Raw genomic sequence first — 57,671 nt, forward strand, 5'->3', positions numbered from 1 at the left:
GGATGCAATCTTGTCACCCTGACAAGCGTCTGCACTCACAAATGTGTGATTCAGAAGAGTTCCGTGCAACTTACACAGTTCAAGGTCGTGAGCCGGTATACTTAAACCCACAAGATGCTAAAGAAAAAGGCATCAAAGATGGTGATTTAGTACGCGTATTTAATGATCGTGGTCAACTACTAGCTGGTGCTGTTCTAACTGATAGCTACCCACGTGGTGTTATCCGTATTGAAGAAGGCGCATGGTACGGTCCATTGAACGAAAAAGTAGGTGCTATTTGTACTTACGGTGATCCAAACACATTAACGCAAGATATCCCATCATCTGAGCTAGCTCAGGCGACATCTGCAAACACATGTTTGGTTGATTATGAGAAGTTCACAGGTAAAGTTCCACCAGTAACGTCATTCGGTGGCCCAATTATTATCGAATAATCATAATAATAAATAATATTAAAAAGCACCTAATTTAGGTGCTTTTTTATATATATAATTCATGATTTATAATATATATATTCAAGTTAAATTGATAACTAAATAACATATTCACAGAACTTATCTAATGCCGTTTTTTTTCTAAACTCGTGTTATTTCTCTATGAGAAATCATAAACTTGTATTATTCTCTCGCCGAAATTTCACATTGCGTGAAATGTGCAGGATATAGCAAGAATGTCACACAAATTATTAACTAATCTAAAAACAAAATATCAAATATTAGTCCTGTATTAGCAACCATTATAGTAATGGTGGTAGCGATTTATCTGGTTAACTCTAAATTAGAGTCAACAAACAGAAATGTTCAGATTTCTGATCATCGTAGCCTCCAATTGAGCAATGTTTCAATTGCAGAATCACGTCTTCTTTTCTTACGATTAAGCGTATCTTCAGGCTTCACTAATTATGAAGTCTTAAAATCAATTGATTTTGATGGAATTACCGCTGAACTTAGCGCCAATTTTAAAAGTATGGTAGAAGAACAGCGTAAACTACAAGAAATGAAAGCTGCGGTTAAAACACCTGAACAACTTCAAACTGAAGTTAACGTATTGATTTCTCAGCTTAACAGTTATAAAAAATATGCTGAAAACATTTCTAAATCTAATGATGCGAAAATAGAGGAATGGGGTAATTCACTGTATTTAACAACGCCTATTCAACAAGCAAGTGAATTAATATTTACAGCCTCTCAAAGTGAAGAATCAAAGCAGTATTGGAGCAAGGTAGTTCCTGAGGTTTATAGTCGAGCTGCAAAAATTGAAATTCAAATGACGTCTTTATTTAATGATGATTTATACACATCAGTAAGTAAGACACCAAGAATTGAACTTGTTGAAAAGGATTTTGACGCATTAGCTAAATTAATTGCACCACTAGAAAATAAAAAAGCAAAAGAGATTCTGGTTTCAGCATTTAAGGTTCAATCAGAATTAAATATGTCTTTATGGAATGCAACGGCTGATATTAATAAAAATAAGAAAGCATTGACCGAACTTGGTAGTCTTATTTACCAAGAATTAAATGATGAGAAAAATCGTTTAACTGAAATGAATGGAAAAATTTCAGATCATAATATGCAATTAATAGCAGAAAGTCAGAATCTATTATTAATGGCAATTACGATTACGGTTATTATTTCTTTGATTATCGGAATATTTATTGCTCAAATAGTAACAAGACCGATTTTAATTCTACAGAAACAAATGTCTGATATATCAGAAGGTCGCTTAGATTCATTAAATGAACAATCAAGCGATAATGAGATTGGTGAGTTATGTAAAAATACAGATGGCACTGTCATTCGTTTGCAAGAAATGATTAGTAACTTACGAAATGTCGGAGAGGAAGTTTCTTCTTCATCAACAGAACTTGCAGCAATCATGGTGCAAAGTGAAGCTAATGCCTCTGATCAAAAATCGCAGGTTGATCTGATCGCAACAGCAATTACGCAATTGGCAGCATCAGCAAATCAAGTTGATGAGTCAGCTAACCAAGCTGATGCAAAAGCAAAAGAAGTGCTGAACATGAGCCGTGATGGTGCGCGTTCTGCTTCTGAAGGCGTAAAATTAAGTCAAGACTTAGCATCTCAAATGGATGCAACCTCTGGTGAGGTAATGATACTTAAAGATCAAACTGACCGTATTAGCGAAGTTATTACTGTTATTGATTCAATCTCTGAGCAAACGAACTTACTTGCGTTGAATGCGGCGATAGAGGCGGCACGAGCAGGAGAAAGTGGTCGTGGATTCGCAGTGGTTGCAGATGAAGTTCGTGTATTAGCGGCAAAGACACAACAATCAACTCAGAACATTCAAAATATCATTAATGAGCTACAACAGAAATCATTGAATGTTGTTGAATCGGTAAATCAATCAATAGATATGATCCATCAAACGGCTCAAATGAGCATTGATACAAACAATCAATTGCTTAATATTTCAGAGTCAATTGAACTCATTTCTGTAACGAATTCTGAGATGGCAACAGCGGCGAATGAACAAAACCGTGCAATTGAATCGATTAGTGAAAATGTAAATATGATCACTGAAACCATCAGTCAAAACGTTGAAGGGATCAAAGAGTCAACTCAAGCAAGCCAACACTTGTCAGAGTTATCAGAGAATCAAAGAGAACAACTATTGTTCTTCAAATTATAACCAAAACCGAGCAGGCAGCTAAGGTTGTCTGCTCCTCATCTTATTGATTAACATTCTTTGGAATTATTATGCATAATATAAACAACGATTATATTACGACTGTTAGCAAAGAATCATTGCTGGCTTTAGGACTTACAGACGAAGAAATCGAATATATATTAACTATATTTGAACTTGAACTGTAATAATTAGCGTTAAATTTGATGGGGTAAGGCTACCTAAAAAAGTAAAATAACCACTCTCTATTGTTGATGTAATTCATATATTTAATACTAATAATCAGTAAGACTTTTCACTTTCATTTGTTCTTGTTGATTGTATTCTTAATAGTAGTATTCTATGTAAATTACAGAATTATCTGATTTTAGTTAATGCAGCAGTCAACACTAGGAAGTGAATGATGAACCCACTATTTTTCTTATGTGGACAAGAAAGTATCCCGGTACAAACCGATTTAATCTATGAATTCCAAAATGATCAAATATCGATGCATTTTTCAGGTATTCATAATCTTCCAATTAATGATCATTACCTTATTCTGCAATTTCCAACCCAATTAGAGCATGACGCAAAAATTTTGGGGGATGGTTTTCAAATGCTTGCTCAGACAGGCGGAAAAGTTGACTCACCACAAGAGATCGGCCGCTGTCCTGATAATAGTCCTAGTTATCGAATTTATTCAGAGCACGCAAAAAAAAGATTTTATAATTATTTAGTGATTGAACAATCAGACGGATTTACTCTCTTTGGTTTTACTTCTTGTTATCGATTTGCAGGTTATTTCGAGATACATGAATATCAAGGTTCAATGAATGTAATGGCATTTCTTGATGGTGAGTTTACTCATCCACAAGATTGGGCTAGTAATCGAATGGAGTCATTAACGGTTATTAAGGCTGAGTCTTTAGCTGAGTTATATGAGCTTTATGCAGCCAAAGTACAACAGCAGCACCCAATTCGACCAGGCGTAAAACAAGACGCTCCAATTGGTTGGTGCTCATGGTATGCCTACTATGCAGACGTTACAGAGAAAAACGTTTTAGATAATGTTGAGGTCATGTGCCAAAAAGACTCTGAATTTGAGTGGGTGCTTCTTGACGACGGATATCAAGCTTTCATGGGAGACTGGTTAACACCTTCAGATAAATTCCCTAATGGTATAAAAGCACTATTACAAAATATAAAAGCAAAAGGAAAGAAACCGGCTATTTGGATAGCTCCATTTATTGCACAACCTGAATCAGATATTTTTAAAAATCACCCAGATTGGTTTGTTCATCACGAGAATGGTGAATTATTAAAAGCAGAAGATATTACTTATGGTGGCTGGCGTTGTACGCCTTGGTATATCCTTGATACTTCAAAACAAGAAGTTCAAATCCATTTAACAGAAGTTATCCACACCATGAGGGAAGAGTGGGGAGTAGAGCTGTTTAAACTGGATGCTAATTATTGGGGTACGCTTAAAGGCAAGCGAACACAATCTGGGATCACGGGTATTGAGGCTTATCGATTAGGTATGCAAGCTATTACCAATGGGGCTGGTGATGCGTTAATTCTTGGCTGTAATGCGCCAATGTGGCCATCATTGGGTTTAGTTGACGCAATGCGAGTATCTGATGATGTTGAACGTAATCCTCAACGTTTTGAACAGATAGCAAAAGAGACATTTTACCGTAGCTGGCAGCACCGTAAATTATGGCAAATTGATCCTGATTGCGTCACGTTGATCTCATTGTCTAATCAAGGGACTGAACGAAAATATTATGAATTTCATCGAAATGTGATTTTAGCTTCTGGTGGACTTGCATTGTCGGGTGATCCGTTACCAGATTTGAATAAGTTCGCAAAGAAAACATGGAAGAATATTTTGTCTCGTCTTCGTTTAACTCAAGAGGCGGCTCAGTTTACTTCATTGAGTAATAAACATTGCACATTAACACTCAATCATCAGCATGAACTGCATTGTTTATTTAATTATGACGATGAAGCAATGGAGCACACCCTTGTTGCTGATCAGCCATCTATTTGGCGAGATTTCTGGACGGGGGAGCAGCTAAATGAAGAACCAACACAGATGTTAATTTTAACTTTAGATAGCGGATTGAACAGTAAAGCTATTTTAGTTTCAAATTAAAATCTCAGTTAAAAATCAGAAATAAGGCAGGTGTAATGTTTAAATTTACACTTGTCTTTTTTTATGCCTAAAAACTTCTAAAATATACAAGAATAACTAGATTTAACTATTTGATTTAAATTAATTAACTACTTTTTTCTTCGTTTTTGTTCATTTGAAGACGACTATTGGTATCCATATAATCCGATTCCCATTTTAAATCATAAATAGAGTTATTATATGAATGCTATCAATCGTTTCTTACTGAATATCCCTCTACGATATCAAATACTCTTTCCTCCGCTTTTCGCTATTATGGTTATGATTATCTCTATGTTGATCATTTCATCTGCGATGAACCAATCGGTTAAGAACTCGGAAGTATTAAATGTTCGCTTGCAAGAAATGACGCATTTATCTAGTAGTGAAACAAAAATTTTGCAGATATTTAGTGAAATTAATCGTTCTCTATCAAATCCCGAAGCCTTAGAAAATGTAGATGATTATGTTTTTGAACAAATTGAATTGATTAATTATGATTTCAATTATATTGAAGAAGAGCACAACAAGATAAAAGGTCAAAAGCATACAACACAGCAATTGATCATAGATTTAAACAAAGTTTCTGTTTTATTAGAAAACATGAAAGACATTATTGAATCGAATCAAACCATTTCAAAAAAGATGCAAACGGAATGGGCTAAGTTACCTTATTTAAGTGACTCGATAGAGCTTTTAAGTAAAGAAGTTCAGGATAATGAGGAACACCATTGGATCGAAATGGAAGAGGCACTGTACTCTTCATCTGAGATATTACAAATAAAGTTAAATTCGCTATATAACTTTAATATAGATAAGGAAGATTTTGAGATTATTGATGCTGAATTTATAAAAATAAACCAAGTAATTGATGATATTCATGAAAGTGATGCAAAAAGAAAAATACAACTAAATATTAGTAATTTACAATCAATTTATCATCAATTTTCTGAGTTAATTACTAATCTAAATAACAATAAATCGGATCTATTCAAAATTGAAAATAGCATTAATTACTTGATAAAAAATCAAAGTTCAAGAATTAATGAAATTAGTAGTACTTTATCAAAAGATAGTATTGAGCTTGTTTTTTCTAGCAAGCAAATGATTATTATTTCTATGATTTGCTTTACGTTATTAACCATGCTGATCACATGGATTACGATTCGAACGATTGTGATGCCTATAAGGATTTTGAAGGATCAGATAGAGTTTCTTTCCGAAGGAAAACTGAATGAGTTGAATAACTTAATTGGCAGCAATGAAGTCGCCGAACTTTGTCAAAATACAGATAAAACGGCACATCATTTACATCAGATAGTGAATGCTCTACGTGATATCGCCTCAGAGGTGTCTACGTCCTCATTAAGCCTTAATGTGTTAATGAATACGAATGAAAAAAATATATTAGAAGAGAAATCTCAGATTGAATTAATCGCAGCGGCTGTTACTGAATTATCGGCAGCAGCAACTCAAGTTGATCACGTTGCTATGAATGCAGATGAAAGAGCAAAAGAGGCATTGAACTTGAGCCGTTCTGGATCAGATACGGCTTCAGTAAGCAGTCAGTTAAGCCAAGAACTGGTGAAACAAATGGGATTAACGGCTAAAGAAGTTGAGTCATTAAAGGTTCAATCAGAGCAAATTAGTGAGGTTATTACGGTCATAGACTCAATATCAGACCAAACTAATTTATTAGCATTAAATGCAGCGATCGAAGCGGCAAGAGCAGGTGAGAGTGGGCGAGGCTTTGCTGTTGTTGCTGATGAAGTTAGGATGCTTGCTGCAAAAACGCAACAATCAACATTAACCATTCAAGAGGTCATCGATCGTTTGCAAAGTACATCTAATGATGTGGTTGAATCTGTTTCGAAATCAATCAAGATAATTAATGAAACTCAAGAAATGACAGAGAAAACAAATTCACAATTACTTGATATATCGAAAGAAATAGAAGAAATAACTTGTTCAAATACAGAAGTTGCGACCGCTGCAAATGAGCAAAATCAGGCCATTTTATCTATAAGTGAAAGCATTAATTTAATGACGGAGAATATTAATAAAAATATTGATGAAATGAATAAAATCAGCTCTAACGCCGATAAATTATCCGAGCTATCGACATCACAAGTAGAGCAACTTAAATTCTTCACTTTAATAGATAAAGATCATGAAAAGTAATACAAAAAAAACAGGCTATCCTCAGAAAGAAGCGTCTATTTCTAATGGTTTAACTGCGGAAGAGAGGGATTTCCTTTATAAAGTGTTTTGTTTTCCATTTAATCAAACGTCAAAAAAAGAAGATACAGAGAAGTAAATAAACTAAATGCCATAGCAGCAAAGGTATGCTGCTATGGTGTGCATTTTAATAAAACTCTTTAACAATAAATGAAATATCTTGTTGTTCACTATAAGTAAGGCTGAAGCCTTTATCTATAATATAAAAGTGCAGGTAGTTATACTTATTGTCATTTTTAAATGTTTTTGGGAACATTTTTAGTTTCGTTTGATCTTCAATATGCCCATGTTGAATTAAGCTACTTTGCTCATCTTCATTAATAACATTTGAAATTAACGTATCTTTATCAAATTGTGCTTTAAAATCACTAAAATAAGTATATTTACCGTTATATCCAGATTCTGAGATGTTAATTGACATATCTAAGTCATAGCTTTTATCTTCTTGAAGATTAAAGTAGAAATTATACGTCGCAAATGCAATGTAATCTTTATCATCATTTGATGTAAATTGAACATTAGTATGAAGGTTAAAATTACCATCCTGATCGTTGTCTTTTTGAATGATAGGATGATTATCTTGTTCTAAACCACTAGTAAGGTTTTGATTTATGAGAGTCTCAATATTATCTTCATTTGTTTCAAGAAAAATAATTTTATTCGTAACATCATTACATTTATGTTCGATAAATAAACACTGAGATAAAGATAATTTATCTTCGCCAAGATGCAAAAAGTATAAGTAATTAGGTTGAATATTTAACTTTGTTATATCAATAGCTTTAGAAGTGGATAACATATATATGTTATCTGATACTTTATTAAGGTTTTGCGTTATTGAGCTAGGTGCAACTTGTTTGAAAATAGGGAATATGAAAAAAAGAGAAACAAGAATGAGCACAGAGAAGAAGAGAAAATAGAACTTTTTAATTGGTTTTGAGAGTAGGCGATCTCCTGATTTATAACCTTTATTTTTTATAGTATCGATGATTGAGATGTTATGGGTTAAGAATTTTTTCCTTAATAAGGATATTGTCTGGGTTACGACACTATTTGCAACTGAACCATCTTCCCAACATTGTGTATATATTTCATCTTTTGTATAAATTTTATTCGGATTACTATAAAGAAGAAACAATAAATTAGCCTCATTAAGGCTTATTTTTATTTCTTCTTTAGTACGATTGATTACAACAGTTAAACTGCTGTAATCAATTGTGAGATTTTGGGTTTTAACTATCTCTTTTTTATTCATTATTATCCTTTAGCATTCGATTTTTGGCGTTGCAGCACTAATGCGCTGTTTTCTATCGTGAGTCGGAGCATCAAAATGGCTTTCTAAAAGACGCTGTGTGATTGAATGTTGAGGGTTAGCAAAGATCTCTTGTGTCGGACCTTTTTCAACAACTTCCCCTTCATGCATCACCATTACTTTATCGGTAATGTGTTTCACTACACCAATGTGTTGTGATACATAAATAAATGAAATGGCCATTTCTTGTTGCAGTTCCAAAAATAAATTAATGATTTGAGAACGCATCGCCATATCTAAACCGTTTAACGCTTCATCAGCAACGATAATTGATGGTTGAAGAATTAATGCACGAGCCAAACAAACACGCTGTTTTTGGCCTGTTGCAAGCATTTGCGGGTAAAAATACGCATGCTCAGGTAATAAGCCAACGCGAAGCAAGGTGTCTTTTACTCGTTGTTGACGTGCTTCTGGTGGCATGCTGGTATTACGTTTTAATGGGCCTTCTAAAATACGTCCAATTTGAATTCTAGGATTTAATGAGGAATTTGGATCCTGAAAAATCATTCGAATCAATTTACAGCGAGTTTGGAAGTCTTTGTAATCTAATACTTCACCATTAACTTTTATGATCCCAGATGTTGGTTCAACAACACCTGCTAACATACGAGCAAGTGTGGATTTACCTGAGCCATTCGCTCCAATAAAACCAAGAGTCTGCCCCGCTTCTAAAGAAAAACTAACGGGTTTAACTGCTTCACGTACTTGTTTACGAAATAATCCAGTACGAAATACATAGTCTTTTTTAAGATCAGTAACTTCAAGAAGCGCAGTCATTCTTCTTCTCCTCAAAATTTAATGGGAAATGGCAGCTAAATTTGTGATCTTTCACTTTTTGTCTCTCTGGTACTTGCACACATTTACGTTGTGCATATGGACAACGAGGTCCAAGACGACAGCCAATGGGTAAATGTTGTAGAGGCGGAATTGTACCAGGTAGTGATTCTAACTTAGCTTTGTGTGGGATCCCATCTTTACTAAAATCAGGCATAGCACGAAGCAGGGCATTGGTATAGGGGTGCTTTGGTGCTTCAAGGATATCTTTACGACAAGCTGATTCTACAGATTGACCACAATACATTACCGTGATTCGGTCTACCCATTGAGTAAGGGTGATTAAGTCGTGGCTGATTAATAAAATTGTCGTGTTATTAACCTGATTCATTCGACTTAGTAGACGGAATATTTGTGACTGTGTCACAGCATCCAATTCATCGGTTGGTTCATCTGCAATTAAGATACGTGGTTTGTTGGCAATCGCCATTGCGATCATCACTTTTTGACATTCACCATCCGTTAATTCATATGGATAGCATTTCATTATGTGTTTATGATCTTTAATACCAACCTTGTGGAGTAGGGCTATTGCACCTTTCGTTCGCCAATTCCATCTTTGCCACCAGCTACCAGTAAAGTATTTGGAAGGAATCGCTTCTTTTAGTTGGTTACCCACTTGTTCTGATGGGTCAAGGCAGGTTGATGGCTCTTGGAAGATCATTGCCATTTCACGTCCGATAACTCGGCGTCGCTCTTTAGGAGATAGGGCTAATAAATCAATGTTACCTAGACGCATACGGTCTGCACTGATTTTCCAGTTATCTTTGGTGATACCTAAAATGGCTTTAGCAACAAGAGATTTCCCTGAGCCAGATTCTCCCACTAAACCACGAATCTCACCTTCATTTAAGGTTAAGCTCATGCGGTCAACGGCTTTTACCATGCCTTGAGGTGTTTCTAACTCAATGGTTAAATGGCGAATATCTAATAATGGCATTATTCTGTCCCCGCATTTAACGCACGTTGAATACCGTCACCAACTAAGTTGATGATGATGACTGTAAAGGTAATTACAATTCCAGGTAAGGTCACTGTCCATGGTGCTGTATAAATTAACTCAACAGAATCTCCTAACATGGCTCCCCACTCGGGACTAGGAGCCTGTGCTCCTAAACCTAGAAAACCTAACGCAGTGATATCTAAAATGGCAATAGAGATAGCAAGCGTCATTTCTGCAACCATAACGACAAGAATATTAGGTAATATGGAATTCCATAAAAGATAGAAGTTGTTTGCTCCATCTAGTCGTGCAGCAAGAATATAATCCTTTTCAACTTCATTATGAACCGCTGTATAAACAGCTCGAACAAAGCGTGGGATAAGCGCGAGCCAAATAGCTAATAAAATATTAAATTCACCAAATCCTAAAAATGCAACGAAAATGATCGCAAGCAATAAAGATGGAATAGATAAAATGGTATCGAGTAGGTGGTTTAATGTACTGGACAGTAATCCCTTTGTCATACCTGCAAAAATACCAATTACGCAGCCAACAAACCCTGATAGCAGGGCAACGATAACCGCATAACCGAAAGTTAATTGTGAACCCATAAGTAATCGTGACAAGATATCTCTACCTAGGTCATCAGTACCTAAGAAAAAGATAACGTCCCCCTCAGAGCTCCATGATGGCGGCATCAGTAAATAATCTGACTGCCATTGTGGATCATATGGACTTAACCATGGCGAGGTGACAGTGATAATTACAATCAGTAATAAGCACCAAAAACCGAACATCGCGAGTGAATTCGCTCGATAACTCAACCAGAAACGTTCCATTTGAGTAGGGATATGTTCTTCTTGATAAACATTATTTGAGAGCATAGAACTCTTTCCTTACTAACGGGTTAACTGCTGCACCCAGTAAATCAGATAAAATGTTGGCTAATAAAATGAATGACGCAACAGTAATAACGCCAGCCTGAATGGCGACAAAATCTTGATTAATGATGGCATCAAGTAGCCAGCGCCCAACACCAGGCCAATTAAAAATGGATTCAGTTAAGATCGCTGCGGTAAATAAGCCAGATAATTGAACACCTAATTTTGGAATAATTGGAGGTAAGGCATTACGGATTATGTGCTTGACCATGATTTCAAATTTAGATAGGCCTTTAGTATGAGCGACTTTGATGTAGTTTTGTGTAATAACCGTTGCGACGGACGAGCGCATTAAACGAACAACTTCTGTCATCGGCGCAATGGAAAGTACTAATGTGGGTAAGATTAAATGCTGAATGATGTTCTCAAGCATTTCTGCCCGATAAGGTGATTTTGAGGCAAGCACATCAATAAAGGCAAATCCTGTTTTAGCATCGAATTCATACAATAAGCTGTAACGACCTGAAACTGGAGTTACGCCTAGTTGTAAACTGAAAAACATTAATACTAATAAAGCAATCCAGAATAAAGGCATGGAATAACCAACTAATGCGATTGATGAGATTAGTGTATCTAAAGGTTTACCTCTACGCATCCCAGCAATGGTACCAATCGGCGTACCTATAATCAGTGCAATAAAGAAAGCAAAGAAGCAAAGTTCGATAGTCGCAGGGAAGACTCGAAGTATTTCATCAAGCATCTTTACGCCATATTGATTAATACCTAAATTACCGTTTAATAGTTGGCCAAGATAAGTAAACCAACCAGATAAAAAGGGTGTTTTCGCCCAAGTTGATGCTTCATCTAGACGTAAAATATTAAAACCAATCAGAGTTAAAATGAGTAAGGTAATAATAAATAAATTAAAGCGTCTAATGGTATAAATCCACATTAGTTCAACTCCTTAACTCTAACAACGTTATGGAAAGAGTAAGTATTAAAAGGGCTTAATGTGAAGCCTGTTAAAGAAGATTGATTGGCTTGATATTTAACGCCGTGAGCCAGAGGGATAACGGGTAACTCTTCACTGAGTACATTTTGGATTTGGCGATAAATATTAATACGATATCTTGGTTGATTTGTTTCTTTAGCTAAATCTAATAACAGATCAAACTCCTCGTTACACCAGTTTGCAACACCAAAACCCGCTTGTTTAGCATCACACGAAAGTAACGGTCTGAGTAATGAATCAGGATCTGAACTGTTTGCATTCCAGCCAGTAAGCACCAAATCGATATCAGCATCTTTTAGTTCATTCGGATTTAAAATATCTGAGGTGATCAGTTTTAAATCTATGCCTAATTTTGCAAAGTCACTTTGGATAATCTCTGCAGATTTTTTCGGACTTGGATTGTATGAGTTATTATCCAGCGGGACCCACATGGTGAGTTCTAACCCATCTTTAACGCCGGCTTCTCGTAACAAGCCTTTAGCGTAATTGAGATCATAGCGAATGTGTGAGCTGTCATTACCATAAGCCCATGATGCGGGAGGTAAAATGGATTTTGCTTCAATTCCTGAATTGTAATAAACCGAATTAATTAGGCTAGAACGGTCGATAGCAAAACTGAGCGCCTTTCGAACTCGTTGATCTTGTAATATCGGTTCTCGCATATTAATTGCGATATAAGCGACATTCATTGCTGTTTGTGAGTATAAAGTCAATGCATCATTATCAATAATGATTGGTAGTTGGCTTGATATTGGATTGGCAACAACATCGCATTCTTGGCGCAGTAATTTTGCTAAAGAGCCTGTCCCTCTGCTAGAGATATCAAAGACAACTTGAGACATGTTTGCAGGACCTTGCCAATATTGTTCATGACGCTTCAAGCGAACTAATTCACTTCTTTGGAATTGAGCTAACTTAAATGGACCAGTACCTACTGGCTTAACATCAATTAATGTTTTTTCGTCTATTACTGCTAATTGTTGTGCGTACTCTTCTGAATGAATAACCGCATAGCTTGCAGCGAGAACTGATAAGAAAGTGTTATCTGGTGTTGATAAAGTAAATCGCACTTGATGAGGGGTGATTGCTTCAACAGATGTAACCATTTGAGAAAAGTTTATGCTGTTAAACCAAGGGTAGTCTCCTGAATTAACGTTATGAAATGCGTTATTTTTATCTAAGATTCGATTAAAACTGAATGCCACATCATTAGCTGTTAAAGCTCGGGATGGGGTAAACCATTCGGTTGTATGAAATTGAACATTTTCTTTTAAATCAAATGTATAAACTGTCCCTGTATCATCAACCTGCCAAGAAGTCGCGAGGTTAGCTGAAGGTTTTTGCGTAACAGGATCTATGATAAGCAAACGGTCATAAACTTGAGCGCTTATGGCCTCAAGAATGCTGTTGCCGTCAGAAATCTGTGGGTTGAAAAAATCCACATTTCCAGATTCACAATAAATGAATCCTGTGTCATGAATCGTTTGTTTGATCCCCGCATCATAACAAGCTGTTAGATTAAATAATCCAGTAGCAGCTATGAGTAGGCGCGCAATAATCTTCATAATGACCGTAGTTTTATCGATTTAAATTAATGAACCTGCCATTTTATACCCAAGTGACTGGTTCTGCACTCAAATATCTAAGAATATCCCTTGATTGTGGTCAAGAGTTGATGTTTTTTTAATAATCCACGAAATTGATGGTAAGTAATGCCTAATTCTTCAGCAGCTTTTCGTTGGTGGTACTGTGTTTCAGTTAATGCTTGTTGCAGTAATTCTTTTTCTTGTTCTAATTGAAATTGCTTTAGATTCAAAGGTAAAGATGGTTTGTTATCTTGCGTTATCGTCTTGTTGATTATAGTTGAAGAATTTTTTGTTGGCGCGTTTTCCCAAGGTGCAATAAATGGGTTTATTTGAATTGATTCTATCTGAGCTTCTTCATGGTTATGCTTAAATACTGCTCTTTCTATGCAATTACGAAGTTCGCGAACATTACCTGGCCAGTCATAATCTAAAATTTGATGTTTAGCTTGGTGCGAGAAACCTGCGAAATAAGTAAGGTTCATTTCTTGACACATTTTGATTGCAAAATGTTCTGCAAGTAATAAAACATCGTTTTCACGGTATCGTAGGGGTGGTAGATGAATGACATCAAAAGAGAGTCTATCTAATAGATCTGCTCGAAATTTTTTATCATTAACCATCTCTTGAGGGTTTTGATTAGTAGCACAAATTAGACGAACATTGGCTTTTAATGTTTGTGACCCACCAACTCGTTCATATTCACCATACTCAATCACTCTAAGTAGCTTTTCTTGTACAGTAAGAGGAGCAGTTGTGAGTTCATCTAAAAATAAAGAGCCGCCATCGGCACGTTCAAATCGACCTTGATGACGTTGCTTTGCACCCGTAAAAGATCCTGCATCGTGGCCGAAAAGTTCCGAATCGAGAGTTCCGGAGTTTAGAGCTGCACAATTTAAGCTAATCAATGGCTCATTCCAGCGTCTAGATAAAAAATGCAAACGCTGAGCAATTAACTCTTTACCTGTTCCTCTTTCACCAAGGATTAGTATCGGTCTATCAATTGTCGCTAATTGTGAAGCATGGTCTAACGCAGATAAGAATGCATCAGACTCCCCAACTAAACTGTCTTTTCTCATCAGATCTCCATTCTTATGGTTATTTTGACCAAAAAGTAGTGGTTTTAATCATGACTTATTTTTGTTGTGTGGTCAATTTTAAATAAGTTATTGATTTTTATGGAGTGAAAAAGTGGCATGCATTGTGTAATAGCTATATTAAAAGCAAAATCGTTTATTTAGTGAGGATTCAATTATGGGTATTTTTTCACGTTTTGCAGATATCGTTAATTCTAATGTAACTTCTTTATTGGATAAGGCTGAAAATCCAGAAAAAATGATCCGTTTGATCATTCAAGAGATGGAAGATACGTTAGTTGAGGTACGCACTGCATCAGCAAAAGCGTTGGCAGATAAAAAAGAGTTAACTCGCAAAATTAGCTCTATTGAAGCACAAGTTGCTGATTGGCAAGATAAAGCAAGTTTGGCATTACTTAAACAAAGAGAAGATCTTGCGCGTTCAGCATTAATTGAAAAACAAAAAGTTCAGGATATTCTTTCTAGCTTAAAAACCGAATTTATTTTGGTTGAAGAGAGTATTGAGAAGCTGAGCGCAGAATTAATTGAGTTAGAAACTAAACTGACAGAAACAAGAGCAAGACAACAAGCATTAGTCATTCGCCAACAAACTGCACAGCATAGGAATGACATAAAATCACATACACATTCGGGTAAGACAGAACGTGCTATGGCTAAATTTGAGCAATATGAACGCCGAATTGATGAGTTAGATGCTAAAGCAGACAGTTACTCTATTGGAAAAGCAAATTCATTAGAACAAGAGTTTGCTGAACTGCAAGCGCAAGATGAAATTGATAAAGAAATTGAGCGTCTAAAAGAACAAATGAAGAAAGACGCATAGTCTTCTACCTGAGCAACAATTATCTGAATGGGTAGAGAGTTAATAATTATTTAGGAGAAAACAATGAGTAGCTTTTTTGCTTTCCCATTGGCTGTATTTTTTATTTTTGTTGCACCTTTATGGTTGTTTTTGCATTACCGAAATAAAGGCAAAGCAGGCCAAGGTTTGTCATACGAAGATGGTCAGTTATTGAAATCAATGACAGAACGTGCAGATAAAATGCAAAAACGCATTGAAACGTTAGAGAAAATCCTAGATTCGGAGTCCCCAAGTTGGAGGGAGCGCTAATGTCACGAGAGTTATATAGAGATACTCGAAACGGAAAAATTGGAGGAGTATGCGCCGGTATTGCTCAATACTTTGGAGTAGAACCTTGGATTGTACGCATATTAGTGGTTTCCGCTGCGCTTTTTAGTGCGGGCTTTTTAGTTATGCTAGCGTATTTCGCTGGGATGCTATTTTTGGATAAAGCACCTATCGAAATGTATTACCGAGCAGAAGAAAGTCGTGAGCATACAGTAAAAAGTAAGCCATGGCAGGCAGGGCAATCTGCATCAGAGGTAATTAAGCGTGTTGATCGTGATATGGCAAGAATGGAAGAGAAAATTCGCCGTATGGAAGGCTATGTAACCTCTTCTGAATATAAAGTACGTAAAGAGTTTCGTAACTTATAACCTTATTTATAACAAAGTAATACCTTGTTCATGGAGTGTTCAGATTAGGTTCTGTACACTCCACTTTGTATGAATGAATAAAGTGAGAACAATAAATGAGTAAATTAGCTAAAGAAATGAACAGATGGGTTAGTCGTAGTATGGATCGCCATGTAAAATTGGCTGTCACAGGACTTTCTCGTGCAGGTAAGACTGCATTTATCACCTCTTTAGTTAATCAATGCTTGCATGCCTCTACAAGTGACAAGCTACCCTTGTTATCTGCGAGTCGTGAAGGGCGAATGATTGGAGCCAAACGAGTTCCGCAATCTAACCTATCTATTCCAAGTTTTACTTATGATGACGGAATGGATTCACTGTTATCTGATCCACCAACTTGGCCAGAACCAACAAGAGACGTTAGTGAACTACGTTTAGCCATTAAATTTAAACCTAAGTCTGGGGTGCTTAAGCATTTTCAGGATAGCGCAACTCTGTTTGTGGATATTGTTGACTATCCCGGTGAGTGGTTATTAGATCTGCCTTTGTTGGATATGGATTATTTGGCATGGTCAAAGCAACAGCAAGCTAATTTAACAGGACATAGAAAAGTACTTTCAGAGGCGTGGTTGCAAGAAGCGAAACAGTTAGATCCTCTGGCACCTGTTGATGAAAAACAATTGGCACGTATTGCTGATGCATTTACTGATTATTTGCACACTTGTAAAAATGAAAAGGGACTGCATTGGGTACAACCTGGTCGCTTTGTGTTACCTGGAGAGCTTGCTGGTGCGCCAGTTTTGCAATTTTTTCCGTTTATGTTTTTACATAAACACACAGAAGAAGAGTTAGCAAAAGCAAAGAAAGGGTCAAATATTACTGTGCTCAAGCAACGTTATAAGCATTACCAACAGAATGTGGTTAAAACATTCTATAACGACCACTTTCGCCATTTTGATCGTCAGATTGTTTTAGTTGACTGTTTGCAGCCATTAAATGCAGGGGAAAATTCATTTAATGATATGCGACAAGCAATAGATCAATTAATGCACAGCTTTCAATATGGCAAGAGCTCATTACTTAAGCGTTTATTTTCGCCAAAAATAGACAAGGTATTATTTGCCGCAACAAAAGCGGATCATGTTACTCCAGAACAGCACCCTAATATGGTGTCGTTGCTTCAACAAATGATTTATCAAACATGGCAAGAAACCGCTTATGAAGGAATTAAGATGGAGTGCATGAGCATTGCTTCTATTCAGGCAACGACTGCGGGAATGATTGATGAAGATGGTGAGATCTTTGCGGCAATTTCTGGAATAAATACAGCTCAACAACCAATGATGATGTTTCCTGGAGAAGTACCAAAACGTATACCAAGTAAAGCGTACTGGGAAACAGAACCATTTAATTTTATGAGTTTTCAGCCATTAAAAAATGAGAATGATAGACCGTTACAGCATATTCGAATGGATAAAGCGATACAGTTCTTATTGGGAGATAAATTGATATGAGTGAATTAAAAAAACAGCGTGTTTTTCAATCGCAGGAACTAAAACAACAAGATGTAATTGAATCGCTGAACACTCAAAAATTGTTTAATGATAATGTGACATTTATTCCTCAGAAGACTGAGGATGAAGAGGAGCTAGATAGCTCTGATATAGAAATGTCATTGATAAAAAAGAGAACGCATTGGAGCATTAAAACTCTGATTATTGGTTTTTTAGGTTTAACGCTTTGGCAGAGTATTGATCATGTCATTACTGCAATTCAATCGGCAGATTTTCTTTCATTAGGGTGGGCTGGATTAATCAGTTTTGCAGCATTACTGGGTGTGACGGCTATTGGTCGAGAGTTATTGACACTTCGTAAGTTAAAAGATCGTGCAGAGCTTCAAGAGCAAGTTACTGAACTGATTGATGGTAATGGCATAGGGCAAGCAAAGGTGTTTTGTGAAGGTTTAGCTAGAAAAAACTTGAAACTTAACCCTATTGAATATACTCGCTGGCAAAATAGTATTGAACCACATCATAGCAATGCTGAAGTATTTGAAATGTATGACAGCATGGTCATCTCTGTTCAAGATAAACGAGCAAAAGCGTTAATAAGTAAGCATGCTGGTGAATCTGCTCTAATGGTTGCATTAAGCCCTTTAGCCGTGGTCGATATGTTATTAGTTGCATGGCGTAATATCCGATTAATAGAGCAAGTATCCGAAGTTTACGGGGTTGAATTAGGCTATTGGGGCCGCTTGCGTCTGTTTAAAATGGTTTTACAAAATATGGCTTTTGCTGGAGCAACAGAAATAGCAACGGATGTTGGTGTTGATATGCTTTCTACTGGTTTAGCAGGAAAATTATCAACTCGTGCAGCTCAAGGTTTAGGCATTGGTTTAATTACGGCTCGTTTTGGTTTGAAAACCATGAACTTAATGCGTCCATTGCCTTGGATGAATGATGAAGCCCTAAATTATCTGATATGCGTAAAACGATAGTTACTCAGCTGGCATCAAAGTTAGGTACTCAAAATTAAAACTAATTAGCATCTTCATAAAAAATCATACTATTTACAAATCAATTAATGATAGTATGACGCCATTAGTCGGGGAGCCAATAGGCTGAGATCGCAATAGCGAACCCGTTGAACCTGATTCAGTTAGTACTGACGTAGGGAACTAATGGTCCTTTTGACACGATCTTTTTAGATCCGTTTCTTTTGGTGAGATCTTACGCTTATACGTAGGAGTAATCTCATTTGACTGTTTTTCCTAGACGTCAGTTAGGGAAATTAACATGTCTACATTCACAGCGATAACTTCTTCTAAATCATCCATTCTAAATAATTTAGCAGCAACTCCTATAGTATTAACCATTGCTGGATCTGATAGTGGTGGTGGTGCCGGTATTCAAGCTGATATTAAAGCTATTTCAGCTACAGGGGGATATGCCTGCTCTGTTCTTACGGCATTAACGGCTCAAAATACTCAAGGGGTAACAGGAATTTATCCAGTTAGTGGTGAATTTGTTGAACAACAGATTGATGCCGTTTTTTCTGATTTAAATGTGATTGCCGTTAAAATTGGAATGTTGAGTGACTCTGATATTATTCACTCTGTAGCTAAAAAAATTAAACAATATGCTCCTCAATTTCTAGTGGTTGACCCTGTTATGGTAGCAACTAGTGGAGATTTACTTCTTCAAGCATCTGCAATTGATAGCCTTAAGTCTGAACTACTTCCTCTTGCCGATGTAATCACTCCAAACCTCCCTGAAGCCGCAGCATTAATTAATGCTCAAGTGCCAAAAAATGAAGTCGAAATGACAGCAATGATCAATCAACTTCGTCAATTAGGTGCTAAGTCGGTTTTATTGAAAGGCGGGCATCTAGAAGATGATACCAATAGTACCGATTTACTTATTCTTTCTGATACCGTTGAGCGTTTATCAACGGCACGTATTGAAACTCGCAATACTCACGGAACTGGATGTACTTTATCTTCTGCGATTGCTTCGTATTTAGCTCAAGGTCATGAATTACAAACCGCTGTGACATTAGGTAAGCATTACATTACTCAGGCAATTATTCATGCGGATGACTTGAATATTGGTCAGGGACATGGGCCAGTTAATCATTTTTTTGCGTTGAATGTAAAAGAGTTGCGTGATGAATAACGGCATTGGAGTAATCATTTCTAATGGTACTTTACGGTATACAGATAGCCATAGTCCTATTATTTCCGGATTGAAGATGACGATACCTAAAGGGAAGTGGACTGCAATTCTTGAAGAAGTGGCTGCGGTAAAACGTCTATTCTTCGTTATTTAGCGGGATTACTGAAAAATAAAGTCGTATGGTCAGGTGATATCCACATTGATGGGGCAGAAGGCATAGAAGGAAATATTGCTTATATGGCACAGCAAGACTTATTGATGCCATGGCTAAATGTTATTGATAATGTTTGTTTTGCTAGCAAGTTTTCAGAGGATAGGACAGAAGATAAGAATCGAGCATTTGAGTTGTTAGAGCTTGTTGGTTTAAAAGGCCAAGAAAGAAGTATGCCGTCACAGTTATCTGGCGGAATGCGTCAGCGGGTGGCGTTAGCTAGGACACTCATGCAAGATAAGCCGTTGGTACTGATGGATGAACCGTTCTCTGCGCTAGATGCGGTTAATCGTTATCGACTACAAGATCTTGCTGCTCAGGTTTTAGTAGGTAAGACGGTTTTATTGATTACTCATGATCCACAAGAAGCATTAAGATTGAGTGATAGGATTTATATAATGAAAGGCCAGCCCGCTTCTTCCATTTCTTTAACGGTCCCAAATACGCCGATACCTAGAAAAATCAGTGCAGAGCTGGCGGTTCTTCAGCAACAAATAATTGATACTTTAGAGGTCGATTATGTCTAAATCTCTTCCTATAAAGCAACCTTCACCAACGCCAAATCAGGTAAAAGAAAAACCGTTACAAAAAAGCATCAGCGCTATGATAAGGAATGTAATTAGTGCGATTGTTATTTTGGGATTATGGCAATTCATTGTGATGGCTTTTGCTTTACCTAGTTTCATTTTACCTAGTCCATTTAGTGTATTTTCTCAATTAATAGAAAGATACGACGTGTTGCTTGAGCATTCATGGATAACGGCTCAAGAGATCTTACTTGGTCTTGGTTTAGGGCTATCCATGGGACTATTGTTTGCCTTACAAATGTTGCTATTTGACCCACTCAGACGTTGGCTATTACCTATATTAATAGCCAGTCAAGCAATCCCTGTGTTTGCTATTGCACCTATTTTGATGCTTTGGCTAGGTTACGGTATTGCGTCAAAAGTGGTGATGGCTGCCTTAATTATTTTTTTTCCAGTTACTACCTGCTGTTATGACGGCTTACGTAATACCCCGACAGGTTATCTTGATTTAGCTCATACCATGGGAGCTTCTAAGTGGGCAATCCTTAAATACGTTCGTCTTCCTGCGGCTTTACCTACATTGGCTTCAGGTATTCGTGTCGCTGTTGTTGTTGCACCGATTGGAGCAGTCGTTGGGGAATGGGTCGGTTCAAGCAAGGGGTTAGGCTATTTAATGTTGCAAGCAAATGCCCGAATGATGATAGATGAAATGTTTGCTGCGTTATTCATTCTCGCGGGTTATCTGTCAGCTTGTATTTTTTAGCAGATGTATTAATTAAAAAACTCATACCGTGGCAACACGATAAATAATGTATAAGTAAAAGGACTCAATGAAAAATGAAGAAGGTATTAATTAAAGGCGCTATGGCTCTGCTCCTTTCTAGTTATTCCATGATAGTAAGTGCAGAAGATAAAACCATAACATTAATGTTGGATTGGTTTGTAAACCCAAATCACGGGCCAGTAGTGGTGGCACAACAAAAGGGGTATTTTAAAGAAGAAGGCTTGAATATTACGATTCAAGAACCAGCGGATCCAAGTATGCCTGCTAAATTGGTTGCTGCAAATAATATCGATCTGGCGATTTCGTATCAAACCAGTTTAACCATTGACGTTGCTGCTGGTTTACCGTTGATTCGCTCAGCTACCTTGATTGCAACCCCTCTGAATACCTTGATGGTACTTGATAATGGAAAAATTAATTCACTGGCTGATTTGAAAGGTAAGAAAATTGGTATTGCGATTGCTGGCAATGAAGAAGCCACAATTGGAACCATGTTAAAAACAGAAAATGTGAATTTTTCGGACGTTAATATTATCAATGTTGGTTGGGCTCTCTCTTCGTCATTAGCATCAGGTAAAGTCGATGCAATTTGGGGGGATTACGTAATTTCGAAACTAACCAACTGGCGTTGGAAGGGTATAAAGCGAAATCGTTCTTCCCAGAAGAGCACGGTGTCCCATCGTATGATGAGCTTGTTTTTGTTGCAAATGCTAAAACTTACGATGCAGATGCATTAAAGAAGTTTAACCACGCTATCGAAAAAGCAACGCAATTTATTGTGAATCACCCTGAAGAATCATGGAAGACCTTTATTTCTTATGCGCCGGATACATTAAATAATGAATTAAATAAACGCGCATGGAATGACACACTAACTCGTTTTGCATTACGTCCATCTGCGGTAGATTTGCAGCGTTATGACCGATTTTCTGACTTCATGTATCGACATCAAATGATAAAAACACAACCAAAAGCCCAAAATTTTGTTCCTGTTCTATAAAATTTCTATGGAGGAAATATGAACCATCAAGACTTGATTCAAGCGTGTCAAAGCGAATGGAATGAATACACGGAACATAATTTTGTTCAGCAATTAGCACTTGGTGAATTAGCACATTCATCATTTTTGCATTATTTAAAACAAGATTTTTATTTTTGAAGCAATACACCAGAGCATATGCACTTGCGATTTATAAGGCGAGGACGTTAGCGGAAATGCGAATGGCTTTACCTAGTGTTCAAGCATTATTAGATTCTGAAATTGCACATCATGTCGCTTATTGTGGCGAATGGGGGATCTCAGAGTCAGAGATGGAGGAAGAACCAGAAGCTTTTGGTACCGTTGCATATACACGTTTTGTCCTTGATACAGGAATGTCAGGAGATGTGATTGATCTCTATGCAGCACTGGCACCGTGTTCTATTGGTTATGCTGTTATTGGTGCGCAATTATTAGCGAGTGAATCTACCGTATTAGAGGGTAACCCTTATGCGAATTGGATAAAAATGTATGGTGGAGAAGAGTTTCAAAAAGGTGTCGAAAAAAGTGTTAAACAATTAGATATCCTACTGAATGATATTGAGTTAGAAAGCCAGCGTGGACAGCGTTTATGTCATATTTTTAAAACGGCAACTCGTATGGAAGTGGCATTTTGGCAGCAAGGGTTGGATGACGCATAAAGCGTGTATTAATAAGAATAGGAAAGAGAATAATGACAATCATGAACATACAATACATTGTAGAATGCTTAGCTTTATTGCGTGAGAAAAAACCGCTAGTTGTTAATATTACTAATTACGTTGTGATGAATAATACAGCGAATGCTTTGTTAGCATTAGGTGCATCACCTATCATGGCACATAGTCAGCAAGAAATGGCAGAGATGATGAGTTTCTCTGGTGCGTTAGTTATTAACATTGGAACACTAGATAGTGTATGGACACCACGAATGCACTTTGCTGTTGAGCAGGCTAATTTAAATAATAAAGTCGTGGTTCTTGATCCTGTCGGTTGTGGTGCTAGCCAGTTACGAACACAAGTTGCTCGTCAAATAGCTGAAGCTGCAAACAAGTTAATTATTCGTGCTAATGCGTCTGAAGTTATCGCCCTCGCTGGTGAAAATGCACAAAGTAAAGGGGTCGATGCACTAGATAGTAGTGATTCTGCTGTGGGGGCGGCGTGTTACGTTGCACAAAAGTATCAATGTAGTGTGGTAATTTCTGGTGAAACAGACTACATCGTAACTCAAGATGCACAATACAAATTGAATAATGGTCATGCAATGATGCCGTTTGTTACAGGTATGGGTTGTACGCATACTGCGTTAACTGGTGCCTTTGCTGCAATCGGTGATGAGTCTGGTGTTGTTGCAACTGCCGTTTTAGGGGTTGCGGGAGAGATTGCTGCAGAGCAATCAGCAGGTCCGGGGAGTTTGCAAATGAATCTATTAGATACGCTGTATCAGTTAGATGAAGAAACACTCACTCGTCGTTTGAAATTAACGGTTAATGCTTAGGTTTTATAGTATGAATAATCCTTATACATTGTATTTAGTGACAGATGAAAAACAAGATATTGATACATTGTGCCATGTTGTTGCTGAGGCGGTAAAAGGCGGTGTCACCATGGTGCAAGTTCGTGAGAAACATGGCGATGTACGTGCTTTTATTCAACGTTCTTTAGCGATAAAAGAAATACTAAAAGATAGTGGTGTACCACTAATCATAAACGATCGTGTTGATGTGGCATTGGCAGTTCAAGCGGATGGCGTTCATTTAGGTCAATCTGATATGCCAGCACAAATAGCCCGTCAATTGATAGGCCATGATATGATTCTAGGACTATCTGTCGAAAATGAAACACAATTGTGTAACGCCCAAGAACTACCTGTTGATTATCTTGGTATTAGCGCGATATTTTCGACACCAACTAAGACTAATATAATTAAAGAGTGGGGAATTCAGGGGTTGGCTTTTGCGGTAAAAGAGAGTCAATTACCACTTGTTGCCATTGGTGGGATTAATGACTCAAATATTCGAGAGGTTGTTGATACCGGCGTTGATGGGATCGCTTTGGTTTCTGCAATTTGTCATGCTTCTTCTCCAAAACAAGCGAGCCAAGCATTGTTGGGTTTAATGAATGATGACGTAGAATTGAAAAAGTAATTCAATTATATAGAATCAGAGCACTTTTTTGGGTGCTCTTTTTTTTGCTCTTCTTTCATATTATACATGCGTTTATCGGAACAAATTAGCGCGTTTTCTAAATCATCTTTAGTTGATGTTTTTATGCCATAAGCAAAAGAAATTTGTTCATTACAGAGTTGTTCATGTATGTGTTTAATAAACGCGCTTGAACGACCTTTATGAGTCGTTACGATAAATTCATCTCCTCCGACACGAAAAGCCATTTCTTGTTTAAGACATGCATTTCTAAGAGCTTGAGAAAAACGAATGATCATCAAATCACCAACTTGATGTCCTTTTAAGTCATTCACTTTTTTAAATCATTTAAATCAAAATAAATAAGGTCAAATTCCGTTAACTTTATTTCAGAAAGTTTCCTTCTATTATATAGATTTGTGAGTTCATCTTTCATGGTTTGTTTTGCTAACATTTGCATCATTTGAGTAATGCCAACGGCAATGAGTAAAAACGCAATAAACAAGGAACCATCATCTAACAGGGTATCTATAACTTCAAAATGATCGGCATAAAATTCAATCTGAGGAAACTCTGTTAATAAATCATAAGCTTTATTAAATAAAAGAAGACAAGCACCAGCATGAAGAAATGGATATTTTTTGAAGGCGTTAATAGTGGTTAAAAAAATATAAGTAAGCAAAATAAGAGTTAAGCCTTCAAAACCAAGATCTGATGAGGACTCAAACCCAATATCGTTATAAAAAAACACACAGACAAAAAGAAAAATGAAGAGAATCGTAACAACGATGAAGGGCATTTTCTTATTTGTCATGATCATTAACCATTGTTTATGGGGTGCTGTTAAGTATAACAACTTAGTTTACGATAAAAAACAAGGTGCGAAGGCGATTTTATCGTTGATTTGTTGTGAAATATAAAGAAAAAGCTGCGATTAGAAATAAACAGCAGCTTTTTGAGTGGGTATTCACTTTTTAATGTAACGATTTGAGTTTTGCTATTCCGTATTATTGATTCGAGCTGCCTTTTGCGTAATTAAGTGCATGAATGACTTCATCGCCATCTAATAAAACTGGAAGAGTTAGACCTTGTGGAGTATTAGGCCCATACACAACGGTCAGAGGAACGCCATATCGTTGGTGTTTTTTTAAATACTCCGTTATTTTATGGCTTGGATGAGTCCAGTCTCCCTGCATGGTAATTACGTTTTCTTGCTGTAATGCAGGGTAGACAGGGTTTTGTAATATCACGCCGATTTTATTGGTTTTACAAGTAATACACCAATCAGCGCTGACATTAACAAAGACGGTTTTTCCTTGTTTCACATAGTCATCAATAGTACGTTCATCTAATGATTCCCAGTGTAAGTTATCTTCCGTTGGAGTAACCCAATATTTGGTGGTCATGCTGCCAACAATAAGTATTGAACTGCTTAAAAAAATAATGACAGCAATAATTGTGATTACCGTATTTTTTCCATGTATATGAGCAATTTTATAGAGTAAATAAATACTAAAAAGTAACGCAATAATTACGGTTAATAAGACTCCAATGAATGGTGAAAGTAAGCTCAATAACCACAATGTTGAACTCAGCATCATTAAACCAAAGACGATTTTGACTTTGTTCATCCATGGGCCTGATTTTGGCATATATGAAATTAAGTGAGGAAAAACAGCAAAGAATAACCAAGGCAAGGCCATGCCCAATCCTAAGAAAGTAAAAATTAATAGCATTTCTAATGTGCTAGCACCTAAAGCAAAAGCGATAGCTGTTCCTAAAAATGGGCACTACATGGTGTAGCTAATAGTGTCGCAAACATCCCTTGTATAAAATTTCCGAGTGTTGAATTGTCGCCTTTTTGGGCAATAAACGTTGAAAATCGATGCGAAAGTTGTATTTCGAATAATCCTAAAAGGTTAGCTGTAAACAGGCCCATTGTGATAGCCATAAAGCCTATAAATAGTGGGTTTTGATATTGGATGCCCCAACCAATCATTCCACCTGTAATTCTTAAAATAAGTACGCTAAAAGCGAGTAACCAAAATGAAACCAATATTCCTGAGGCAGAAGCTAAAAATTGTAAACGTATAGATTGGCTATTCGTAGAGGATAGAGCGAGCATATTGCTCAATTTCATACCTAAAACCGGCAGTACACAAGGCATAATATTAAGGATTAAGCCTCCCAATAATGCGATACCAATAATGTTAAATATATTATTTGATTGTATTTCATCAGTAGGTTGGGCTATCGCAGAAACTGAAAAAAGCGATAGAAAAAAAAGAGTCATTAAAATGATAAATTGACATCGATTGAACGATTTTACTTTTTGAATGATAAACATGGTTTTACTCCGAAAATAATTATATGAAAGATATAAGTTATTGCGGAATTCTTACTCGTGGAAAATACAAAATGCTAAATGTCGCCGCACCCTATAAGAAGTGTGAGGTTCTGTGAAGAGGTTGATTTTATCTACTTGTTTTTGAATTGCTGAAATAATTGCAAGCACCAAGAGAAACATAACAAGAGCTACATCAAAATATGAAGTATGAGCTTTAATAAGATGCTCACTACTTGTGCATTTTTCACTGATATTACTTTGATTGTGTGTGGCTTGTTCGTTGAGCTCTGTACTTGTTGGGGCTGCAGGGCATGGATATGATCTAGCTAGGTTTTGAGATAAGCAAACGCATAGAACGGTAGCTACTAATAAAAGCATCCAAGAAGCAATGGTTTTTTGTTGATATTGTAAGAGTGTGAATCTCAAAAAGTCTAACTCAATAACGTAAATTCTTTTGGTATTTTATGTTTAAAACTTAAAAGGTCAATTGTTCCTCGTAACAAATATAAACCTATTGTGAAATAACTACGTTTAATATTAGTTCCGTGAATTGTTGGCATGAAAATTGATAATAAAATGAAATAATAATTATGTATCTACTGCAACTTATAGCAAAGATGTAGATGGAACTACCTGAGAGAAAAGTTATGAATTTATCAATCAAATCAAGATTATATTTGCTTGCAATATTACCAATAGTTTTAACCTCTTTGTTAATCATGTTAATGACATACAAGGAAACGAATGCGCTTAACCAAGCACAAATGGATATGACGCGCACACAAATGATGGAGATGAAACGCGTAGAATTGAAATCGTATTTAGATATCGTTTCATCAGAATTAGAACACCTTGAAAAACAAGGGAAATCCATAGATGAAGTGCTCGAAACACTAAAACCGATTCAATTTGCTGATACAGGTTATTTATTTGGTTTCCAATCCAATGGTGTACGAATTTTACAAGGTAATACCAATGATATTGGTAACAATATGTGGAATTCGAAAGACAAAAGAGGCAACTATTTGATCCAAGATATCATTACTGCCGCTAAAAATAAGTCTGGATATTCAACATATTACTACCCTAAATTAAATGAAACTGTTGCTTTACCTAAACTGGCTTACAGTGTTTATTTTCCAACATGGGATTTGATTGTAGGTACTGGTTTCTATACTGATGATGTTGATGCCGTTATTGCGGATATGAAAGCGCTTAGTGATGAGCAGCTTGCACAAAGTATGAAAGCGATTGTGTTGTTCACATTAGTTATTGTGGCTGTTGTTGCAATGATCGGCTTTTATATCAATAGAAGCATTATGGCTCCAATTCAAAAATTTGATGAATCAATTCGTTCATTTGCTTCGGGTGATGCAGATTTAACGGCAAGAATGCCTGAGTTTACTGTTCCTGAGTTTAATCAATTGAGTCATAATTTTAACTTATTCGTTAATTCTCTACATCAAATCATTAGTAATGTATCACTAGTGAGTCAAGATGTTGTCGCTGAAACCACTCGAATGTCAGAGCGTTCAGCACAAGTTAATGCTGTAGTAACTAATCAACGTTCAGAAACTGAGCAAATTGCAACAGCGATGACAGAACTAACGACGTCTTCTCATGAGATATCTGCTAATGCTGAGCAAGCGGCTAATTCAGCTCAAGATGCTGATAATAATGCACAAGTTGCAATGCAAACCGTAAATGAAGCATCAGAATCAGTGAAGACGCTAGCTGCAGAATTAGATGAAGCAAGTGATGTTATTTCAAAATTAGAAGGTGATGTACAAAATATCGCAAGTACGTTATCCGTTATTCAAGATATCGCTGAACAAACTAACTTGTTAGCTCTTAATGCGGCCATTGAAGCGGCAAGGGCGGGGGAACAAGGGCGTGGATTTGCCGTTGTTGCTGATGAAGTTCGTAAATTGGCGAGTCGTACTCAAGAGAGTACAGCACAAATTCATCAACGAATTGAAGCGCTTAAGTCCGGTTCTGATTCGGCAGTACAAGTGATGGCGGCAAGTAAAAACTTCAGTACATTGACGGTAACTAAAGCGGTCGCTGCATCTGAGTCGTTAAGCCAAATTTTAGTGTCGGTTAATACGATCATGGAAATGAACTCATTAATAGCGACAGCGACCCAAGAGCAGAGTTTGGTTGGTCAAGAGATCTCAGAGCGTATTGTGTCGGTATCTGATCAGAGCTCAGAATCCGCAGATTTAGCGAGTCAAAACCGCTCTGGTGGTATTGTGTTAAACCAAAAAGCCAACGAACTGTCAGAATTAGTTGAGCGTTTTACACTTTAATCGATACGTTAATTAATACATAAAAGCACAAGATTGATGAGATCTTGTGCTTTTTTATTACCATAATTTAAAGGTATCCCAATTACTTAACGCTTCAATACTTGAATCAATTGGAGGGGCTAAAAAAGCTAAAATCACCGTAGCAATTACGAATATTGCAGATAGTGATAAGTTTGAAAAATCAGTCAGTTTTAATGCTGAACCAAATGAGCGTTTAATACGAACATTGGCCAAATCAACACTGTATATTTCGTCTAATAGAAGATGAATGACACCACCACAGAATACAAAGATGCCGGATAACCAAGCAAATAGATCCGCATTTTTAAATTTGTCATTGATAATAAAAGCGGTTGTGTTTGTGGTTAGTAAGCCGCAAAAGAGCAAAAATAACAATGAATGACATATGCCTCTATGAATCGTTTGCCACTCGAATACGTTTCGGATCCCATATTTTATAATTAGGTGTATTACAACAGGTAAACCAATTAAAAGCATAAATTGCCTTTCATTAATGGCATCACTCGTAAAGTAGCGAATACTGAGTAAAACAATACACACAGTAAAAAGATTAAAAATAATATCGAGAGAGGTGGAATTGTCTGAGTCAATATCAGGCAGCAGGCCACCAATGGTACCTAAAAACCAAAGCCATAATGCCGTATCAAGATCGATATGGTTAGCGGAAAGAAGTGCTGCAGAGGCGGCACCAGATGTTAATGCGGCGACATTTAAATGTGTGCTGAAATTTGCCATAGGTTTTCTAAGAATTCTTTTGTAATATGAAGGCTGATTAATTGAGATAAGAAATTATGTTTAAAATATTTGCATTACTGTTCATCGCGTTAGGTATCTATATCGGAATGAATTACGGCGATGAAGTTCAAAGTGTTATGGATTCAGATGCCTTTGAGCAAGTACAAGATACTTTGGTTGATGGAAAAGATCTTGTGATTGAAAAAATTGAAGATGCTGTTCAGTAATAGTTAGCATGTTCGATGAATAAAATAAAAATCCCCCTTGATAGCAATATCGTGGGGATTTTTGATTCTATACAAACGAACCATGAAAACAAGAGGTTAACTGTTTTTATATACAGTTATTTTCTGTTTTGGTTAAATTCACGGCTAATGATGCGTGAACTAACTTATTTAAGCGGTAAAATTGTGATTTCTACACGGCGGTTACAAGCACGGCCTTGTTTTGTAGAGTTATCACAAACTGGGTAACGAGCACCGTAACCACGAGCATTAACTCGACCAGCGGCAACGTCTTGCTTAATTAGGTAGGTACGCACTGAATCAGCACGTTGCTCTGATAGTGTTTGGTTTTTAGTTGCATTACCAGAACTGTCAGTATGACCATCAATTTGAAGAGCTGTATCTGGGTATTCAACAAGGATACGTGCAACACCGTTTAATGTGTTGTAGATACTAGCATCTAATTGGTATGAGCTAGATTGGAAACCAATACCGTTGTCCATTACTAGTTTAAGTTCGTTTTTGCCTACACGTTCAACTTGAACACCAGAGCTCTTAAGCTCATTACGTAGTGCCTTTTCTTGTTGGTCGAAGTAGTAACCAACACCACCACCCACAGCACCACCTGCAGCAGCACCAATTAATGCGTTTTTACGACGCTCTTTTGCGTTATCACCTGTTGCAAGACCAATTGCAACACCTGCAAGTGCACCAGCAAGAACGCCTTTAGTTGCTGAGTTTGTTTCAGACTCACCAGTTGTTGCGTTTTGGCGTTGAGTTGCCTGACAGCCAGTTAATGAAATAAGTAATGCAAGCGCAATTGTGATTTTTTTCATGTTTTTCTCTAGTTATGTACATCTGTGGCGCGCAGTTTACTCCTAGATGATCAAAAATCAATGCTTTATATGAAAGGTTATTGACAAAAATACTGATAATAACGTGATAAGTGTCACCTTATCTTTAAGAAAATAAATAACTTATTTTTCTAGATTTGCTAATAGCTTTTCACAGGTCGCTTTTAACTGTTGCAATTCTTCAAGTTGTAATTGGCTTTTACAAAAAATACCATTAGGTACAGATAGGGCTTTATTTTTTAGTTCAATACCTTGTTTTGTAAGGAAAACCAAACGGATGCGTTCGTCTTCTTTGCTGCGCTCTCTTGTGACTATCCCTTTTGATTCTAATCGCTTAAGTAAAGGGGTTAGGGTGCCAGAGTCAAGGTGTAGATCATGTCCTAGATCTTTTACATTAATGCCATTTTTTTCCCAAATAACCATCATTGCGAGATATTGAGGATAGGTAAGATCCAATGTATTGAGTAATGGACGATAGGCTCTGATCATGGCATTAGATGCGCTGTATAAAGAGAAACATACTTGATTCTTAAGTAATAATTGAGGGGAATCAACATTATTTTTATCTTGGGTTTTGTTTTGTTTTTCCATTGATGCCTCTTTAAATAAAAATAGATTGTGCACAATATACTTGTATTTCATTTAAGAATCGACATATACTGAAGGAAATTAAATTGCACGCAATCTAATTGTTGGCAATTTTTATAGATTAAATAGAATTTAGAATAAAGGGGCACCATCATGACAACATTGTATACAACAAAAGCAACGGCTTTGGCTGGACGTAATGGTCAAGTAAAAACAGATGATAATATGCTTGATCTCGCATTAAGTTATCCAAAAGAAATGGGTGGTACAGGGGAAGCAACGAACCCTGAGCAGTTGTTTGCAGCAGGTTATTCAGCGTGTTTTTCAAATGCGATTCTTCATGTGGCTCGTGAAATGAAAATTAAGTTAACTCAAGCTCCTGTGACTGCTGAAGTTGGTATAGGCCCAAATAGTGCGGGTGGTTTTGCTTTAACGGTTGCGTTTGCTGTTGTGCTTGATTTAGAAGATCAACAAGCACAGCAATTAGTAAAAACAGCGCATCAAGTTTGTCCATATTCGAATGCGGTTAAAGGGAATATTGATGTAAAACTCTCTGTAAATGGCGTAGCTCTTTAACTCGTAAGGAATGATTAAATGAACACGTTATTATTGACGGCAGGGCGTGTACTTCTTGCTTTGTACTTTTTGATCCCAGGTATCATGAAGTTTGTATCTTGGGATATGCACATCCAGTTGATGGAAAAGCATGAGATGCCGTTTGTGCCTGTTTTGCTAGGGCTCGCTGGTGTTTTCCAGATTGGTGCCGCGATTTTATTGATTGCAAATCGCTTTACGTGGATCGTTGCTTTGTTATTAGCTGGCTTAGTACTTGTGATTAATGTCTCTTTACATGATTTCTGGAATTATTCAGGGATGGAAGGCGCGCATGAAATGCAAAATTTCATTAAAAACTTAGGCATTTTTGCTGGTTTACTCGTGCTTTCAGGTCACTCTATGCCTGAGTGTTGCAAGACAAAAAAGAAGTCATAATAAAACGTGAGTAGCACAATGAAGAAAGGGATATGAAATTAACCATATCCCTTTTTTTATTAATTAGTTAATGTGATCTACTTACTTTTCAGCAGTAAAGAAATCATTATAAAGCATGTAGAGGTGAGCAGAGCTCCAAGAGAAATTTGGAGCACCTTGTTGATCACCCGTTAGTGGGTTGTAGTTTTCACGAATAGGACCGTCACCAACTAAGCCATCAGCATGGTCAAAGAAAGCACTCGCCATTTGTACCGCATCATCACGATAACCATAACTTTCCATTCCTTTTAATCCGAAATAGAATTGATCAACCCAAACACGGCCACGCCAGTAAATATCAGGACCGAAAGCAGGGCTTGTTAATGCTGCCGTTCCTAAAGGTACATACGTATTAAATTCTTTAGGATCTTTCATTACTTTAACAATGGCATCGGCATGAGATTGAGTTGCCGCTTTGTTGAAGAGAGGAGACCAACCTTCAGGACCTTTTCCTCGTTCAACAATAGGTTTACCAGCACAACCATTGGCTAGTGGTTTGTCTTCGATACGAATATCGTAGAAGAATCCAGTATCTTCATCAAACATACAGGTATTAATGTAGTTGGCTAACTTATCTGCTTTTTCTCTAAAGTCTTTTGCCTCAGATGTTTTACCTAATATATCGGCCATTTCAGCTAGGTATTGGTTATCACTATACATATAGCTTGCTTGGTCAACAGATTCTTGCAGTAATGAATATCCTAGTAGTGTGCCATTTTTATCTCGATTTTGAGCAAATTTAACTTCCCAATCAGAGCGTTTACCTCCATTTTTAACATAAGCGTCCAGTTGCTCTTTATCGATAAACCCAAACGCTGCTGCATCATCACGACCTGATTCCCAAGAGGCCGCAGTTTGTGCCGGGATCTCAATATGGTCATAGTTACCAGATTTAATGATCTCTTGGTATTTATCTAAACCAGCAAGTTCTTCTTTTTTATTACCATGTTCAACTGTAAATAGCATATCGCCATTGTCGGTATTGTGTGCTTTATCGCGTGAAGCGCCGTATTCAGGAACGCCGTTACCATTATTGTCACGGTTACGTAACCACCAATCATGATAAGCAACCAATTTAGGGTACATTTCTTCTAACCATGCTTTATCTTCAGTGGTTTTGTACACTTCCATTACTGCCCATGCTGCAAGACTTGGTTTGGTGTTTCTTTCATTCCAGTTACCACCGTCACCGCCTCGCTCTGGACTTGTGTTGTAGGCAACTAAGTCAGGTATAAAGCCTTTATCCCATGGGCGAACAGCATCATCAGCTTGGATTTGATAAGCAAACATCGCTCGAATGTTGTTTTTAGCGACTTCAGGGTTGAAGTGTGCCATTGCATAAGCTTGCTTCCATGTATCCCAAGGCCATGTTTGATTTCCAGAGAACCAGCGAGCAGTAACTGATGGCGTTACCGAATCAAATTGCATTGCACCAGCTGCCCCACGCCAGTTGGCATTTAAGGTTTCCATTGCTTTTACAGCTACACGCTCTTGGGCTGGTGTTGCGTTAGGGTTTGTTAATCCTTTTTCTAGATAATTTTCCCAACGTTGTTCACTTGCCGTTAAGTATTGTTGTGGGTGGGCGAAAATATCCAAGATCTTAATTTGTTCTTCTTGATTTTCTTCAGCAGTTAAGACGTGAGAATAAGTGGTGTAGATTGTGGTGGATTGTTCAATTCTTGCCGTAGAATTAAAGCTTAACCCCTCAACTTTTGTCGTTGTAGGTATCGATTTGTGAATTTGATACTCTGATTCACCAGATGTTAGCAGTGACCAAGTCGCTCTCACTTTACCAAAAGTCACCTTCAAACCGTCATCTGTAGGTACAATGGTTCGATTATAATTTGGGTACTCTTCAGCAATTGTTTTTTCTGATTGGCTTTTTTCTTCTTTAGCGTGATTTCCTTCGATTAATTGACCGTCCCAAATCAGTTCAACAGGAGTGTTTGTGATAATTTTGGTTTCAACTAACGAGGTACGGTTCGTTGCAAAGCGAAGTGTCATTTCAATCGTCACATCATCAGATGTTAATATTTGAACTAAAGCTCCTGGAAGGCTGTATGCCTCCATGCTGAATTCAACTTTTTTACCATCTTTATATATACTTAAGCGATCAAAATTATTCGCCATAAAGTTAATGTATTCTTCAGTTAGTAGCGCTGTACCTGGAAAACCTCCCATACCATCGTCATTATCTGGTAGTAGGTGGCCGTGCCATGCTCCCATATCAAAGAAAGGGTTAAAGCGTTGATGATCATCAAAATCGTAATCACGCATGTAATCAGGGGAGCCTGTACGATCGATAACGTTTTTATATTGAGCCGCTTTTAAATCAGAAGTATTGGTCGTTGATGTCGTTTGGGTACATCCAACAGCAAAAAGAGCAGTAGCAACAGCAAGTGCAGAAATTTTTAAATTCATAGTGGATTCTTATTCTCAGTTAAGTAAAGTTTTACTAAATTTAACTTTTGCATAGTAGTTATAAATGAGAGGAGTTTCAGTGAAGCTTGTCTCACAAAATTAAACAAGCTTCATAAACGGTGTGACCTACTTACCAATAGTAATATTGCATGATGAATATTTCGTTGGATGAGTCAGTAGTGTCATTATTCATGAAAAACTTAGAATCAATGGCGGTAGCGAATTTACCATCAGCATATTCATACCAAATACCACCATTGATATATGAAGTAGTTTCATCTTCTGCTGTATCCATTTTTGTGTTTGCATAGTTGTATGCGGCAGATAAGTAAACACCTTTTGTAACTTCATAATAGGCACTAGTCATAATACCTGTTTCTGTTCCTTCACTGTATTCATTACCTTGGTCTGTATGGTGCCAAACACGAGCAGCTAAGGTTTTATACTCAGCACCTAGTAAATACATTTCACCGGAACCGTCAGTAAATTCAGCACCACCAAGTAATGTTAAATCATCGGCAATATCGTATTGGATATAACCATTCACAAAAGCGTCATAGGTATATTTATTAGCGTATTCATCATATTTACCAAAATGAACAGGCGCATCATCTTCTGTAAAGTCAGATTCTGGTGCTGCTGAGATACTATAGCGAAGTGCGCCAACTTCATTACGGAGCTTGATCCCTACGTGTACGTCTCGAGTATTTGGTAAGGTATAACCATTTTCTGGTGTTGCATCTCCCCACCATTGAATATCATCGAGTGAAGAGTCAATGCGCCCAGCAATAAACTCGGTTCCTGCATCGGTTCGATACCCAGCATAAAATCGATTTATACCTCCTTCAAAACCACCCCAACCATGACCAGTAGCCCATGCATTACCATTGTCATCTGCTTGGACGGTCCAACCTTCACCATAAATTAGGCCAAACCAATTTCCTTCTTCAATGGCAAGACCGCCTTCAATATATGTTCCATCGCTGTAACGGCCTTTATCGTTACCATCAAAAAAAGTTCTTCCCCCAATCCCCATTTCACCGTAAAAATCAGTTTCAATGGCGTGAACGTTCGCTGTTAAAAGTAGAGTTGAAAGTAGTGACAGCTTCGCAAAAGTAGGTTTCATATGTAAATATTCTCACTGTAGTAGAATTCATTTTTATAGGTAAATATTGGGAAACAACGCTTCTGTAATTGTGTTTGTAGCGATGACCAATAAGAGAAAGAATATCGATGAGAAGGTTGAAATAGTAGGCTCTAAAGGGAAAAGTGTGAGTATGTTAAGACGGTTTTTACTTATATTTACCTAAATTTTTACTTCTGAAGAAATCACATGATTTGATTTTTAGAATCGCTATGATTACCGTTTTAGCAATGAAAATTAAGCGTTAATATGTATCTGCATAGATTGATTGAATAAAAAAGGCACTGAATATTATCAGTGCCTTTTGTCATATCTAGGGGAAACTAAGTGCTAATTTGTTTCGTGTTACTTGGTTGATGTTGCTGTTTTGAGTTCTGGACTCTTTGCCTGTTTTTTCTCGAAGCGAGATATCCACCAGTAAGCAAGAGCGGAGAAGACCATCGTCATAAAGACATTAATAAAGAAGGCTTTCATTAAATCTACACCAGTTGGGAAAGCTGAAGCTGTCATACTTACAACAAAGATAAGAATAAGGACAGATACAACACCCATACCGAAATGACGAGAACCCATACGGAAGTCACGAGGTGTATCATCAAATTTTAGACGGAAAACAAAGTAGGCAACCATGATGAAAATAGGCGGTAGCATTGCAGTACCTGCAGTTAGGTTAATTGCAGTATTCATCATCTCTTGTACTGACTCAGAGCCAAATCCATTAACAACAAGCATGACAAATACAAAAGCAAATTGCCACCAAGCTGCGCGAACAGGAACACCATGCTCATTTAACTCCGTTGTTTTTTCACCATAGACACCTTTTGGAATTTCAGAAAAGTGGATTTTAACTGGTGCTGCAGTCCACATCATCATTGAACCAAACATTGCGATGAATAGAACGATACCAACAAAACGACCGACTAGAGCTTCAGAAATATTGAAGTACTGAGCCATACCCGTAAAGATTTCAACCATACCACCAGCATACGTTAAGCTTTCACGTGGAATGAACACATTTACAAGTAAAGAGCCAACAGCGTACATAACACCAATTAAGATACCCGCTGCGATAATGACTTTAATAAAGGTTTTTTGACCACCTTTTACGTCTTTTAAGTAAGCCGCAGCGGTTTCTGCACCACCAGCAGCTTGGAAGATCCAACACATAATACCAAGTGTTGCCCAGTTAATGGTTGGTGTCATTGCTTCCATCGTAATTGGTTGAGCAGGGGTATGATCGCCACCAAGCGCCATTAATGCACCAATGACATAGATACCAAACAGGGCAAATACGCCATAAGCAACCATTTCTGATATTTTCCCTAGCCACGTCGCTCCTTTCGTTGAAATATGAGTTGCAGCAGCAAAGAGAACAATCGAAATAATTGATGTCACCATTGGAGAGAAAGAATATTCATACCCTAGCATAGCGTATGAAGCGTAAGCGATAACGTTCGGAAGTAGGGAAACAAACCAAAATAAATTTACAAACCAGTACAAGAATGAACCTAAGTAGGCCATTTTTGTACCTAGAGGTTGTTTTAGCCAATCATACATGCCTGATTCAGAGTTTTTATTTGCTGATACAAATTCGGCAATAATAAAAACGAATGGGATAAAGTAGACGATAGTGGCGAGCAAAAAGATAGGAGCAGAGCTTAATCCCAACTCAATATTGTTATTTACAATGTTACGCACGTTAAAAACGGCGGCCATTGTCATAGACAGCAAGGCAAACTTACCTATTGTGCCTCGTACAGATTCAGACATAGTTATTGCATTCCTATTTGTTTGCGTGAATGTTATTTTTTGTATGTAAGGTAACTTTTAGTAAAATTATAGTAATTAATTTTACTAAAAGTTACTGTGAGATGTGTCATTAAATAATGAAGAAAAAATAAGCAAAATGTGATGATGATCTATTCTAATGTGATGAAACGATAGTTAGGTTAGTGGTTATTCTTAAATAAGGTATCGTTAAAAAGGTGAATGTTCGTAATGACATTGTAGTGGTAATGCGAGGAGGCATTTTTTTGTTCTGTCGATTGTTATGGTCACTTTAGAACAAATACTCACCACTTAGTCTGAAGATGTGTTGTGCCGTTGATCGCTAATTATTTAGATAAACGAGATTAATCTAAATAATTCAAACTTATTTGGAGGATAAATAAGTAAATATTTCAATAAGTGCAAAGATATGAAATTATTTATGTTTGGTGGTAAATTATTTGGAGCAAACAAAATAAAAATATTGACCTTGTTGTAATTGCAGAATATAAGGTAGGGAAATTTTAAGTGCCTCATATAAGGGTTAAGTTATTAATTTTATAATTTATTTTTTTTAGCATGTCTTTTTTTACATACTAGATAGCAATGATTAGAAATTTGAATGGAACGATATCGATGTATTAAAATTTCTAATGAAGTGAGTTTTATAGACAAGTTTCATGCTTTAAAGATATACAGAAGAATTCGTAGCTTTAAGTTATATGACATGAATTTATTTTTATCGACTGCATCAGAGATAAAATCATTTTTATTTAATACAGAGACAACAGAAGGTTAAACTGATAGAGCTGTTTTGAGTTTTTATTTTATTGGTTTCATTAAAAATAGTAATGGTTTGGTCATCAAAAGGTGATTCATTTATTTTCATAAGTGATTTATCTGTACTTGTAGTATGTAAATTAAAAAATGTTTAATGTTAAATTATTTGGATTAGATAAGCTTTTCTTATTTGTGGTTTTGTTTTTGTGCATTTTTGCATCGATAATTTATTATCATATATATTCCATATCAATTTTAGAGAAAAGTATTCACATTAATTACCAAAAGGTTGTTGACGTAACAAAGCGGTTTCATGGCTATTACATAAATTCGGATACGATATCTTTAAAAAAAGGCGTTCATGATAATGATGGCGTAGGCGTTATTGTTAATAAACTAGGGGACGTTAAAGTATTATCTCCAGCTATAAATCAGCTTTATAAGAGCTTATCTGGAGTGATAGAATCAAAATATATATGGACTGTTGCTGTTATAGATAAGTTGCATAATGAAAATACAGAGAACTCATACTTTAAGCCTTTAAGAGATGGTTATCTTAGATTTAACAATAAGTCATTGCATGATTCAAACATATTAGAAAGCATAGTTAATTTAGAAAGCTTGAAAGTTAGCTATAAATCTTTCCATCATGATGATGTGAGAATTACTGAGATATATAAAGAGCAATGGACAGGTGAAAAAATATACTCAGTTATTTATCCTATTTATTTAGATACAAGGTTAACTTCGGTTATTATTGTAGATATTAAAAGAGGCTGGAATTCTCTTTTAATTGAAAAGTTTAATCAGAAACGTTGGACTCATTTTTATTATGGAAAAGGTGTTAATTGGGCAACATTTACTCTTGCATTGCCATATACATCGGATAAATATTCACCAGATGTAAGTATTGATCTTCTTTCAATATTGATAGGTAGCTTTTATATATCTTGTGTTGTCTTCTTTGCCGCATTATGTGGTTATTATTTTTATGTAAAAGTAACTATAATGAGAAGCTACGATCATATGACGGGGTTTTATCGTCGTGATTTTTATGAACCAAAATTGAAAGCATTAGAATCAGCTTCTTTTTTAATGATAGATATCGACCATTTTAAGCGAGTAAATGATACTTATGGGCATGACTTTGGTGATGTTGTTATTCAAGAAGTAGCGCATCGTATACAAAACTGCATTAGAGTAAATGATATTGCTATTCGTTGGGGTGGCGAAGAGTTCATTATTATCTTTCAAAAAATAAATCAAGATGACCTTATGAATAAGGCGGAATCCATTAGAGAAGTAATAGAAAGCAAATCAATTGATGGAATAGAAATTACGATATCTATTGGTGGAGCCACCCAAAGAGACTTTGAAGCCGTTAGTGATGCAATAAAGAGAGCTGATATTGCGCTTTATTATTCTAAAAATGCAGGCCGTAACATAGTTACATTAGATAAGAACAATTATGATTTTTAGCAATGTTGATAATAATAATATGTATGTAAAGTTTTTCTTATGCTCATTTATACTGTCAGGATATATATTGTATCAATATAACAGGTTAGAAATAGAATCGTTTAAAATGGAGTTTCAAAGCAATATAAATAGGCTTTATGATACAATTAGGAAAATAACACCATATTATTTAAATACTAATACAGTAGAGCTATATAAAGGAACGTATACTATTGATGAAGTTTCTGTGATGGTAAATGAAAATAGTAAGGTAAAGGAGTTGTCTTTAGGTATAAATTTATTAGAAACAGAGATAAGGAAGTATATCGGTGATGACTATTGGAGTATTGCAATTATACAAAAGTCAGACACAAATACAGATTCAAATACCGCACATTTTAAGCCATTACGTGACATCCATGTTAATTTAAATTCAGATATGAAATATGATAGAAACTGGATAGACAGAATATTAATCAATGAAAAAATATCAAGTAACTATCATGTTTTATCATTATGCGATTTGAAGTTAACAGAACCATATGTTGAGAAAATCTCAGAGCAAAAAGTTAGGAGCATATTTTACCCTATATATGTTAATAAAAATCTAACCGCAATGTTTTTATTGGATATTAAAGATTCCGTATTTGATAGTTGGTTGAATGAATTTAACACAGATAGATTTAGTTTTTTATATTATATCAATAATGAAAATCCATTTTTTTCTTTAGATGATTCAATAGATATTCCTTGTTCTCCAATTGAAAACATATTGGGATTATCAATAAATATAAACAAAATAATGATATGGAGCTTGCTATTTGCGTCTGTTATTACAGGCGGGTTCATTTTTATTGAAAAAACACTACGAAAGTTTATTTTTTATTGCACTCTCGATGATATGACTGGCCTTTATCGTCGTGATTTCTATGAAATGAAGCTTAATCATTTATTAGATAAATCCATTATCATTGTTGATATTGATAAATTTAAAAGCATCAATGATAAATATGGTCACTCTAAAGGTGATGAAGTCATAACTGAGGTATGCCGTCGCTTAAGGCAATGCATTAGAGGTGATGATTTAGCCATTCGTTGGGGCGGTGAAGAGTTTGTTATTGTTTTAAGTAATGTTTCTAGTATTGATTTATTTAATCGCTCTGAAGCAATAAGGGTATCAGTGTCAGAAAGCCCAATTGCTGGTATGAATGTTTCTGTATCTATAGGGGCAGCAATAGGGAAGAAATCTTCTTTTAAACGTACGCTAAAAATGGCGGATACTGCATTGTATCAATCAAAAAATGCAGGAAGAAACAAAGTGACGGTATTTGAAGGATAATATATATGAAATTTATTACTAATAAATATATTGTTTATTTGTTGATCTTTGTAGCTTTTGTACAATTTTTCGTCGTTAAAGATTACGAGAATTTTGTTGATAAGAATGTTAGAAGTACAATCGAGAGTATTGAATATAAACTTGATTCTGCCAAAGAAACAGTCGGTGAGTTACAAAAGTTTAAAGAGAAAAATTGTGAAGAAATGATGTTACCTTTACAAAAGATTGTTGCTTTAAACCCAATGATAAATAGCATTTCATTTGTTCGCGATGGTGCTTACTATTGTAGCTCTATTGCTGGTAAGAAGGTGTCTTCTGCGGTATTACCTAAAAGAGAGATTCATATACATGAAAAGAATTACTTAACTGGAATGCCAAGTTTTTCTTATTATCATCAGTATAATGATGATCATGGGGTTCAATTTTACATGAAGGGGATCTCTGTCGATTTAGGCGATAGTCCGGTTGGCCATCTATCTTTATCAAATAAAGAATACGTGATATCAAAAAACAATGTATTTAGTGTGTATGTGCCAAATGAAAAGCAGACACATAAATCAGAAAAATACGATTTTGTAATTTTACTGGACTATAATGCTGAACTATCAATAAAAAATTATCTTATTAGTCATGTGCTTACGATTGTTATCGTCTTACTGCTAATCATGCTTATTAAAGTATTATCATTTAAGCTTTCGTTATTAGATATTGAATTGATAAGGCTAAAAAAAGCAATTAAAAACAATAAGATAGTTCCTTTCATACAACCTATTGTTGATGCTAATGAAAATATCATTGGAGGGGAGGTATTAGCTCGATGGATTACCTCTTCAGGTGAGGTTATTCCGCCGTTGTCTTTTATTCCTAAAATAGAAAAGTTTGGTTTAATTAACGCAATGACGAAATCCTTATTAAATCAGCTTAAAGTGTATGTAAATGAGCATCAGGTTCATGGATTAAAAGTAAGCGTAAATTTTACTGAAAGCTGTCTTTATGATGAAGAAATGTACGAATTGTGTAAAGAGTTATCGGGACACTTTATATTGATTTTAGAATTTACAGAATCTATGGAATTTGCAGATAAAAATAAGATAATTTCGTACATGGAAAAGTTTAGAAAAATTGGCGTTCAATTTTCCCTTGATGATTATGGAACAGGCTATTCATCATTGAAATATCTAAACTATTACCAGTTTGATGTTATCAAAATTGATAAATCATTTATTGATGATATAGAAACGAATCAGCACTCTATCAAAATTATCGAGAACATTATCTTATTAGCCAATAATTTAGATATTCAATTAGTTGCGGAAGGTGTTGAGAACCATCGACAAAAGAAAATTCTTAATGATTTGAACATTTCAGCACAGCAAGGATTTTATTATTTTAAGCCAATGCCTTTGGATAATTTTCATTCCATAATGCGTGATTAAAACAGAAGAGGGAAATAAATGATGTTTATTTCCCTTTTTTTATTTTTGCATCAGGATTAGGTAGTAGTCTAGTTAACTTAAGAATTTTTCTATATCAACGTCATCACATTGTTCTGGTTTTAAATAGGCATCTGCATACTTTTTATATAAACCAGAGGTTAAGAATAAATCAAATAGATCACTATCAATGTGTTGATCTTTTACCATAAAGTGCATTATTTTGAGAGATTCCGTTAAGGTTTTGGCTTTCTTATATGGACGATCGTGACTGGTTAAGGCTTCAAAAATATCAGCTATCGCCATCATTTTTGCGGTTAATGGCATTTGTTCTGACGTAAGGCCCATAGGGTAGCCTGTACCATTCACTTTCTCATGATGACCGCCGGCTATCTTTGCAATGTCCTTCATTGTTTTTGGAAAGGGAAGGGCTTCTAACATTTGAATTGTTTGAATTATATGGTTGTTTATTACAAAGCGCTCTTCGTTATTCAGTGTTCCTCGTTGAATTAACAAATTGTAGATTTCACCGAGATTATTTTCATATTGAGTTGGTTGTAATGTGAATCGCTCATCATGGGGAAGATCAATTTCTCTTGGGATTAAGTGGGATAGATTATCTTGTAACAGGTTTACCTTGGAAGGTACTTTTTGGTTGTCGGAGTCATTTAGTCGCTCCTTTTCTTCCAATGCAAGGCCAAGACTGGAATCCAAAGTTTGTATCCATGTTCGTTGGCTAATCTCTTGTATTTGCATTGCGTCTTGTTCAGATAAGAACTCCTCACCGACATTCATTTTTGCAATGAAAGTAAATTCGTCATCAAGTTTCTGCCACTCACTGTGTAATTTTTCTTTATTCTCTTGAGGGAGTTCTGGATTAAATGCTCGCTTCCATTGTTCGATTTCGGCATCACGCTTTAATACTTCGAACCGAGTTCTTATCTCATGGATGCGGTTGTAGATAGTTTCTAGTTTTGTCGCTTTATCAACAATGTGTTCTGGCGTTGTTATTTTGCCGCAGTCATGTAACCACGACGCCATTCTTAATTCTTCTTTTTGTATGCTGTTTAATGTGAAATGTTTAAATTTGGGTGATGAAGATTGATCTGCAACTTCTGCGATCCATTGTGTTAATACTGGTACTTTTTGACAGTGATTCCCCGTATAAGGTGACTTAGTATCGATAGCACTAGCCATGACTTGAATGAATGATTCAAGTAAGTTTTTTTGGTTTTGTAACATTTTCCGGCCATGGAGAGCGATGGCAGTAAAATTCATTAATGATTCAAAGTAATCAAGTTTATTATTACGTATAGCTTCACTATCCTTAATATCAAAAACTAATACCATAGCGCCAATAGTTTGCTTTCCTTTTGTGAATAATGGGAAAGTGAGTGACCATGTATCTTCGTCTTTTAGTCCCAGTTTTTCTTGTTCATTTATGTCGAGTTTTTGAATACTTAAATCTTCAAAAGGTTTCTTTTTAACTAGGATGTATTCCAGATTTTTAGCTATCTCTTTGTCGTCGAGAGAGTAACGTTTTAATTCGCTAATATCTTCATTTTTTGTGTTTGCACGCCATGCAAAATGAGGCTCTATGTGTGTTTCATCATCATTAATGAGATAAAGGTAGGCTCCTGCCGCTTGTGTTGCGTCAGCTGTATTCCGTCCAATGATTTGTATTAGTTCATCAATCTCATGCTCTTCCAATATGGTATTGGTTAAGTTGAAGTAGTTTTCAATAGCGGATTTCATGCTCGTAACGGATTTATTGAGGTTATCTATTTCTAATATTTTTGTTGGTGATTGCTTGAGCTGAGAAAAATCGAATTTTGATATTAATTGAGCTTGTTCTGTTGCTTGTTTGATAGGTTTGGAAATGCGTTGTGATACAAAATAGACACAAGGAATGGAAAGACAAAGTACTAAAAAAGACCATAAGATAGCTTGATTGCGAATAACGGATGCACTTGATAAAAGCTCTGATGCTTTTACCGCGACTAATAAATTTAACGTTCGTTCTTGATTAATAGGGACAGAAAAGATTTTTCCATACCAATCTTCATCGTTATGTTGGTATCGTTGTATTTCTTGGTCTAAATGAAGTTGTTTTAATGCCGTCAGTGCACTTTGATTGAATATGTCTTTTAACATAACGGCTTTATTATTTATTTCAGCATGAGCGTTGTAGTTGCTGGCATAAACAGTACTCTCTTCATCATAAAGTACTCTTACCGATGAGTTGTGATTTGAGGTGCTTTTTAATACCTCATCGACCTTGAACATGAGTAGATCTGCACTAACAACCACATCATTGTCCGCTTTTTGATGAATGGTTAAGCCAAACTGGTTAATGGCGCTGAAATAACGAGGTTTAGATAAAATGGTTTGATTTACCGTTGAATTTTTAAACCAATCTTCATTTCTAGGATCCTTTCTAGGGATCTCAAATATCTGAGAATCAATGAGCTTATTGGTTTTATCATAAAAATAGATGGTACTTGTTACTTTTGTTCGTAAGGGGATATCTATAAAGTAAAAGTGAGCGGAAGCTGGGGCATTTAATTCCTTTCTTAAAGATTGGTTTTCAATAATACCGACACCAAACCAGTCCCCATTAGGGTAAGTAATACGATAGGTTGATACATGATTATGCAGTTTTAAAAGCATTAATAGTTCAGAAAAGTAAGCTTTGCGCTCTTCTAATGTATTGGTTTTTATTATTTCTTTTTTGGATAACTCTTCAATGGCATTAAAGGCTGGTCGATACTCATCTTGCATTGAAAAGCGAGTCTCATTGGCTATTCGGTCAAAGATGGTTGAGTTTGCTTCAAGTAGAATGTCATTCATGCTCTTATTGGCTAGCAAGATTTGTGTTGTACATATGATAGCGATCATCATTATAAATAATGTAGAGATATGGACATGCAATGGAAAGATGAGTTTAGCTCTTATTGTTCTTATTATTTGTTTCATAATGCACCATTTATCATTAACCTATAAATAAACGTAGTTTATAAATGAAAAAAGATCCGAGAATATTATTCACGGATCTTTAGGTGCTAAGGTATTAATTATTGTTGAACGGCCGCTTTTGATTCTTCAATTAGCTGTTCTTTTGTTAGCGATTTTTCATATTGGCTGTATTTCCACCATGCAAACCCAAGGAAGATTACGATGCCACCAACGTTGTAGAAAATGATAGTCATAATGTCAGCACCTGTTGGGAAGGTTGAAGCAAAGAAACCAACCGTAAAAATACTAATAAGAATAGAAACTACGACTAAACCAGTAAAGCGAGAGCCCATTCTGAAATCACGCTCTAGGTGATCCAGTTTTAAACGTAGGTTTAAGTAAGCAATCATGATGAACAGTGGTGGAAGCATAGAAGCCGCCGCTGTCATGTTAATGATAGTACTCATTAAGTCTTGTACCGTATCTGATGCCAATGTTGGGATGAACATCAGTGGAATTACGATTAAGAATTGAATCCATGCAGCACGTTCTGGAACCCCTTGTTTGTTTAAAGCTACTGTTTTTTCACCAAAAATACCTTTTGGAATTTCAGAGAAGAAGATTTTAACTGGTGTTGCAGTCCACATTAGTAGCGAGCCAAGCATTGCTGTAAATGAAACCACACCAACAAAGCGATTCATTAAGATTTCAGATAAACCAAAGTGTCTTGCTAAACCTTCAAATACTTGAACTGAACCACCAGTAAACTTAAGAACTTCACGAGGTACAAATACGTTCGCTAAGATAGAGCCAACAGAGTAAAGCGCACCGATAAAGATACCTGCGATGATGATAACTTTAACGAAAGACTTATGACCACCTTTGATGTCGTTAACGTAAACCGCTACCGATTCAGCACCGCCAGCTGCCATGAAGATCCATGTGATTACACCAAGGAATGCCCAGTTAAATGATGGAGTCATTGCTTCAATGGTAATCGGATCTGCAGGTTCAATACCGCCAATTAATGCTCCACCTGATAATAGAATGTAAGACAGAGTAAGCAGAAGCATTAATGATGAGGTTAAAGAAGTAATTGGGCCTAATAATTTTGCACCGTTATTGGATACATGAGTCGCTACTGCAAATAATAAGGTACTTAATACTGCCGTAGTTAGTGGAGTAAATATGTATTCAAACCCTAAGAATGCATAAGAGGCATAAGCGATGATTCTTGGTAGAAGTGAGGTGAAGAAAAATAGGTTAACAAACCAATAAGTATAAGCGGTAATGAAAGCCCAACGACCACCTAATGAACTTTTTACCCAAGCGTATACGCCGGCTTCTGAGTTTTTATTTAAAGATACAAATTCGGCTACGATTAAACAGAATGGAACAAAATAGAAGAGGGTAGCTAAGAAGAACATGGGTGCAGAAGATAGCCCGATTTCAATATTGTTGTTAATGATATTATTGAAGCTATAAACTGCAGCAAAAGTCATAGACAGTAAAGCGAATTTGCCTATCGTGCCACGAGTTGATGTAGACATAAGGTACTCCGATGAATCACATATTGTAGGGATACCAATCCATTTATTATATAAGTAATGGTATTGGTGTGGAGGGATTTGGTCATGGTTGGAACCAATCCCTCCTTATTTTTTGGCTCTGAATGTAGTTTCAGATACCGTTTTATTATTGTTTTATTACGGTGTTGCTTAGTTTACTTATTCAGGAAATAGCCATCTTCGATTGTGACTTTTAATACCACTTTACGAACACGATTATCACCATGGAATTTATAGGCTTTGGTGTTATCAAATACGGCTACTTGACCTTCACAAAGCTGGTGTTTTTGACCATTACCGTTTAGATGCTCACGGTCGGTTTCATCTGAATACGCTTGCACACTTTCTAGTTCAGATTTACTCGCCACTTCAACGGTTTCACGACCTTCTAGGTAGTAATGGATATCAAAGTATCGGCGGTTACCAACAAAGGTTTCTGTATTTTTAGCAATGCCATCTTCAATCATGTAAACCAGAGAATCGCCAATGGAATACATTATTCCATCACGTAGATTGCCAATGTTTTCAATTGCTTCTACACAACGATTCCATTTACGGCCGTCGCGATATACCACTTTAAATTGTTCTAAGTTGTCTAAAATGATCATTACTTTTCTCCGCCTTCAATTGTTGTTTTTGAAGTGAATGCTGTGTTTGAGATGAATGTGTGATTCGCCAATGCTTTTGGTGAACAGCCACCTTGTTGAAATGGAACCAAAGTCAGTGCGTATTGGAATTTATCCATGTAAACACGGTATGAATCTAATACTTCTGAACCCCATGAATTTGAACCTAACCCCATTAACTTATGGTCAAGGTTTAAAGTGATATAACCACTCTTCTCAAGCTCAATGGTGTGCTGCGCTTCATGAATGTTTTGGTTAGTGTAGAACCAAGCACTGAAGTTGATTTCTTGCTCAGGTTTAACAAACAGACCACTACCATGACGGTTAGCAAGCGATGCCCAACGAACTTGTTGACGGTTGCCATTATTTTGTGGGAACGGGTAGTTCTCAAACATATCAGCAACGGTGGTTTGGTATACATCAATCATGTTTGCTTGTTGGCTGTCTTGATAGTTTTCTTCTGGGCCACGACCATAGTATTGAACTTGGTCAAAGTCATTGTTGATACCAAGATCCAAACCAATTACAGGGATAACATGAGGGTAATCACCGTAACGCTCACCAGAGAGTTGAATGTTTAGCTGACCTTCTTTGTTAATTTCGTAAACGTAAGTACAACGCATGCCAAAATCAAACACAGGTGGGGCAATAATGCTGGTTACTGTGAAAGTCGCTTTACCGTTTGAGGCATCAAGTTCAATAGAGCGGAAATGCTCTTGCATGATTTGAAGATGCGCAGGCTCCCACAGACCTTCATGTTCCTGCTTATGGTTATCAACCATTGGTTTAAAGAAGTTCAGTTTAGGTGCGCTTGCAATTAACTCATCACCATTCACAACCCACGAGGTTAGTTTACCGTTCACTTTCGAGAAAGTAAGTGCGAAGTTCAGCCCTTTTACTACATAATCCAAACGAGACGCTGTGATATCAAGTGCGATTGCATTGCTGTTTGTGAAGACAGGCAGTTGCTCTGTGTTCTCTTTTAATTGAACTTGGTAAACCGCAATATCGTGATTCGCTTCGCTGTATAGAGTGCGAGAATCTTTACGTACTGTGAAATTAACGAATGTTTCGCGTCCATCCAGTTCAGGTAGTGTTATTTCAATATCTCGGCTTGAGTTTTCAGTTAAGCCTTCCACTTTGAATGTTGTGCTTTGTAGCGTTTCGCCTTCAGCACGGATCTCAGCGGTAATGGTGTAGTCATCAAGGTTTGAGAACCATAGCTTGTTATCGACAGTGAAAACACCGTTTGCTGCGTCTTTTGCACGGATTTTAACTGGCGCGATAACTTGCTTATATTCTTTTAAGCCAGGACCCGGAGTTTGGTCTGAATAAACTAAGCCATCCATACAGAAGTTGTAGTTGTTTGGATAATCGCCGTAATCACCGCCGTATTTTAAGAACTCTGTGCCGTTTTCATCTTTAGCAAGAATACCGTGATCACACCATTCCCATACGTAATGACCTTGAATAGAATCATGCTTGTAGAATACGTTTTGGTATTCAGTTAATCCGCCAGGGCCATTACCCATTGCGTGTGCGTATTCACAAATAATACGTGGTTTATTGTGTGGATGTTCACCAAAAGCATTCATTAGTTGAGCACGAGAATACATAGTACTGATGATATCAACGACTTCAGCATCACGATCTTCTTCATAATGAACTAGACGAGTGTCATCAATTGCTTTTGCTGCATCGTACATAGATTTGATGTTACAACCATAGCCTGATTCGTTACCCAGTGACCACATGATGATAGATGCGTGGTTCTTTTGGGCGTGAATGTGACGCTCAATACGCTCTACAAATACATGCTCCCATGCAGGATCATTGGTAATGCGGCTTAAATCACCAACGTTAGCAAAGCCGTGCGTTTCTACATCGGTTTCACCCATAACAAACAGACCGTACACATCACACAGTTCATAAAAACGTGGGTCGTTAGGGTAGTGTGCAGTACGTACCGAGTTGATGTTGTGTTGTTTCATTAAAACAATGTCTTTCTCAACACGGTCCATACCTACAGCGCGACCTTTTAAATGGTCGTTATCGTGGCGGTTCACACCATGAAGCATGACGTATTTGTTATTGATGTAGAACAGACCGTCGCGTACTTTAATATCACGGAAACCAACTCGATTTGGAATGATTTCTAGTGTTTTACCGTTTTCATCTTTTAGAGTTAGGATTAGTTGGTATAGGTAAGGGTTTTCTGCTGTCCAATGCGTAGGGCTTTCCATATCGATATTGATATCAACGCAATGGTTCGCATCAAAAGAAAGCGAATTGACTGTGCCTTCAGAAACGACAGTTTGACCATCAAACAGTGCGTAACCTAGTGAATAATTAGATACTGAGTTATTTGTTAGGTTTTCTAAATCTGCTTTACAAGATAATGTTGCACTTTGGTAGTTTTCATCAAAATCAGTGCGGATAGTAATGTCTTGAACGTGTACTTGCTCTTTACCTACTAAGTAAACATCACGGAAGATACCGCCAGTCCACCACATGTCTTGGTCTTCAATGTAAGTGGAGTCAGCCCATTGCATAACACGAACAGATAGCAGGTTTTCACCTTGTTGTGCAAATTCAGAGATATCAAATTCAGCGGTTAAACGACTGCCTTTACTAAAACCAACATAATTACCATTTACGTAGACTTCAAAGTAAGTCTCTACACCATCAAATTTGATGATGGTTTGTTTGTTGTTCCATGTTTCACCTAAAGTGAACGTGCGTTGGTAAGCACCTGTTGGGTTATCGCTTGGTACAAAAGGAACATCAATCGGGAAAGGAAAACCTTCATCTGTGTATTGAAGATCGCCATGACCTTCCATTTGCCACATGTTAGGAACCGTAATATTGCCCCAATCACTCATGTGTTGAGAATAAAATTCTTCAGGAACAAGTAAAGGATTAGTAAAGAAATTGAATGTCCATTGACCACTTAATAATTGGTAATGACTGCTTAATTCACGTTGGAATGTACGAGCAGCTTGAACTGAGTCATATGAGAAGAAGTAAGCGCGTGGAGCCATGCGGTTCTCATTTAAGCGGAAGAAGTTTTCCCAATTGTTCACGTGTAGCCTCCCGGTCAGTGCCGATAGTTCTTATAAATAGGTAAATATAAATCGTAGTAAATAACTCTCTGGTAAAAGATATTAACTAAAGTTTTAGTAAAACAAATCGGTAAATTCTTTTACTTTTAACTTGGTCACATAATGAACTGAGCTTTGTGAGCGTGGTAACGTTAATCAAGTGTATTGATACAATTCATTAACTTAAATGGCTGCTTTTGGATGATATAAGAACAAAGTGATGAATATGTGTTCGAAAAGGATAGGAGGAGTAAAGGGGGAGTTATTAATATAAAAAAAGCAACGCCATAAACGTTGCTTAATGTAGGTAGTAAACTTATTGGAATATTTTACTTTTTAGTCGTATCACGTAAGCGTAATTTACTTGGAATATAAACACGTACTGGGATCGCACGTTCATCACGACGACGTTCAAGTAATAAGTTAATGCCTTGGCTTCCCATTAGTTCAGAGTGGATTCGAACCGTTGATAAAGAAGGGAAAGTAAATTTAGCTGTTGGAATATCATTAACACTGATTAAAGCAATGTCTTCAGGGATACGTAATCCTTTTTCATGGATAGCACGTAAAACGCCAATAGCAATCGAATCTGAGGCAATAAACCACGCATTTGGGTAATCTGTTTCTAGCATCTCTTTTGCAAGCTTGTAACCCGATGAACTAGAGAAATCACCACGATAGAGATCCGATTCGGATACCACGCCTTTTAGTTGACCATATTCAGCGAATACTTCTTCACGAATGTCTGAACAGTTTTCATCATCTTGACCACCAATAAAACCAATACGTTGGTAACCTTGATTCATGAAGTAGTTAATTACTTCTTTACTGATACGAGCAAGATCGATATCGACAGAATCAAAGTTTTGTTCATGATCGGTATAATCAATATAAACAATGTTTTTGCTGATTTTTTGAATCGCTTTTAATTGTTCTTTAGTTTGACGACCAACCAGTAAAATACCATCAACTTTTGAGTTCTTGATGTCTAAGCTGCTTTCATAACTATTGGTTAATGTAATATCAAACTTATCACATTGGGTTTCAATACCATGGCGAATAGCAAGGTAATATGGGTCGTTTACTTCGGTCTCTTGCTTGTAATTGTATAGAGCAAGAAAGTGTAATTGCTCTTTTGCTATTTTGGGTAATGCACTGGCTAACTTGCGAGTCGAGCTTGTTTTATATTCAAGCTTTTCTGCTATTTCAAAAATACGTCGCTTTGTTTCTTCTTTTACGCTTAGCGTCGGGTCTTCATTCAAGACACGAGAAACCGTTGCCAATGAAACTTCAGCTTCGTTGGCTATTTCCTTTAACGTTGCCATTCATCCTCCAGCCTTTAATTTTATAATATTGCTCCATGTTACTTAATAAATGATGATTTTGATACTTAAAAATGGCTTTTACTAAAGTTTTACTGTGGTTGCTATTGAGATTTTTGATATAGGAAGCCAATAGGGGCAATAGCTTGATTAAATAGACGTTTTTTTTGAGCTAAAAAAAGCTCAGCAGTTGAAATAGCATCGACTAAAGCGTGATGAGCGGGGTAGTCCGGTAGCTTGTATTGACGTCTAAGGGAAAATAAACGGAAATCTCTTTGATAACGGTTTTGTTGAATTGTATTTTGTTCAATTCTAAGCGTATCTAGCCAAATTATAGGCAAATTGGGCAATTGTAGAGAAAGGAAAAATTGCTCTAAAAACCGCTGCTCAATGGTTGCACCATGAACAACAAGAATATTGCTGGGTAAATTTGAAAAGAAACATTCCATTGCCTCTTCGAGTGAAATCCCCATTTTTTGTTGCTCAGGTAAAATGTGATGCAATGAGCGTGCAGTATGCTCTCTTTCTTCACGTTTATTCTCTGCACTTATTGAGGTTGGTTCATTGATGATATGGTGCTGGGCACTGCTGAGTTTGATTACGCCATCAATAATATGAACCCAACCAATGCTCACGATATGATCGGTTTCGGATTTAACCCTGAGGTTTCAAAATCCACAACGGTGAATGCCATATCACTGCTGTTTTCTTTTGGGCCTGGATAAGGTGATTTAAGAAAATGGGCTAAATAATTAGGTAGCGTTAAATTTTGTTCAATTAATGCTTGTCTCTGCTCCTCTAAACGGTGCAATGGATGGCGATTAGAGAATAGATCCATCATATGAGTGATGATATTTTTGTTCTTTAATGATTTATCAGGCATGTACTAGACACCAAATTTCATTTTCATTAATTCTTGAAAGTTTGAAACGATACGAAACGCATCTTTTAAATGCTGACGTTCAAAACTACCAAATAAATCAGGCTGTAGTTGACTATCAATGGGTGTGTCATTTTGAATCGCTTTTAATTGGTGTTGGAAACGCAAGCGATTTGCATAATGATAAGTTTCATTGAGATCTTGATATGTTGAATCGTTAAGAACACCGACTTGGTGTAAAAATTCCATGCGCTCTGTGGTATTTAATGCAGTACCTTCTTGTAGTAGTGAATAAATACGGATGAAATCAACCATACAAGAAATTGCGGCTTTTTTGATATTCAACACCTTATTATTGTTACCATCTTTTTCTAATACCAAATGCTTAAAGATGCCCAGTGGTGGGCGAGTTCTTAATGTATTACGTACAAGGGCAACGGTTAACTGCATATTATTGCTTACCAGTTCATGGCGGCAGGAATCAACAGAGTCAAAGAGTGCTTCATCCCCATAAATTGGACGAATTTCTAAAAATACATTCAGATTAAGCAATAACTCGTATTCAGGGTTATTACTCCATTTACGGTAATATTCTTGCCAGATCTCAGCTTTTTGGCACCATTTCGGTGTAGCTGCCATAAAGCGACCTTTACATAAGGTGTAATCTAATTCTGAGAGTGCTTTACATACGTACATCGAGAAATGATTAAAATAGATTCTGTCTGATTCTGTCGCATCGTTAGCAAGGATAATGGCATTATCTTGATCTGATGCTAAATGAACTTCATTTCGAGCATGAGAGCCTGCGACTATCCATGTAAATTTACAAGGTGGCTGACCGAATTGTTCAATGGCAAGTTCGATTAACCGGTACGTAAATGCATCATAAATCATACTCAGTACTTGCCCAATAATACTTGGTGATGAATTGCTTTCCATCATCCCCTGAAACACAGCACTTCGTTGTTTGGATAAATCAATTAACGTCGAGATGGAGTCAGCGTGACGAATTTTATCTAGCAAGAAAATAGATTGAACACTGTCATTTTGAATTAAATGTTGTGGGGTGATGAAGCCTGTAACTTGCTTTTGATGATTAAGTACAGGAATATTTTGAATATTATGTTTCATCATCAATTGAACAGCCGACATCACTAAATCATCTTCATACACGGTATGAATTTCTTTGGTCATGATAGTTGAGATAGGGTCATTAACATTTTTTGCTTGAGCAACTACACGTTTCGTCATGTCCTTATCGGTGATCATTCCAATTAGATGTTTATTTTCATCGACAATAAAAGCACATGAAACGCCAACCACATTACGCATTTGATGAGCTACAGCTTGAATCGTATCGGTAGGGGAGGCAATCGCTATGGTTGAATCCGCAATATCACTGTTAGGACGAAGGTAGTTTTGATGCGCATGCTGTTGGTTGTCTTGTTTACTATCCTGCGCTCGCAAACGCGTTTTTAAACTTAAAGCAAGAGATGAAGCGACTTGAGGATAAGCCTCCACTGACGCCATTAGTGATGTGTAGTCAAAGCGATATAGAAGCGTATTTTCTATGGCAAAAATGGAATAGCCAAATTCTGAGTCATTTTGCTGTAGGTTAAAGCCAAAGATATCTTCAGAGCCTAGTTTGGCACGCAATGTTCCATCAAGATTATTCTGTTGTACTACACCTGTACGAATAATATAGAGATGGGTAGCGTTATCTTCATGAGAAATGGTTTCTTCAGGACCAAGCAATAAGATATCGACAGTTTGAGCAATATCATTGAGTGTTGTTTGTGGCAGTAAATCAAAAGGAGGTATTGTTTGTAAGAAGGAAACAATATTCGGGAGGAGTTCATTATTCATATTGTTCATACCTTCTTATTACGGTCTATTTTGATTGATTATGACGTTACGCCCAGTAAACATTGCAGGCTATTCATATTAATTGCAACCAACTGATAATTAATATGAATAGCCCCATCATTGGATGAGGCTAGAGAAGATTACCAGAATACTGAGTACAGCACTGCAAGAATAATCACAACAACGTAAGCTGCAATATTAAAATTACGTTCTGTCGCAAACATGGAAGAGTCTAATGCGATAGCTTTAGGATCATCATCATGATCTGAGTAACTTAGACTCGTGAATGCAATCACTGCCATAGTAAACAGAAGTGTGTATAGCATTTGATCCATAAACGGCATGTTTAATGGCATAAATTTTAAGAACAGTGCAAATGGGATTGATACAATTACACCAATAACTGCACCTTTACTGTTGGTTTTCTTCCAAAATAGACCTAGTAAGAAGACCGCCAAGATACCTGGGCTTACTAAACCTGTGTATTCTTGAATATATTGGAATGCTTGACCAAGGTTACTTAGCATTGGAGCGATTAAACAAGCGACAACTAAAGCCACGATAGCTGAAATACGACCCACGTTTACAAGCTTGTGATCGCCTGCTTTTTTACCAACAAATTCTTTGTAGATATCCATTGTGAATATGGTAGCCGTTGAGTTCAGCATCGAAGCTAATGATGACACAATTGCTGCGGCTAATGCGGCAAATACAATGCCTTTAAATCCAACAGGTAAGAATTGTGTTAGCCATGGATAAGCTTTATCTGCATGAGCAAGCGTAGGAACGTTGGACGTTGCAATACTTCCAAGTTGTGACATCAGCTCTGGAGAAGTGGTAATTACGTAAGCAGCGATCCCCGGAACGACGACTAGGAATGGTACGAGTAATTTTAAGAAAGCAGCGAAAATAATCCCTTTTTGAGCTTCAGCAATAGATTTAGCCGCTAATGTTCTTTGAATGATGTATTGGTTAAAGCCCAGTAGTATAGGTTTGCAACCCATAGACCACCAATAAGAACTGCGATACCCGGTAAGTTCATATATTGAGGATTACTTTGATCTAAAATCATTTCAAAGTGGCCTGGTGCAGCCGTCGCCATTTTTGATAAACCACTAAACAACCGTCAGTACCGCCGATGAAATCAACAGCCATGTAAGTGGTTAATAGGCCACCAAGGATCAAGAAGAATACTTGAATCACGTCAGTCCAAACAACCGCTGATAACCCACCGTAAATAGAGTAGGCCAATGCAAATAATGCTAAGCCAATAATTGAGTACATGAGTGGAATACCAAGAATCGTTTGCAGTGCAAGGCCGCCTAAGTATAGAACTGAGGTTAGGTTTACAAAGACATACAAGCAAATCCAAAATACCGCCAAAATGGTTTTTAAGTTTTTGTTAAAGCGTTTTTCTACAAATTCTGGAATCGTGTAGATGCCTTTATCGATAAAAATAGGCAAGAAATACTTACCAACAATGATTAAGGTTAGTGCTGCCATCCATTCATAGGAAGCAATCGCTAAACCGATAGAAAAGCCAGATCCTGACATTCCAATAAATTGTTCCGCTGAAATATTAGCGGCGATTAAGGATGAACCAACCGCCCACCAAGGTAGCGATTTCCCTGCGAGGAAATAATCTTCTGTACTTTTTTGAGAGCCTTTTTTATCTCTGGATACCCAGAGGCCAACGCCGATAATGATTGCTACATAGAGAGCAAAAACGATGATATCGACAATACCTAATCCATTTTCTACATGAGACATTGTATTAACCTACCACTTATTGTTTTGATTTGAGGTTGGATTGTAAACGTTTACAATTATCGTGGTGGTGATAGCTGTCACAAAATGTTACAAATGGTGTTATTTTCTTTGTGATTTTTTAAGTTGCTGTTTTTATTAACTTATATTATGGTTTGCTGGTTTCATTAGTTGTATTTATGTGCTTTTTTTTACTTTAGTGTAAACGTTTACATTTTTTGAAACTGATCACGATATTATTTTAAATTCGCTGATAAACTTTACTAAAATTTAGCAGGAAGGTTTAACCATGAAAGTATTAGTAACTGGTGGAATGGGTTATATCGGTAGCCATACGTGTATTCAAATGATTGAAGCAGGTATTGAACCAATCATTTTGGATAATTTAGGGAACAGTAAAGTTGCAGTGCTTGATCGCATTGAAGCGTTAACTCACGTTCGTCCTGTCTTTTATCAGGGAGATATTCGTGATGAAGCCTTTCTAGATAGTATTTTTGCAGAGCATTCTATTTCATCGGTTATTCACTTTGCAGGATTGAAAGCCGTCGGTGAGTCTGTTGCTAAACCTCTAGAGTATTACGACAACAACGTTA

General features: G+C 36.6%; 47 protein-coding genes, 5 pseudogenes and 1 riboswitch (2 of these 53 only partly in view). Of the genes and pseudogenes, 25 read left to right on the plus strand and 27 right to left on the minus strand.

Annotated elements, in window-relative coordinates:
• The 5 genes from torA to AAFX60_015630 form a co-directional block, all read left to right on the plus strand.
• On the plus strand, positions 1-434 hold the 3' portion of the coding sequence (gene torA / locus AAFX60_015610; protein ID XDF79833.1) for a trimethylamine-N-oxide reductase TorA. The gene continues 2,029 nt to the left of window position 1, outside the view; the window shows 434 of its 2,463 coding nt (coding positions 2,030-2,463); its start codon lies beyond the left edge, outside the window; its stop codon occupies positions 432-434.
• Positions 435-828: 394 nt separating this feature from the next.
• The gene (locus tag AAFX60_015615) at positions 829-2,655 is read left to right on the plus strand and encodes a HAMP domain-containing methyl-accepting chemotaxis protein (protein ID XDF79834.1); all 1,827 of its coding nucleotides are present in this window, start codon (positions 829-831) and stop codon (positions 2,653-2,655) included.
• A 397-nt stretch (positions 2,656-3,052) separates the two neighbouring features.
• Positions 3,053-4,792 (plus strand): alpha-galactosidase, encoded by a 1,740-nt coding sequence (locus tag AAFX60_015620; GenBank protein XDF79835.1) that lies wholly within the window; start codon positions 3,053-3,055, stop codon positions 4,790-4,792.
• 219 nt (positions 4,793-5,011) lie between these two features.
• Complete coding sequence (locus AAFX60_015625; GenBank protein XDF79836.1) at positions 5,012-6,991, plus strand: methyl-accepting chemotaxis protein; 1,980 nt, start codon at positions 5,012-5,014, stop codon at positions 6,989-6,991.
• Positions 6,981-7,127: a hypothetical protein gene (locus AAFX60_015630; GenBank protein ID XDF79837.1), complete on the plus strand. Its 147-nt coding sequence runs from the start codon at positions 6,981-6,983 to the stop codon at positions 7,125-7,127. The genes AAFX60_015625 and AAFX60_015630 overlap by 11 nt, the downstream gene beginning before the upstream one ends.
• A 48-nt stretch (positions 7,128-7,175) precedes the next feature.
• Here the strand turns inward: AAFX60_015630 and AAFX60_015635 are convergent, their stop codons facing one another.
• From AAFX60_015635 to pspF, 7 genes are all read right to left on the minus strand, one after another.
• Positions 7,176-8,303, minus strand: coding sequence for a winged helix-turn-helix domain-containing protein (locus tag AAFX60_015635; protein ID XDF79838.1), 1,128 nt, complete (start codon positions 8,301-8,303; stop codon positions 7,176-7,178).
• A 9-nt stretch (positions 8,304-8,312) separates the two neighbouring features.
• Positions 8,313-9,137 (minus strand): ATP-binding cassette domain-containing protein, encoded by an 825-nt coding sequence (locus tag AAFX60_015640; protein ID XDF79839.1) that lies wholly within the window; start codon positions 9,135-9,137, stop codon positions 8,313-8,315.
• The gene (locus AAFX60_015645; protein XDF79840.1) at positions 9,121-10,134 is read right to left on the minus strand and encodes an oligopeptide/dipeptide ABC transporter ATP-binding protein; all 1,014 of its coding nucleotides are present in this window, start codon (positions 10,132-10,134) and stop codon (positions 9,121-9,123) included. The genes AAFX60_015640 and AAFX60_015645 overlap by 17 nt, the downstream gene beginning before the upstream one ends.
• A complete protein-coding gene (gene sapC, locus AAFX60_015650) occupies positions 10,134-11,021 on the minus strand; it encodes a putrescine export ABC transporter permease SapC (GenBank protein XDF79841.1) in 888 nt (295 codons plus the stop codon). The genes AAFX60_015645 and sapC overlap by 1 nt, the downstream gene beginning before the upstream one ends.
• The gene (locus tag AAFX60_015655) at positions 11,008-11,970 is read right to left on the minus strand and encodes an ABC transporter permease subunit (GenBank protein ID XDF79842.1); all 963 of its coding nucleotides are present in this window, start codon (positions 11,968-11,970) and stop codon (positions 11,008-11,010) included. Before AAFX60_015655 ends, sapC begins: the two co-directional genes overlap by 14 nt.
• The gene (gene sapA, locus AAFX60_015660; GenBank protein ID XDF79843.1) at positions 11,970-13,595 is read right to left on the minus strand and encodes an ABC transporter substrate-binding protein SapA; all 1,626 of its coding nucleotides are present in this window, start codon (positions 13,593-13,595) and stop codon (positions 11,970-11,972) included. Before sapA ends, AAFX60_015655 begins: the two co-directional genes overlap by 1 nt.
• Positions 13,596-13,672: 77 nt before the next feature.
• Complete coding sequence (pspF, locus tag AAFX60_015665) at positions 13,673-14,692, minus strand: phage shock protein operon transcriptional activator (GenBank protein ID XDF79844.1); 1,020 nt, start codon at positions 14,690-14,692, stop codon at positions 13,673-13,675.
• Positions 14,693-14,867: 175 nt separating this feature from the next.
• Here pspF and pspA point away from each other — a divergent pair, with 175 nt between their 5' ends.
• The 12 genes and pseudogenes from pspA (at position 14,868) to thiE (ending at position 24,547) form a co-directional block, all read left to right on the plus strand.
• Positions 14,868-15,533 carry a phage shock protein PspA gene (pspA, locus tag AAFX60_015670; GenBank protein ID XDF79845.1) on the plus strand — a complete coding sequence of 222 codons (666 nt, stop codon included), beginning with the start codon at positions 14,868-14,870 and terminating at the stop codon, positions 15,531-15,533.
• A gap of 63 nt (positions 15,534-15,596) precedes the next feature.
• Positions 15,597-15,821, plus strand: a complete 225-nt coding sequence (gene pspB / locus AAFX60_015675) for an envelope stress response membrane protein PspB (GenBank protein XDF79846.1) — start codon at positions 15,597-15,599, stop codon at positions 15,819-15,821.
• On the plus strand, positions 15,821-16,207 hold the full coding sequence (gene pspC, locus AAFX60_015680; protein ID XDF79847.1) for an envelope stress response membrane protein PspC: 387 nt from the start codon (positions 15,821-15,823) through the stop codon (positions 16,205-16,207). The genes pspB and pspC overlap by 1 nt, the downstream gene beginning before the upstream one ends.
• A gap of 95 nt (positions 16,208-16,302) precedes the next feature.
• On the plus strand, positions 16,303-17,700 hold the full coding sequence (locus AAFX60_015685; protein ID XDF79848.1) for a YcjX family protein: 1,398 nt from the start codon (positions 16,303-16,305) through the stop codon (positions 17,698-17,700).
• Positions 17,697-18,721, plus strand: a pseudogene (locus AAFX60_015690) (TIGR01620 family protein). The gene AAFX60_015685 and the pseudogene AAFX60_015690 overlap by 4 nt, the downstream one beginning before the upstream one ends.
• Before the next feature lie 60 nt (positions 18,722-18,781).
• Positions 18,782-18,879, plus strand: a riboswitch (TPP riboswitch).
• A gap of 102 nt (positions 18,880-18,981) precedes the next feature.
• The gene (thiD, locus tag AAFX60_015695; protein ID XDF79849.1) at positions 18,982-19,860 is read left to right on the plus strand and encodes a bifunctional hydroxymethylpyrimidine kinase/phosphomethylpyrimidine kinase; all 879 of its coding nucleotides are present in this window, start codon (positions 18,982-18,984) and stop codon (positions 19,858-19,860) included.
• A pseudogene (locus tag AAFX60_015700) lies at positions 19,850-20,598 on the plus strand (ABC transporter ATP-binding protein). Before thiD ends, AAFX60_015700 begins: the two are co-directional and overlap by 11 nt.
• 67 nt (positions 20,599-20,665) lie before the next feature.
• A pseudogene (locus AAFX60_015705) lies at positions 20,666-21,408 on the plus strand (ABC transporter permease).
• 54 nt (positions 21,409-21,462) lie between these two features.
• Positions 21,463-22,382, plus strand: a pseudogene (locus AAFX60_015710) (ABC transporter substrate-binding protein).
• A gap of 18 nt (positions 22,383-22,400) precedes the next feature.
• Positions 22,401-23,062: pseudogene (tenA, locus tag AAFX60_015715) on the plus strand (thiaminase II).
• Positions 23,063-23,094: 32 nt separating this feature from the next.
• The gene (gene thiM / locus AAFX60_015720) at positions 23,095-23,898 is read left to right on the plus strand and encodes a hydroxyethylthiazole kinase (protein XDF79850.1); all 804 of its coding nucleotides are present in this window, start codon (positions 23,095-23,097) and stop codon (positions 23,896-23,898) included.
• 10 nt (positions 23,899-23,908) lie between these two features.
• On the plus strand, positions 23,909-24,547 hold the full coding sequence (gene thiE / locus AAFX60_015725; protein XDF79851.1) for a thiamine phosphate synthase: 639 nt from the start codon (positions 23,909-23,911) through the stop codon (positions 24,545-24,547).
• A gap of 5 nt (positions 24,548-24,552) precedes the next feature.
• Here the strand turns inward: thiE and AAFX60_015730 are convergent, their stop codons facing one another.
• The 4 genes from AAFX60_015730 to AAFX60_015745 form a co-directional block, all read right to left on the minus strand.
• Positions 24,553-24,879, minus strand: coding sequence for a diguanylate cyclase (locus AAFX60_015730; protein XDF79852.1), 327 nt, complete (start codon positions 24,877-24,879; stop codon positions 24,553-24,555).
• Positions 24,876-25,358 carry a hypothetical protein gene (locus tag AAFX60_015735; protein XDF79853.1) on the minus strand — a complete coding sequence of 161 codons (483 nt, stop codon included), beginning with the start codon at positions 25,356-25,358 and terminating at the stop codon, positions 24,876-24,878. Before AAFX60_015735 ends, AAFX60_015730 begins: the two co-directional genes overlap by 4 nt.
• Before the next feature lie 193 nt (positions 25,359-25,551).
• Positions 25,552-26,280, minus strand: coding sequence for a thioredoxin family protein (locus AAFX60_015740; GenBank protein XDF79854.1), 729 nt, complete (start codon positions 26,278-26,280; stop codon positions 25,552-25,554).
• Between the two features lie 41 nt (positions 26,281-26,321).
• A complete protein-coding gene (locus AAFX60_015745; GenBank protein ID XDF79855.1) occupies positions 26,322-26,891 on the minus strand; it encodes a cytochrome c biogenesis protein CcdA in 570 nt (189 codons plus the stop codon).
• 647 nt (positions 26,892-27,538) lie between these two features.
• Here AAFX60_015745 and AAFX60_015750 point away from each other — a divergent pair.
• Positions 27,539-29,200, plus strand: a complete 1,662-nt coding sequence (locus AAFX60_015750; protein XDF79856.1) for a methyl-accepting chemotaxis protein — start codon at positions 27,539-27,541, stop codon at positions 29,198-29,200.
• A gap of 57 nt (positions 29,201-29,257) precedes the next feature.
• Here the strand turns inward: AAFX60_015750 and AAFX60_015755 are convergent, their stop codons facing one another.
• The gene (locus AAFX60_015755; GenBank protein XDF79857.1) at positions 29,258-29,956 is read right to left on the minus strand and encodes a metal-dependent hydrolase; all 699 of its coding nucleotides are present in this window, start codon (positions 29,954-29,956) and stop codon (positions 29,258-29,260) included.
• A 56-nt stretch (positions 29,957-30,012) separates the two neighbouring features.
• Here AAFX60_015755 and AAFX60_015760 point away from each other — a divergent pair, with 56 nt between their 5' ends.
• The gene (locus AAFX60_015760) at positions 30,013-30,183 is read left to right on the plus strand and encodes a hypothetical protein (GenBank protein ID XDF79858.1); all 171 of its coding nucleotides are present in this window, start codon (positions 30,013-30,015) and stop codon (positions 30,181-30,183) included.
• A 164-nt stretch (positions 30,184-30,347) separates the two neighbouring features.
• Here AAFX60_015760 and AAFX60_015765 read toward each other — a convergent pair whose 3' ends face one another.
• Together AAFX60_015765 and AAFX60_015770 are read right to left on the minus strand one after the other, a co-directional pair.
• Positions 30,348-31,016, minus strand: a complete 669-nt coding sequence (locus tag AAFX60_015765) for an OmpA family protein (GenBank protein XDF79859.1) — start codon at positions 31,014-31,016, stop codon at positions 30,348-30,350.
• Between the two features lie 141 nt (positions 31,017-31,157).
• Positions 31,158-31,625: a MarR family transcriptional regulator gene (locus AAFX60_015770; GenBank protein ID XDF79860.1), complete on the minus strand. Its 468-nt coding sequence runs from the start codon at positions 31,623-31,625 to the stop codon at positions 31,158-31,160.
• 150 nt (positions 31,626-31,775) lie between these two features.
• On the opposite strand from AAFX60_015770, the gene AAFX60_015775 reads away from it, so the two are divergent.
• Positions 31,776-32,198 (plus strand): organic hydroperoxide resistance protein, encoded by a 423-nt coding sequence (locus AAFX60_015775; protein XDF79861.1) that lies wholly within the window; start codon positions 31,776-31,778, stop codon positions 32,196-32,198.
• Positions 32,199-32,216: 18 nt separating this feature from the next.
• Positions 32,217-32,612: a DoxX family protein gene (locus tag AAFX60_015780; GenBank protein XDF79862.1), complete on the plus strand. Its 396-nt coding sequence runs from the start codon at positions 32,217-32,219 to the stop codon at positions 32,610-32,612.
• 81 nt (positions 32,613-32,693) lie between these two features.
• Here AAFX60_015780 and ygjK read toward each other — a convergent pair whose 3' ends face one another.
• The 3 genes from ygjK to AAFX60_015795 all read right to left on the minus strand — a co-directional run bounded on the left by ygjK (position 32,694) and on the right by AAFX60_015795 (position 37,986).
• Positions 32,694-35,072 carry an alpha-glucosidase gene (gene ygjK / locus AAFX60_015785; protein ID XDF79863.1) on the minus strand — a complete coding sequence of 793 codons (2,379 nt, stop codon included), beginning with the start codon at positions 35,070-35,072 and terminating at the stop codon, positions 32,694-32,696.
• A gap of 130 nt (positions 35,073-35,202) precedes the next feature.
• Positions 35,203-36,198 (minus strand): protein YgjJ, encoded by a 996-nt coding sequence (gene ygjJ / locus AAFX60_015790; GenBank protein ID XDF79864.1) that lies wholly within the window; start codon positions 36,196-36,198, stop codon positions 35,203-35,205.
• Positions 36,199-36,561: 363 nt separating this feature from the next.
• Positions 36,562-37,986, minus strand: a complete 1,425-nt coding sequence (locus AAFX60_015795) for an amino acid permease (protein ID XDF79865.1) — start codon at positions 37,984-37,986, stop codon at positions 36,562-36,564.
• Positions 37,987-38,910: 924 nt separating this feature from the next.
• Between AAFX60_015795 and AAFX60_015800 the strand changes: the two genes are divergently transcribed.
• From AAFX60_015800 to AAFX60_015810, 3 genes are read left to right on the plus strand one after another with little or no spacing between them, the layout of a single operon-like run.
• Complete coding sequence (locus AAFX60_015800) at positions 38,911-40,242, plus strand: GGDEF domain-containing protein (protein ID XDF79866.1); 1,332 nt, start codon at positions 38,911-38,913, stop codon at positions 40,240-40,242.
• The gene (locus AAFX60_015805; protein XDF79867.1) at positions 40,232-41,560 is read left to right on the plus strand and encodes a GGDEF domain-containing protein; all 1,329 of its coding nucleotides are present in this window, start codon (positions 40,232-40,234) and stop codon (positions 41,558-41,560) included. Before AAFX60_015800 ends, AAFX60_015805 begins: the two co-directional genes overlap by 11 nt.
• A gap of 5 nt (positions 41,561-41,565) precedes the next feature.
• On the plus strand, positions 41,566-42,996 hold the full coding sequence (locus tag AAFX60_015810; GenBank protein ID XDF79868.1) for an EAL domain-containing protein: 1,431 nt from the start codon (positions 41,566-41,568) through the stop codon (positions 42,994-42,996).
• A 72-nt stretch (positions 42,997-43,068) separates the two neighbouring features.
• On the opposite strand, the gene AAFX60_015815 is transcribed toward AAFX60_015810, so the two are convergent.
• The 10 genes from AAFX60_015815 to AAFX60_015860 all read right to left on the minus strand — a co-directional run bounded on the left by AAFX60_015815 (position 43,069) and on the right by AAFX60_015860 (position 57,081).
• Positions 43,069-45,969: an HD domain-containing phosphohydrolase gene (locus AAFX60_015815; GenBank protein XDF79869.1), complete on the minus strand. Its 2,901-nt coding sequence runs from the start codon at positions 45,967-45,969 to the stop codon at positions 43,069-43,071.
• A 98-nt stretch (positions 45,970-46,067) separates the two neighbouring features.
• Positions 46,068-47,498: an amino acid permease gene (locus AAFX60_015820; protein ID XDF79870.1), complete on the minus strand. Its 1,431-nt coding sequence runs from the start codon at positions 47,496-47,498 to the stop codon at positions 46,068-46,070.
• A gap of 173 nt (positions 47,499-47,671) precedes the next feature.
• On the minus strand, positions 47,672-48,124 hold the full coding sequence (locus AAFX60_015825; GenBank protein XDF79871.1) for a beta-galactosidase subunit beta: 453 nt from the start codon (positions 48,122-48,124) through the stop codon (positions 47,672-47,674).
• Entirely contained in the window at positions 48,124-51,225 is a 3,102-nt protein-coding gene (gene ebgA, locus AAFX60_015830; protein ID XDF79872.1) for a beta-galactosidase subunit alpha, read from the minus strand. The genes AAFX60_015825 and ebgA overlap by 1 nt, the downstream gene beginning before the upstream one ends.
• Positions 51,226-51,572: 347 nt before the next feature.
• The gene (gene ebgR, locus AAFX60_015835) at positions 51,573-52,568 is read right to left on the minus strand and encodes a transcriptional regulator EbgR (GenBank protein XDF79873.1); all 996 of its coding nucleotides are present in this window, start codon (positions 52,566-52,568) and stop codon (positions 51,573-51,575) included.
• 101 nt (positions 52,569-52,669) lie between these two features.
• Positions 52,670-53,200, minus strand: a complete 531-nt coding sequence (locus AAFX60_015840; protein XDF79874.1) for a 3'-5' exonuclease — start codon at positions 53,198-53,200, stop codon at positions 52,670-52,672.
• Positions 53,197-53,448, minus strand: a complete 252-nt coding sequence (locus AAFX60_015845; protein ID XDF79875.1) for a hypothetical protein — start codon at positions 53,446-53,448, stop codon at positions 53,197-53,199. Before AAFX60_015845 ends, AAFX60_015840 begins: the two co-directional genes overlap by 4 nt.
• A 3-nt stretch (positions 53,449-53,451) precedes the next feature.
• On the minus strand, positions 53,452-55,311 hold the full coding sequence (locus AAFX60_015850) for a DUF294 nucleotidyltransferase-like domain-containing protein (GenBank protein ID XDF79876.1): 1,860 nt from the start codon (positions 55,309-55,311) through the stop codon (positions 53,452-53,454).
• A gap of 140 nt (positions 55,312-55,451) precedes the next feature.
• Positions 55,452-56,315, minus strand: a complete 864-nt coding sequence (locus tag AAFX60_015855; GenBank protein XDF79877.1) for a sodium/solute symporter — start codon at positions 56,313-56,315, stop codon at positions 55,452-55,454.
• Between the two features lie 64 nt (positions 56,316-56,379).
• On the minus strand, positions 56,380-57,081 hold the full coding sequence (locus AAFX60_015860) for a sodium/solute symporter (GenBank protein ID XDF79878.1): 702 nt from the start codon (positions 57,079-57,081) through the stop codon (positions 56,380-56,382).
• Between the two features lie 286 nt (positions 57,082-57,367).
• Between AAFX60_015860 and galE the strand changes: the two genes are divergently transcribed.
• Positions 57,368-57,671: the 5' end (the start) of a UDP-glucose 4-epimerase GalE gene (gene galE / locus AAFX60_015865; protein XDF79879.1), read on the plus strand. 707 nt of this gene lie beyond the right edge of the window; only the first 304 of its 1,011 coding nucleotides appear in the window; its start codon is at positions 57,368-57,370; its stop codon lies beyond the right edge, outside the window.

It is taken from the genome of Aliivibrio fischeri (assembly GCA_038993745.2).
GTDB classification, from domain to species: Bacteria; Pseudomonadota; Gammaproteobacteria; order Enterobacterales; family Vibrionaceae; genus Aliivibrio; species Aliivibrio fischeri_B.

What these genes read in the sequence shown, in the direction of transcription:
- AAFX60_015620 (XDF79835.1), top strand. Translation starts at nt 3,053, where the DNA reads ATGATGAACCCACTATTTTTCTTATGTGGACAAGAAAGTATCCCGGTA.
- AAFX60_015625 (XDF79836.1), top strand. Translation starts at nt 5,012, where the DNA reads ATGAATGCTATCAATCGTTTCTTACTGAATATCCCTCTACGATATCAA.
- AAFX60_015630 (XDF79837.1), top strand. Translation starts at nt 6,981, where the DNA reads ATGAAAAGTAATACAAAAAAAACAGGCTATCCTCAGAAAGAAGCGTCT.
- AAFX60_015635 (XDF79838.1), bottom strand. Translation starts at nt 8,303, where the DNA reads ATGAATAAAAAAGAGATAGTTAAAACCCAAAATCTCACAATTGATTAC.
- AAFX60_015640 (XDF79839.1), bottom strand. Translation starts at nt 9,137, where the DNA reads ATGACTGCGCTTCTTGAAGTTACTGATCTTAAAAAAGACTATGTATTT.
- AAFX60_015645 (XDF79840.1), bottom strand. Translation starts at nt 10,134, where the DNA reads ATGCCATTATTAGATATTCGCCATTTAACCATTGAGTTAGAAACACCT.
- sapC (XDF79841.1), bottom strand. Translation starts at nt 11,021, where the DNA reads ATGCTCTCAAATAATGTTTATCAAGAAGAACATATCCCTACTCAAATG.
- AAFX60_015655 (XDF79842.1), bottom strand. Translation starts at nt 11,970, where the DNA reads ATGTGGATTTATACCATTAGACGCTTTAATTTATTTATTATTACCTTA.
- sapA (XDF79843.1), bottom strand. Translation starts at nt 13,595, where the DNA reads ATGAAGATTATTGCGCGCCTACTCATAGCTGCTACTGGATTATTTAAT.
- pspF (XDF79844.1), bottom strand. Translation starts at nt 14,692, where the DNA reads ATGAGAAAAGACAGTTTAGTTGGGGAGTCTGATGCATTCTTATCTGCG.
- pspA (XDF79845.1), top strand. Translation starts at nt 14,868, where the DNA reads ATGGGTATTTTTTCACGTTTTGCAGATATCGTTAATTCTAATGTAACT.
- pspB (XDF79846.1), top strand. Translation starts at nt 15,597, where the DNA reads ATGAGTAGCTTTTTTGCTTTCCCATTGGCTGTATTTTTTATTTTTGTT.
- pspC (XDF79847.1), top strand. Translation starts at nt 15,821, where the DNA reads ATGTCACGAGAGTTATATAGAGATACTCGAAACGGAAAAATTGGAGGA.
- AAFX60_015685 (XDF79848.1), top strand. Translation starts at nt 16,303, where the DNA reads ATGAGTAAATTAGCTAAAGAAATGAACAGATGGGTTAGTCGTAGTATG.
- thiD (XDF79849.1), top strand. Translation starts at nt 18,982, where the DNA reads ATGTCTACATTCACAGCGATAACTTCTTCTAAATCATCCATTCTAAAT.
- thiM (XDF79850.1), top strand. Translation starts at nt 23,095, where the DNA reads ATGACAATCATGAACATACAATACATTGTAGAATGCTTAGCTTTATTG.
- thiE (XDF79851.1), top strand. Translation starts at nt 23,909, where the DNA reads ATGAATAATCCTTATACATTGTATTTAGTGACAGATGAAAAACAAGAT.
- AAFX60_015735 (XDF79853.1), bottom strand. Translation starts at nt 25,358, where the DNA reads ATGACAAATAAGAAAATGCCCTTCATCGTTGTTACGATTCTCTTCATT.
- AAFX60_015740 (XDF79854.1), bottom strand. Translation starts at nt 26,280, where the DNA reads ATGCTATTAATTTTTACTTTCTTAGGATTGGGCATGGCCTTGCCTTGG.
- AAFX60_015745 (XDF79855.1), bottom strand. Translation starts at nt 26,891, where the DNA reads ATGTTTATCATTCAAAAAGTAAAATCGTTCAATCGATGTCAATTTATC.
- AAFX60_015750 (XDF79856.1), top strand. Translation starts at nt 27,539, where the DNA reads ATGAATTTATCAATCAAATCAAGATTATATTTGCTTGCAATATTACCA.
- AAFX60_015755 (XDF79857.1), bottom strand. Translation starts at nt 29,956, where the DNA reads ATGGCAAATTTCAGCACACATTTAAATGTCGCCGCATTAACATCTGGT.
- AAFX60_015760 (XDF79858.1), top strand. Translation starts at nt 30,013, where the DNA reads ATGTTTAAAATATTTGCATTACTGTTCATCGCGTTAGGTATCTATATC.
- AAFX60_015765 (XDF79859.1), bottom strand. Translation starts at nt 31,016, where the DNA reads ATGAAAAAAATCACAATTGCGCTTGCATTACTTATTTCATTAACTGGC.
- AAFX60_015770 (XDF79860.1), bottom strand. Translation starts at nt 31,625, where the DNA reads ATGGAAAAACAAAACAAAACCCAAGATAAAAATAATGTTGATTCCCCT.
- AAFX60_015775 (XDF79861.1), top strand. Translation starts at nt 31,776, where the DNA reads ATGACAACATTGTATACAACAAAAGCAACGGCTTTGGCTGGACGTAAT.
- AAFX60_015780 (XDF79862.1), top strand. Translation starts at nt 32,217, where the DNA reads ATGAACACGTTATTATTGACGGCAGGGCGTGTACTTCTTGCTTTGTAC.
- ygjK (XDF79863.1), bottom strand. Translation starts at nt 35,072, where the DNA reads ATGAATTTAAAAATTTCTGCACTTGCTGTTGCTACTGCTCTTTTTGCT.
- ygjJ (XDF79864.1), bottom strand. Translation starts at nt 36,198, where the DNA reads ATGAAACCTACTTTTGCGAAGCTGTCACTACTTTCAACTCTACTTTTA.
- AAFX60_015795 (XDF79865.1), bottom strand. Translation starts at nt 37,986, where the DNA reads ATGTCTGAATCTGTACGAGGCACAATAGGTAAGTTTGCCTTGCTGTCT.
- AAFX60_015800 (XDF79866.1), top strand. Translation starts at nt 38,911, where the DNA reads ATGTTTAATGTTAAATTATTTGGATTAGATAAGCTTTTCTTATTTGTG.
- AAFX60_015805 (XDF79867.1), top strand. Translation starts at nt 40,232, where the DNA reads ATGATTTTTAGCAATGTTGATAATAATAATATGTATGTAAAGTTTTTC.
- AAFX60_015810 (XDF79868.1), top strand. Translation starts at nt 41,566, where the DNA reads ATGAAATTTATTACTAATAAATATATTGTTTATTTGTTGATCTTTGTA.
- AAFX60_015815 (XDF79869.1), bottom strand. Translation starts at nt 45,969, where the DNA reads ATGAAACAAATAATAAGAACAATAAGAGCTAAACTCATCTTTCCATTG.
- AAFX60_015820 (XDF79870.1), bottom strand. Translation starts at nt 47,498, where the DNA reads ATGTCTACATCAACTCGTGGCACGATAGGCAAATTCGCTTTACTGTCT.
- AAFX60_015825 (XDF79871.1), bottom strand. Translation starts at nt 48,124, where the DNA reads ATGATCATTTTAGACAACTTAGAACAATTTAAAGTGGTATATCGCGAC.
- ebgR (XDF79873.1), bottom strand. Translation starts at nt 52,568, where the DNA reads ATGGCAACGTTAAAGGAAATAGCCAACGAAGCTGAAGTTTCATTGGCA.
- AAFX60_015845 (XDF79875.1), bottom strand. Translation starts at nt 53,448, where the DNA reads ATGCCTGATAAATCATTAAAGAACAAAAATATCATCACTCATATGATG.
- AAFX60_015850 (XDF79876.1), bottom strand. Translation starts at nt 55,311, where the DNA reads ATGAATAATGAACTCCTCCCGAATATTGTTTCCTTCTTACAAACAATA.
- AAFX60_015855 (XDF79877.1), bottom strand. Translation starts at nt 56,315, where the DNA reads ATGGGTTGCAAACCTATACTACTGGGCTTTAACCAATACATCATTCAA.
- AAFX60_015860 (XDF79878.1), bottom strand. Translation starts at nt 57,081, where the DNA reads ATGTCTCATGTAGAAAATGGATTAGGTATTGTCGATATCATCGTTTTT.